Origin of the sequence: Nocardiopsis sediminis (assembly GCF_042650565.1) — a bacterium.
Classification (GTDB): domain Bacteria; phylum Actinomycetota; class Actinomycetes; order Streptosporangiales; family Streptosporangiaceae; genus Nocardiopsis_B; species Nocardiopsis_B sediminis.
The window spans coordinates 726,892-767,700 of record NZ_JBHSBH010000015.1; the positions used below are offsets into that span (position 1 = coordinate 726,892).

The 40,809-nt window shown below is 74.4% G+C and carries 42 protein-coding genes (1 of these 42 only partly in view); 15 read left to right on the plus strand and 27 right to left on the minus strand.

Annotated features, from left to right (window positions below):
• From ACFOVU_RS25705 to ACFOVU_RS25715, 3 genes are all read right to left on the minus strand, one after another.
• A protein-coding gene (locus ACFOVU_RS25705; RefSeq protein ID WP_378537706.1) for an RNA polymerase sigma factor crosses the window boundary here: on the minus strand, positions 1 to 389 show its 5' portion. The gene continues 124 nt to the left of window position 1, outside the view; the window shows 389 of its 513 coding nt (coding positions 1-389); it begins with the start codon at positions 387 to 389; its stop codon lies beyond the left edge, outside the window.
• Between the two features lie 127 nt (positions 390 to 516).
• A complete protein-coding gene (locus ACFOVU_RS25710) occupies positions 517 to 1,668 on the minus strand; it encodes an RNA-guided endonuclease InsQ/TnpB family protein (protein ID WP_378537708.1) in 1,152 nt (383 codons plus the stop codon).
• 273 nt (positions 1,669 to 1,941) lie between these two features.
• Positions 1,942 to 2,373, minus strand: coding sequence for a VOC family protein (locus ACFOVU_RS25715; RefSeq protein ID WP_378537709.1), 432 nt, complete (start codon positions 2,371 to 2,373; stop codon positions 1,942 to 1,944).
• A gap of 95 nt (positions 2,374 to 2,468) precedes the next feature.
• Here ACFOVU_RS25715 and ACFOVU_RS25720 point away from each other — a divergent pair, with 95 nt between their 5' ends.
• Positions 2,469 to 3,203: a GntR family transcriptional regulator gene (locus ACFOVU_RS25720; protein ID WP_378537710.1), complete on the plus strand. Its 735-nt coding sequence runs from the start codon at positions 2,469 to 2,471 to the stop codon at positions 3,201 to 3,203.
• 103 nt (positions 3,204 to 3,306) lie between these two features.
• Here the strand turns inward: ACFOVU_RS25720 and ACFOVU_RS25725 are convergent, their stop codons facing one another.
• Positions 3,307 to 3,798 carry a PPOX class F420-dependent oxidoreductase gene (locus ACFOVU_RS25725; RefSeq protein ID WP_378537711.1) on the minus strand — a complete coding sequence of 164 codons (492 nt, stop codon included), beginning with the start codon at positions 3,796 to 3,798 and terminating at the stop codon, positions 3,307 to 3,309.
• 50 nt (positions 3,799 to 3,848) lie between these two features.
• On the opposite strand from ACFOVU_RS25725, the gene ACFOVU_RS25730 reads away from it, so the two are divergent.
• From ACFOVU_RS25730 to ACFOVU_RS25760, 7 genes are all read left to right on the plus strand, one after another.
• Complete coding sequence (locus ACFOVU_RS25730; protein WP_378537712.1) at positions 3,849 to 4,256, plus strand: MerR family transcriptional regulator; 408 nt, start codon at positions 3,849 to 3,851, stop codon at positions 4,254 to 4,256.
• A gap of 177 nt (positions 4,257 to 4,433) precedes the next feature.
• Positions 4,434 to 5,912, plus strand: a complete 1,479-nt coding sequence (locus ACFOVU_RS25735) for an ABC transporter substrate-binding protein (RefSeq protein WP_378537713.1) — start codon at positions 4,434 to 4,436, stop codon at positions 5,910 to 5,912.
• Positions 5,909 to 7,687 carry an ABC transporter permease subunit gene (locus ACFOVU_RS25740; RefSeq protein WP_378537715.1) on the plus strand — a complete coding sequence of 593 codons (1,779 nt, stop codon included), beginning with the start codon at positions 5,909 to 5,911 and terminating at the stop codon, positions 7,685 to 7,687. The genes ACFOVU_RS25735 and ACFOVU_RS25740 overlap by 4 nt, the downstream gene beginning before the upstream one ends.
• A 307-nt stretch (positions 7,688 to 7,994) precedes the next feature.
• The gene (locus tag ACFOVU_RS25745; protein WP_378537717.1) at positions 7,995 to 9,044 is read left to right on the plus strand and encodes an ABC transporter ATP-binding protein; all 1,050 of its coding nucleotides are present in this window, start codon (positions 7,995 to 7,997) and stop codon (positions 9,042 to 9,044) included.
• Between the two features lie 131 nt (positions 9,045 to 9,175).
• Entirely contained in the window at positions 9,176 to 9,982 is an 807-nt protein-coding gene (locus ACFOVU_RS25750) for an ATP-binding cassette domain-containing protein (RefSeq protein ID WP_378537719.1), read from the plus strand.
• Entirely contained in the window at positions 9,979 to 11,283 is a 1,305-nt protein-coding gene (locus tag ACFOVU_RS25755; RefSeq protein WP_378537721.1) for an MFS transporter, read from the plus strand. Before ACFOVU_RS25750 ends, ACFOVU_RS25755 begins: the two co-directional genes overlap by 4 nt.
• Before the next feature lie 97 nt (positions 11,284 to 11,380).
• A complete protein-coding gene (locus ACFOVU_RS25760; RefSeq protein WP_378537723.1) occupies positions 11,381 to 12,745 on the plus strand; it encodes an MFS transporter in 1,365 nt (454 codons plus the stop codon).
• 53 nt (positions 12,746 to 12,798) lie between these two features.
• On the opposite strand, the gene ACFOVU_RS25765 is transcribed toward ACFOVU_RS25760, so the two are convergent.
• The 9 genes from ACFOVU_RS25765 to ACFOVU_RS25805 form a co-directional block, all read right to left on the minus strand.
• Complete coding sequence (locus ACFOVU_RS25765) at positions 12,799 to 13,446, minus strand: SDR family NAD(P)-dependent oxidoreductase (protein ID WP_378537725.1); 648 nt, start codon at positions 13,444 to 13,446, stop codon at positions 12,799 to 12,801.
• A 120-nt stretch (positions 13,447 to 13,566) separates the two neighbouring features.
• Positions 13,567 to 14,292: a TenA family protein gene (locus ACFOVU_RS25770; RefSeq protein ID WP_378537727.1), complete on the minus strand. Its 726-nt coding sequence runs from the start codon at positions 14,290 to 14,292 to the stop codon at positions 13,567 to 13,569.
• A complete protein-coding gene (locus tag ACFOVU_RS25775; RefSeq protein ID WP_378537729.1) occupies positions 14,277 to 15,023 on the minus strand; it encodes a glutamine amidotransferase in 747 nt (248 codons plus the stop codon). The genes ACFOVU_RS25770 and ACFOVU_RS25775 overlap by 16 nt, the downstream gene beginning before the upstream one ends.
• A gap of 67 nt (positions 15,024 to 15,090) precedes the next feature.
• Positions 15,091 to 16,143, minus strand: coding sequence for a phosphotriesterase family protein (locus ACFOVU_RS25780; RefSeq protein WP_378537731.1), 1,053 nt, complete (start codon positions 16,141 to 16,143; stop codon positions 15,091 to 15,093).
• Positions 16,140 to 17,189 (minus strand): ABC transporter permease, encoded by a 1,050-nt coding sequence (locus ACFOVU_RS25785; protein ID WP_378537733.1) that lies wholly within the window; start codon positions 17,187 to 17,189, stop codon positions 16,140 to 16,142. The genes ACFOVU_RS25780 and ACFOVU_RS25785 overlap by 4 nt, the downstream gene beginning before the upstream one ends.
• The gene (locus ACFOVU_RS25790) at positions 17,186 to 17,968 is read right to left on the minus strand and encodes an ATP-binding cassette domain-containing protein (protein ID WP_378537735.1); all 783 of its coding nucleotides are present in this window, start codon (positions 17,966 to 17,968) and stop codon (positions 17,186 to 17,188) included. The genes ACFOVU_RS25785 and ACFOVU_RS25790 overlap by 4 nt, the downstream gene beginning before the upstream one ends.
• Position 17,969: 1 nt before the next feature.
• On the minus strand, positions 17,970 to 18,983 hold the full coding sequence (locus ACFOVU_RS25795) for a substrate-binding domain-containing protein (RefSeq protein WP_378537737.1): 1,014 nt from the start codon (positions 18,981 to 18,983) through the stop codon (positions 17,970 to 17,972).
• A complete protein-coding gene (locus ACFOVU_RS25800; protein ID WP_378537739.1) occupies positions 18,980 to 19,909 on the minus strand; it encodes a carbohydrate kinase family protein in 930 nt (309 codons plus the stop codon). Before ACFOVU_RS25800 ends, ACFOVU_RS25795 begins: the two co-directional genes overlap by 4 nt.
• Complete coding sequence (locus tag ACFOVU_RS25805) at positions 19,906 to 20,769, minus strand: BtpA/SgcQ family protein (protein ID WP_378537740.1); 864 nt, start codon at positions 20,767 to 20,769, stop codon at positions 19,906 to 19,908. Before ACFOVU_RS25805 ends, ACFOVU_RS25800 begins: the two co-directional genes overlap by 4 nt.
• Positions 20,770 to 20,888: 119 nt before the next feature.
• Here ACFOVU_RS25805 and ACFOVU_RS25810 point away from each other — a divergent pair, with 119 nt between their 5' ends.
• Positions 20,889 to 22,016 carry a LacI family DNA-binding transcriptional regulator gene (locus tag ACFOVU_RS25810; RefSeq protein WP_378537742.1) on the plus strand — a complete coding sequence of 376 codons (1,128 nt, stop codon included), beginning with the start codon at positions 20,889 to 20,891 and terminating at the stop codon, positions 22,014 to 22,016.
• On the opposite strand, the gene ACFOVU_RS25815 is transcribed toward ACFOVU_RS25810, so the two are convergent.
• Positions 21,956 to 23,095, minus strand: coding sequence for a M20 family metallopeptidase (locus ACFOVU_RS25815; protein WP_378537744.1), 1,140 nt, complete (start codon positions 23,093 to 23,095; stop codon positions 21,956 to 21,958). The two genes, ACFOVU_RS25810 and ACFOVU_RS25815, sit on opposite strands and share 61 nt — an antisense overlap.
• A gap of 138 nt (positions 23,096 to 23,233) precedes the next feature.
• Here ACFOVU_RS25815 and ACFOVU_RS25820 point away from each other — a divergent pair, with 138 nt between their 5' ends.
• Positions 23,234 to 23,857 carry a TetR/AcrR family transcriptional regulator gene (locus tag ACFOVU_RS25820; RefSeq protein WP_378537745.1) on the plus strand — a complete coding sequence of 208 codons (624 nt, stop codon included), beginning with the start codon at positions 23,234 to 23,236 and terminating at the stop codon, positions 23,855 to 23,857.
• Positions 23,858 to 23,861: 4 nt separating this feature from the next.
• Here ACFOVU_RS25820 and paaE read toward each other — a convergent pair whose 3' ends face one another.
• The 5 genes from paaE to paaA are packed head-to-tail and all read right to left on the minus strand — an operon-like array spanning position 23,862 to position 27,679.
• On the minus strand, positions 23,862 to 24,956 hold the full coding sequence (paaE, locus tag ACFOVU_RS25825) for a 1,2-phenylacetyl-CoA epoxidase subunit PaaE (protein WP_378538222.1): 1,095 nt from the start codon (positions 24,954 to 24,956) through the stop codon (positions 23,862 to 23,864).
• Complete coding sequence (gene paaD / locus ACFOVU_RS25830) at positions 24,953 to 25,477, minus strand: 1,2-phenylacetyl-CoA epoxidase subunit PaaD (protein WP_378538223.1); 525 nt, start codon at positions 25,475 to 25,477, stop codon at positions 24,953 to 24,955. Before paaD ends, paaE begins: the two co-directional genes overlap by 4 nt.
• Before the next feature lie 5 nt (positions 25,478 to 25,482).
• Positions 25,483 to 26,406, minus strand: coding sequence for a 1,2-phenylacetyl-CoA epoxidase subunit PaaC (gene paaC, locus ACFOVU_RS25835; RefSeq protein ID WP_378537746.1), 924 nt, complete (start codon positions 26,404 to 26,406; stop codon positions 25,483 to 25,485).
• Positions 26,407 to 26,414: 8 nt separating this feature from the next.
• Positions 26,415 to 26,720 carry a 1,2-phenylacetyl-CoA epoxidase subunit PaaB gene (gene paaB / locus ACFOVU_RS25840; RefSeq protein WP_378537748.1) on the minus strand — a complete coding sequence of 102 codons (306 nt, stop codon included), beginning with the start codon at positions 26,718 to 26,720 and terminating at the stop codon, positions 26,415 to 26,417.
• Entirely contained in the window at positions 26,717 to 27,679 is a 963-nt protein-coding gene (paaA, locus tag ACFOVU_RS25845; RefSeq protein ID WP_378537750.1) for a 1,2-phenylacetyl-CoA epoxidase subunit PaaA, read from the minus strand. The genes paaB and paaA overlap by 4 nt, the downstream gene beginning before the upstream one ends.
• A 110-nt stretch (positions 27,680 to 27,789) precedes the next feature.
• Between paaA and paaZ the strand changes: the two genes are divergently transcribed.
• On the plus strand, positions 27,790 to 29,820 hold the full coding sequence (paaZ, locus tag ACFOVU_RS25850) for a phenylacetic acid degradation bifunctional protein PaaZ (RefSeq protein ID WP_378537752.1): 2,031 nt from the start codon (positions 27,790 to 27,792) through the stop codon (positions 29,818 to 29,820).
• On the opposite strand, the gene paaK is transcribed toward paaZ, so the two are convergent.
• A complete protein-coding gene (gene paaK / locus ACFOVU_RS25855; protein WP_378537754.1) occupies positions 29,817 to 31,163 on the minus strand; it encodes a phenylacetate--CoA ligase PaaK in 1,347 nt (448 codons plus the stop codon). The two genes, paaZ and paaK, sit on opposite strands and share 4 nt — an antisense overlap.
• Positions 31,164 to 31,756: 593 nt before the next feature.
• Here paaK and ACFOVU_RS25860 point away from each other — a divergent pair.
• Positions 31,757 to 32,062 (plus strand): hypothetical protein, encoded by a 306-nt coding sequence (locus ACFOVU_RS25860; protein ID WP_378537755.1) that lies wholly within the window; start codon positions 31,757 to 31,759, stop codon positions 32,060 to 32,062.
• Positions 32,063 to 32,148: 86 nt separating this feature from the next.
• Here the strand turns inward: ACFOVU_RS25860 and ACFOVU_RS25865 are convergent, their stop codons facing one another.
• From ACFOVU_RS25865 to ACFOVU_RS25895, 7 genes are all read right to left on the minus strand, one after another.
• The gene (locus ACFOVU_RS25865; RefSeq protein ID WP_378537757.1) at positions 32,149 to 32,283 is read right to left on the minus strand and encodes a hypothetical protein; all 135 of its coding nucleotides are present in this window, start codon (positions 32,281 to 32,283) and stop codon (positions 32,149 to 32,151) included.
• Positions 32,284 to 32,348: 65 nt separating this feature from the next.
• Complete coding sequence (locus ACFOVU_RS25870) at positions 32,349 to 32,960, minus strand: RraA family protein (RefSeq protein WP_378537759.1); 612 nt, start codon at positions 32,958 to 32,960, stop codon at positions 32,349 to 32,351.
• Positions 32,961 to 33,005: 45 nt separating this feature from the next.
• Entirely contained in the window at positions 33,006 to 33,764 is a 759-nt protein-coding gene (locus ACFOVU_RS25875; protein WP_378537761.1) for an IclR family transcriptional regulator, read from the minus strand.
• A gap of 105 nt (positions 33,765 to 33,869) precedes the next feature.
• Positions 33,870 to 34,154 carry a hypothetical protein gene (locus ACFOVU_RS25880; protein WP_378537763.1) on the minus strand — a complete coding sequence of 95 codons (285 nt, stop codon included), beginning with the start codon at positions 34,152 to 34,154 and terminating at the stop codon, positions 33,870 to 33,872.
• 28 nt (positions 34,155 to 34,182) lie between these two features.
• Positions 34,183 to 35,529, minus strand: a complete 1,347-nt coding sequence (locus ACFOVU_RS25885; RefSeq protein ID WP_378537765.1) for an SLC13 family permease — start codon at positions 35,527 to 35,529, stop codon at positions 34,183 to 34,185.
• A gap of 137 nt (positions 35,530 to 35,666) precedes the next feature.
• Entirely contained in the window at positions 35,667 to 36,647 is a 981-nt protein-coding gene (locus tag ACFOVU_RS25890) for a phosphoglycerate dehydrogenase (protein WP_378537767.1), read from the minus strand.
• Positions 36,648 to 36,816: 169 nt separating this feature from the next.
• Entirely contained in the window at positions 36,817 to 37,842 is a 1,026-nt protein-coding gene (locus ACFOVU_RS25895) for a TRM11 family SAM-dependent methyltransferase (protein WP_378537769.1), read from the minus strand.
• A gap of 645 nt (positions 37,843 to 38,487) precedes the next feature.
• On the opposite strand from ACFOVU_RS25895, the gene ACFOVU_RS25900 reads away from it, so the two are divergent.
• The 3 genes from ACFOVU_RS25900 to ACFOVU_RS25910 all read left to right on the plus strand — a co-directional run.
• A complete protein-coding gene (locus ACFOVU_RS25900) occupies positions 38,488 to 39,087 on the plus strand; it encodes a hypothetical protein (RefSeq protein ID WP_378537771.1) in 600 nt (199 codons plus the stop codon).
• Between the two features lie 369 nt (positions 39,088 to 39,456).
• Complete coding sequence (locus tag ACFOVU_RS25905) at positions 39,457 to 40,065, plus strand: sigma-70 family RNA polymerase sigma factor (protein ID WP_378537772.1); 609 nt, start codon at positions 39,457 to 39,459, stop codon at positions 40,063 to 40,065.
• Between the two features lie 243 nt (positions 40,066 to 40,308).
• Positions 40,309 to 40,809, plus strand: a 501-nt coding sequence (locus tag ACFOVU_RS25910; protein WP_378537774.1) for a DJ-1/PfpI family protein, incomplete at its 3' end; no start/stop codon positions are given.

Consider the following 40,809-nt stretch of genomic DNA (forward strand, 5'->3'; position numbering starts at 1 on the left):
ATCAGCGCGGCGACCTCCTTGTAGGGCAACCCTGCCAGGTGGTGGTAGGCCACCGCCTGGCGCTGCCGCGGGGTCAGCTTCTTCAGCGCCGCCCACAGGTCGGGGTCCCACGACTCCGGCCGGCCCAGCTCGCCCGGGCGCTCCGGGACCTCCTCCACCGCCACGGGGCGGCGGGCGTTGGCCCGGGTGACGTCGATGGCCTTGCGGTGCGCGATGGTCACCAGCCAGGCTTCGATATTGGCACCGGGGTCGAGGCGAGGATAGGCCGTCATCGCCGAGAGGAACGTCTCCGACCAGGCGTCCTCGGCGTCCTGCGGTCCCAGCACCGCGCGGCATACCCGCAGCACCATGGGCCCGTGGTCGCGCACGATCAGCTCGAATGGTTGCACCCTGACATCCTCTCGGCTCTGAAGGGCCGGGATTCCATCCGCCCGCATGGTGCGGGCCCTGGCGGGTTCCTGTTTCATCGAGCACCGCCCCGGCTGGGCAGGGTCTTACGCGCGCTCCGCAGGCGTTTTACTTCTCGGCCGGCCCGGCCGCGAAGATCCTGCGCCCCTCGGCGCGGATATTGACTTCGGCGTTCTCGTCCCGGCCGTGGACCGCTCCGCACGAGCAGGCCCATGACCGGATACGCAGCCCCTCGACCCCCTTGGGGCCTTCGACCGAGCCGCAGGCCGAACACATCTGCGTGGAGGGGAAAAACCGGCCGACCTTCGCGAAGCCGCGCCCATAGCGGGCGCACTTGGCCTCCAGGATGCGGGCGAACATGCCCAGCGACTGGTCGTGGACCGACTTGGCCCGCCGGCCCTTCCTCGACCCCATGCCCTTCACGTTCAGGTCCTCCACATAGACCGCTTGGCTTTCGCGGACGATGCGGGTGGTCTCCTGCTCGATGAAGTCGCGGCGCCGGTCCGCGATACGGACATGGATCTTTGCGACGGCCAGCTTGGCCTTCCTGCGGTTGGACGACCCCTTCTTGGCCCGGGACAGCCGGCGCTGGGCGCGGCGGAGCTTCTTCTCCTGGCGCCGGAAGAACTTCGGAGACGCGATTTTCCGGCCGCGCAGCACCGCATAGGTGGACAGTCCCAGGTCGATACCGGTCTCGGTCTCCTCCAGATCGAGGTCCGGGAGCGGATCGTCCTCGGTCTCGACCACGAACGACGCGAAATAGCGGCCCGCCGGGTCCTTGATGATCGTGACCGAGGACGGCTCCGAGGGCAGCGGCCGCGACCACCGCACCTGCACATCCCCCAGCTTGGCGATGAACATCCGGCCGTCGTCGCGGAGTTTGAAGCCGTTGCGGGTGAGCCGGATGGACTGCCGTCCCGACTTCTTCTTCATCTTCGGCGGAGCGATCTTCGGCCCCCGCCGCATGCCTCGCTTGGAGGCGAAGAAGTTCCGATACGCGGTGTGCAGGTCCTGGAGCGACTGCACCAAAGCGACCGACGGAGCTTCCTTCAGCCACTCCCGCTCGGGAGTCTTCTTCGCCCCAGTGATCACCGTCTTCTGGAGCGCGGCGTCGGATATGTAGGGTTCGCCGTTCTCCCAGGCTGCGCGCCGCTCCCGCAGCCCGTCGTTGTATACCACCCGGGCGCACCCGAAGAAGCGCGCCAGATCCCGCCGCTGCCCGCCGGTCAGGTAGATCCGCTCGTTGTAGCGCAACTTCACGGCCCACCTCCCCCGACTGGTCGTCGTCACGATCCATGGACCCTACCTCGTTCGGGTGGTCGATTCTCGGCTTTCCTGTTTTCGCCTGCGGGCCCGGCAGCAGCCTGATCCCGCCGTCAACAACGGGGATCACAGCCCTAACGAATCCGGTCACCCCCTGTAGACGCGCCGCGGTGCCGGAGTGTGAGGCCGGACGGCCCGGAAAGGGCCGTCCGGCCCGCGCCGGCCCCGGGAAGGGGACGGCATCGTCGCCTCTGCCCGGAGGTCCGTGGTTCAGACGGCGAAGACCTGGGAGTCGTCGGCGAAGGCCTTGAACTCCAGGGCGTTGCCGGCCGGGTCGAGGAGGAACATCGTCCACTGCTCGCCGGGATCGCCCTCGAAGCGCACGTAGGGTTCGATGACGAAGTCGGTGCCCGCTGCGCGCAGCCGGCCGGCGAGCTCGTGGAACGCCGGGACGGTCAGGACGAGGCCGAAGTGCGGCACGGGGACGTCGTGGCCGTCGACCGGGTTGTGGATCCGCTCGGAGCGGGCCGGTGCGAGGTGGGTCACGAACTGGTGGCCGTGCAGGTTCCAGTCGACCCAGGTGTCGGAGCTGCGGCCCTGCTCCAGGCCGAGCACCCCGCCGTAGAAGCGGCGGGCGGCGTCGAGGTCGTCGACCGGCATGGCCAGGTGGAACCGGGGGATCGGGGAGTCGAGCGTGGTCATGGCGTGGGCCTGCCTTCCTGAGGGACGCGCTCCGCGGACCCGCTGGAGCACGGATGTAGGAATGTTAACATTAGGACAAAGGGAGGCTCGGGAGCATGGGTGAACAGGGCAGGGTGGCCCCCGCCCGCCGGCGGGGCCTGGCCGACGAGGTGGCGGACCGCATCCGCGAGGCCGTCTTCAGCGGGGCCTACCCCCCGGGCGCCCAGTTGCGCGAGGTCGAGCTGTCCACCGCACTGGACGTCAGCCGCGGGCCGGTGCGCGAGGCGCTGCTCCGGCTGGAGCGCGAGGGCCTGGTCCGCAGCGCGTGGCACCGCGGCGCCACGGTGACGGCGCTCTCCGCCGACGACGTCGCCGAGCTCGACAGCCTGCGCGGCGCGCTGGAGCGGCTCGCCGTCCAGCGGGTGGCCGACCACGCCTCCGACGCCGACATCGCGGCCATCGGGCGGGCGGCCGAGGACATGGCGCGCGCCGGCGACGAGCACGCGATGGTGCGCTGCGACATCGCGTTCCACGACGCCGTCTACGCGGCCGCCCGGCACCGGCGGCTCCAGGAGGCGTGGGAGGCGATCCGCTCCCAGGTGCACCTGTTCCTGCTGACCCGGATCGGCTTCAGCTCCGCGGACTACCTCGCGCACATCCCGGGCGAGCACCGCGACCTCGCCGCGGCGCTGCGGGCACGCGACACCGAGGCGGCGCTGGAGCTCTTCGCCGCCCACCGCCGCCACGCCTTCGACGTGCTCACCGAGGCCCACCGCACCGGTTCCGGCGGCGGCCCCGGCGACGGTCCCGACGGCGGAGCCGACAACGGGCCCGTCCCCGGGACCACGTGAGGCGGGCCGGCCCGCCCTCCGCCGCTGGGCACGGCCGACCGGGTCCTCGGCGACCCGCTCCGCTGCCCCCGCCCTCCACGCCGCCGCCGGGCGCGGACGGCCGTCAGCGGATGTCGGCGCCGTACACGTGGTCGACCGCGATCGAGATGAGGATCCGGCGCTCGGTGACCATCGCCGACCGGTACTCGTCCCAGTCCGGGTGCTCCCCGGCCGCGGCGCGGTAGTACCCGACCAGCGCCTCGACCTCGGGGCCGCGGGGGTCGGTCCCCGGCCCGGTGAGGGTCGCCGTGCCCTCGGCGGTGGCCCACGTCCGGCCGTCCGGCCCGGTCACCTCCAGCGCGGCCCGCGGGTCGCTGCGCAGGTTGGCCGTCTTGGCCAGCCCTTCGCGCGTCGAGACGAGGATGACGCCGGCGTCCCTGTCGTAAAAGGGCATGACCGGGGAGAGCTGGGGGCGGCCGTCCGCCTTGATCGTGGCGAGCACACCGAGCCGGCTCTCGGCGAGCAGCGTGCGCGGGTCGAAGGGCGCGGCGGCGGGTGCATGGCCGGAATCGCGGTCGTGCGGCGTGCGTTCGTCTGAACGTGGGTCGGTGCTCATAGCAGCATCATCGACCTTCACATCGGCATGAAGGTCAAGGAGTGGTGCGCGTGTTGATCGGAGAGCTGAGCCGGCGGACCGGGGTCCCGGCGTACCGGCTGCGGTACTACGAGGCCCAGGGCCTGCTCGAACCCGGCCGCGGCGCCAACGGCTACCGCGACTACCCCGACGGCGCCGTTGTGACAGTGACGCAGATCCGGCGGCTGCTCGACGCCGGGCTGTCGACCCGGGAGATCGCGCTGATCCTGCCCTGCGCCAGCGGCGCGGTCCCCGTTCTGGAGCCCTGCCCGGAGCTGCTGGCCGCCCTGCGGGAGCGGCTGCGCGGGCTCGACGAGCACATCGACACGCTCGACCGCTCCCGCCGGGCCCTCCGCGACTACCTCGACACCACCGAGCGCCAGGCGCCTGAGGGAGCGCGCGAGCACGGCCCCGCCGCCGCGGAGTCGGCCCCGGCCTGACCGGGCGAGGGGACGGCGGCCCCTCGCCGACCGGACTCCGGTCCGCCCCCGCGGACAGCGGTGATCGCGACAAAGGTGCACATAGGGAATGAAAACGGTTATCATGCCTGCGCATGATCCCCCGGTCCGGAACGGGTCCACCGTCCCCTGGGCCGTCCCGACTCCGGAAAGTTCACCGTGAAGCACCGCATCGCCCTCCCCGCAGCAGCAGCCGCGGCCGTCCTCACAGCGGCCGCCTGCGCACCCGGGACCGGCGCCGAGGACGACGGGCGCATCTCCGTAGCGATGCTGCAACCCCCGCGCTCCGGCCTGTCCCCGCACTCCGACGACGCCTTCAAGCTCTCCCGGTGGAGCACCGCCGAGACCCTCATCACCCTCGACGACGTCGGCGACCCGATGCCGGGGCTCGCCGTCGAGTGGGAGTCGACCGACCCCACGACCTGGGTCTTCACGCTCCGCGACGGCGTCTCCTTCCACGACCGCACCGAGCTGACCGCCTCCGCCGCCGCCAACGCGCTGAACCGGGCGTCGGCCGCGACGCCCCCGCCGCGCATCCTCGACGGCGTCGACATGGAAGCCGAGGGGGACGACGATGCGGGCACCGTCACCGTGACCACCGCAGAGGAGGACCCACTCGTCCCGCAGCGGCTCTCCTCGCCCCAGCTGTCGATCCTCGCCGAGAGCGCCTACTCCGGTGACACCGTCGACCCCGTCGGCACCGGGACCGGCCCCTTCGAACTGGTCGAGGCGGACGGCGCCGCCTCCGCCCGCCTCGACCGCTTCGACGGCTACTGGGGCGAGCCCGCCGCCGCCACCGGCATCGACGTCACCTACGTCCCCGACGGCACCGCCCGCGCCGCCGCCCTGCGCACCGGCGAGGCCGACATCGTGGAGGCCATCCCGGTATCGCAGGCCGGGCTGCTGGACGAGGACCAGATCACCGAGGTCCCGATGCCGCGCACCAACACCCTCTACCTCAACACCGAGGACGGCCCGTTCGCCGACCCGGGCCTGCGCGCCGCCGCACGCGAGGCCGTCGACGCCGGCGCCCTGGTGGACGGCGTCTACGAGGGCCGGGCCGACCTCGCCGAGGGGCTGCTCGGACCGGCGCTGCCGTGGTCCGCGCAGCGCCCCGGGCGCGACGAGCCCACCGGGGCCGGCGACCCGGACGGGGCCCGGATCACGCTGGCCACCTTCACCGACCGGGCCGAGCTGCCCGAGGTCGCCACCGTACTGGAGCAGCAGCTCACCGACGCCGGCTTCGAGGTCGAGCAGGAGGTCCGCGAGTACGCCAACATCGAGGAGGACGCGCTGGCGGGCGAGTTCGACGCCTTCATCCTGTCGCGCGCGACCGTCCTGGACTCCGGCGACCCCGCCGCCTACATGACCAGCGACTTCTCCTGCGAGGGCTCGTTCAACATCTCCCAGTTGTGCGACGAGGGCGTGGACGAGCTCCTGGAGGCGGCCGAGCGCACCCCCTCGGGCGAGGAGCGGCGCGCCGCGATCCTCGAGGCCGAGGCGGCGGTGCTCGCCACCGACGCGGTGGTCCCGCTGCTGCACGAACGCGTCATCCAGGGCGACGCCCCCGAGGTCGAGGGCTCCGCCAAGGACCCGCGTGAGCGCCTCCTCGTCACGGCCGAGACCCGCATCCGGTGATCCGCCGCGGATTCCCGGCGGGGCTCGCCCGCGTGGCCGCGCTCGCCTTGGTCGTCGTCCTCGTGGGGCTGCTCCCGTGGCTCTCGGGGCGCGACCCCGCCCTGGCGCTGCTACGCGCCCGCTCGGCCGAACGCGAACCGACGCCCGAGGCGTTGCAGGCCGTCCGCGAGGAGTACGGCCTGGACGCCGGCCCCTGGGGGATGCTCGGCGGCTGGCTGTCGGGCCTGGTCCGCGGCGATCTGGGGTACTCGTGGGTGTCGGGGGCCCGGGTCCTGCCGTCGGTGGTCGAGGCGACGGGGGTGTCGCTGTACCTGATGGGCGCCGCCCTCGCCGTGGCCCTGCTGGTGGCGGCGGCCGTCTGCGCCCCGGTGCTGGTGCGCGGGGCCCGCGGGACGCTGCGCCCCGGGGGTTCTGGCAGCGGCGGTGCGGCCGCCATGCTCGCCGCCCTTCCGGAATTCCTGCTCGCGGTGCTGCTGATGGTGGTGCTGGCGGTGTGGGCGGGCTGGCTGCCGCCCTACGGGTGGGACCGCCCCGAGAACGCGATCCTGCCCGCGCTGGCCATGGGCATCCCGGCCGGCGGCCTGCTGGGCCGGCTCACCTCCGATGCCCTGCCCTCGGTGTTCGCGGAACGCTGGGTGGCCCTGTGGACGGCCTCCGGGTGCTCGCCGGCGCAGATCGCGGCGGCGGCGCTGCGCCGGGCGACCCCCGCCCTGCTCCCGCAGCTCGGGATGGTCGCCGTGGGGCTGGCCGGTGGCGCCGTGGCCGTGGAGACCGTCTTCGCGGTGCCCGGTATCGGCCGCACCGCCATCGGCGCCGCGGAGTCGCGCGACCTCCCCGTGCTCCAGGGGGCGGTGCTGGTGCTCGTCCTGCTCGGCGCGGTGGTGGGCATCGCCGCCCAGGCGGTCCGGGCCGCCATGCTCGGCCCCGGCCTGCGCGACGCCGCCCTCTCCCTGCCGCCGCCCCCCGCGGCCCCGGCGGGGGCCGTGCGGCGGCTCGTCCCCGCTGCCTGCGCCGGGCTGCTCGTCGCCGTCACCGCCGCCGGGCTGGCCCGCGACGCGGTGACCGTCGACGCCGCCCGGCGCCTGGACGCTCCCTCCTGGGCGCACCCGCTGGGCACCGACCCGGTGGGCCGTGACGTCCTCGCCCGGCTGGGCCACGGCGCGCTGGCCACGGTGGGAACGGCGGCGCTGGTGTGCCTCCTGGCGCTGGCGATCGCCCTGGTGATCGGCTTCTTCCCCGCGATCACCGCGGGCGCCGCCGAGGCCGCCAACGCGGTGCCCCCGGTGATCGCCGCCATCCTCGTGGCCGCCACGACGGGGCCGGGCCAGACCGGGGCGGTGATCGCGGTGACGCTGGTGTCCTGGCCGCCGCTTGCCGCGCACGGCGCCGCCTTGGTCCAGGAGACGCGCGCGGCGGCCTACCTCACCGCCCAGCGCGCGTTCGGCGCGACCCCGCGCTGGATCCTGCTGCGCCACGTCCTGCCCGCGGTCGCCGGTCCGGTCGCCCGGCACGCGGTGCTGCGCCTGCCGGGGATCGCGCTGTCGCTGGCCGCGCTGGGCTTCCTGGGGCTGGGCGGGCAGCCGCCGTCGGCCGAGTGGGGACTGACCATGTCGGAGTCCCTGCCCTACCTGGAGCGGGCCCCGCTCGCCGTCCTCGCACCGGCCGGCATGCTCCTGGTGCTGGCGGCCTTCGCGGTATCACTGTCCACCCTCCCCGGCGGCCCGCGCACCGCAGCTGCCCGCGCCCAGACCACCGTCCCGGCGGGGGCGGCCTGATGGCGGAACCGGCCCGCCCCGCGCGAAGCGCGGGTCCACGGGCGCTGAACACCGGAGTCCACCCAGACGCCGATGGCCCTGGCCGCATCGCGGTCCCACGCCGTCTCACGGGGCCGCCCCGCCCATTCCTTCCGGGACTGACGTCCGTGCGCGACCTTCGCCCCTCCGCCATCTCCGTGGGCACCGGCCCGGGCGCGCATCCCGGTCGGCGACCGGAACCCCCCACCGCCCCGGCCGACCTCCCCCGGGCGGCTGAAGGCACGGCCCGACACACCACACCCCACCTCCCACCCACGAAGGGGAACCGATGAACGCCGACCCCGTGGTCTCCGTGGCCGACACCGCGGTCTCCGTGCGCGATCTTTCGGTGGTGCTGCCCGGGCCCCATGGGGCGGTGCACGCTGTGCGGGATCTGTCGTTCGACGTGCGCCGGGGGGAGGCCCTGGCGATCGTCGGGGAGTCCGGTGCCGGGAAGTCCATGACCGCGCGGGCCGTGCTGGGGACCGTCCCTTATGGGGCGCGGGTCACCGGCAGTGTCCGGGTGTGCGGGCAGGAGGTCGTCGGTGCCGGGAGTGCGCGGATGCGGCTGCTGCGCGGGCGGCGGGTGGCGCTCATCCCCCAAGACGCGTTGACCGTGCTCAGCCCCGTGCACACCGTCGGCTTCCAGGTCGCCGCCGCCCTGCGCGCCAACCGCGGCCTCGGCAGGGCGGCGGCCACGCGTGCGGCGGTGGACGCGCTGGGGGAGGTCGGCCTGCCCGACCCCGCCCGGACGGCGCGCCGCCACCCCCACGAACTCTCCGGCGGCCAGCGCCAGCGCGCCGTCATCGCCATGGCCACGGCGTCGGAGCCCGATGTCGTGCTCGCCGATGAGCCGACCACCGCCCTGGACCCGGTGACCCGCGAGCACGTCCTGGACCTGCTGGAGGGGCTGCGCGCCCGCACCGGGGCGGCGCTGGTGCTGATCACCCACGACCTGGCGAACGCGGGCGCCCGGGCCGACCGGCTGCTGGTCATGTACGCCGGGCGCCACGTGGAGTCGGGCCCGGCCGCCGATGTCCTGGAGCACCCGCAGGCCCCCTACACCGCGGGGCTGCTCGCCTCCCTCCCCGAACGGGCCGCCTCCGGGGGAGCCCGGCGCCCGCTCCCCGTCATCTCCGGGGCGCCGCCGGCGCCCTGGGACGACCCGGCCGGATGCGCGTTCGCCCCGCGGTGCCCGCTGGTGTCGGCCGCCTGCCGGGCGGCCCCTCCCCCGGCCCTCGACGGCGGCGCGGACCGCCTCGTCTCCTGCCACCACTGGCGCGACGTCGCGGACGGCCCCGCCGAGCGCCTGTTCGCCGATCCGGCGGCTGCACCGTGACCGGGCCCCGCCCGCAAGCAGGCGCGCGCTCACGAGCGCGCCTCCGCGCGGCCGCCGGTCCGCGCACACGCCTCCGCGCGGACGCCGATCCGGAGGCGCACCCCACCACCCCGCCGATCCGGAAGGACCCGATGCCGCCCATCCCGCTGCTGGAGGTCTGCGACCTCGTCGTCCGCTACCCCGCCCGGCGTCGCACGGCCGCCCCGGTCACCGCGGTGGACGGCGTCTCCCTCGCCGTCGCTCCCGGGGAGACGCTCGCCCTCGTCGGGGAGTCCGGCAGCGGCAAGAGCAGCACGATGGCGGCGGCGCTGATGCTGCGCCGCCCCGATGCCGGAAGCGTCCGCTTCGAGGGCCGGGAACTCACCGGCCTGCCCGAGGCGGAGCTGCGCGCGGTGCGCCCGGCGATGCAGCCGGTTTTCCAGGACCCCTTCGGCGCGCTCAGCCCGCGGCTGCGGGTACGCGACAGCGTCGCCGAGCCGATCCGGGCGCAGGGGCGCTGGACCCGCGAGGAGGGCCCCGCCGAGGTGGAAGGGCTGCTGCGGAAGGTCGGCCTCGACCCCGGGCTGGGCGGGCGGCTGCCGGGGGACCTGTCGGGCGGCCAGTGCCAGCGCGTGGGCATCGCCCGCGCGCTCGCCTCCCGCCCGAAGCTGCTCATCCTCGACGAGCCGGTCTCCGCGCTCGACCCGTCGGTGCGCGCCGGGGTGGTCAACCTGCTGACCGGCCTCCAGCGCGGCTCCGGCCTGGGCTACCTCTTCATCAGCCACGACCTGGCCCTGGTGCGGCACGTGGCGCACCGGGTCGCGGTCATGCGCCACGGCCGCATCGTGGAGAGCGGGCCGGCGGAGCAGGTCCTCACCGAGCCGGAACACCCCTACACCCGGCTCCTGCTGTCGGCGTCCGGACCGATGGACACCGCCGCCGGGAAGGCGGCGGGATGAGAACGGACCACCGCACGGCCCGGGCGATCGGAACGGACGAGGAGGGCACCGCCGCCCCGCCCCGGCGGGGCGGCGCGCTCCGGCGAGCCGCGGCGGGCCTGCGGGCGGGGGCGGCGGAGTTCCAGGCGGCCGGGCCGCTGGTGCGGCTGCTGGTCTCCACCCAGTTCGCCTTCAACGTCGGGTTCTTCGCCGTCCTGCCCTACCTCGCGGTGCACCTCTCCGGCACGCTGGGGCTCGCGGGGTGGCTGGTCGGCCTGGTGCTGGGCCTGCGCACCTTCAGCCAGCAGGGGCTGTTCGCCGTGGGCGGCGCGCTGACCGACCGCTACGGCGCGCGGCCGGTGGTGCTGACCGGCTGTGCGCTGCGCGTCGCCGGCTTCGTCGGGCTCGCCTTCGCCGAGGGCACCGCCGCCGTCATCGGCTCGGTGCTGCTCGTCGGCTTCGCCGCGGCGCTGTTCTCCCCCGCGGTCGAGACGGAGGCGAGCCGGCAGGCGGTCCGCATCGAGCAGGCCACGGGGCGGCCGCGCACGCGGGTCCTCAGCCTGTTCTCCGCGGCCGGGCAGGCGGGCACCCTGGTCGGGCCGGCCCTGGGCTCGCTGCTGCTGCTCGGCGGGTTCCGCGCCGCCTGCCTGGCGGGCGCCGCGGTCTTCGTCCTGGTGTGGGCGGCCCACCTGCGGCTCATGCCGAAGAGCCGGCCCGGGCCGCGTGCCCAGGGACGAAGCGGGCCCGGAGGGCTCGTCCGGGCGGGGTTCGACCGCCGCTTCGCCGGGATCTGCGTGGGCTACAGCGCCTACCTGCTCGCCTACAACCAGCTCTACCTCGCCCTGCCCGCGGAGGTGGAGCGGGCCACCGGGTCGCAGGCCGCGCTCGGCTGGCTGCTCGCGCTCGCCTCGGTCTGCTACCTGGCCGTGCAGATGCCGCTGCTGGGCTGGGCCGCCGGGCGCTTCACCCGGCGCGGCGCGATCCGGTTCGGCCTGGCGCTGATCGCCGCGGGGCTCGCCGGCGCCGGGGCGCTCCTGCCGCTCGGCGCGGCCGGCGGACTCCTGCCCTCGATCGTGTTCGTCCTGCTGCTCACGGCCGGGCAGGCCGTGGTGGTGCCCATGACCCGGGCATGGCTGCCCGACCTCGTCGACGACCGGCGCCTCGGTCTGGCCAACGGCGCCGTTTCGTCGGTGTCGGGGCTGGCGGTCCTGATCGGCGGCGCGCCGATCGGCGCGCTCCTGTCGATCGGCGGCCCGGCCCCGTGGCTGTGCCTGGCCGCCGTCCCGCTCCTGGGCTGCCTGTTCGTGCCACGGGATCACTGATGCTTCATGTGCGCATATGTGCACATGACTGGTATGTTGGCGTGGCCTGGACCGGCGTGCCCGAAAGCGCCGGCGGTCGGACCACGGGAGGCCCGCGTTGCTCGGAGTACTGGCGAACCGGGCCTACCGGCATATGTTCACCGCCCAGGTCGTGGCCCTGGTGGGGACGGGCCTGGCGACCGTCGCGCTGGGGCTGCTGGCCTACGACATCGCCGGCGCCTCAGCGGGTGCGGTGCTCGGCACGGCCATGACCATCAAGATGGTCGCCTACGTGGGCATCTCCCCGTTCGTCGGCGCGGTCGCCGACCGGGTGCCGCGCCGGGCCTTCCTGGTCTCGGCCGACCTCGTGCGCGCGGGGGTCGCGCTGTGCCTGCCGTTCGTCGACTCCGTCTGGCAGATCTACGCGCTGATCTTCGTGCTCCAGTCGGCCTCGGCGTCGTTCACCCCGATCTTCCAGGCGACCATCCCCGACGTCCTGCCCGACGAGCGCGACTACACGCGCGCGCTGTCGCTGTCGCGGCTCGCCTACGACCTGGAGAGCCTGTTCAGCCCCGCGCTGGCCGCGGCGCTGCTGACACTGGTCACCTACCAGGGGCTGTTCAACGGCACCGTTCTGGGCTTCCTCGCCTCGGCCGCCCTGGTGGTCTCGGTCGTCCTGCCCAAGGCGACCCCCTCCGAACGCAAGGAGGGGGTGCTGCGCCGGACCACGCTGGGCGCGCGCATCTTCTGGGCCACCCCGCGCCTGCGCGCGCTGCTGGCCATGAACATGGTGGTCGCCGCGGCGAGCGGCACCGTGATCGTCAACACCATCGTCATCGTGCGCGACACCCTGGGCCGGGCCGAGGGCGACGTCGCCATCGCCCTGGGCTGCTACGGCGCCGGGTCCATGCTGGTGGCGCTGGGCCTGCCGCGCGTGCTCGACCGCCTCGGCGACCGGCCCGTCATGCTGCCCGCGGGGTTCCTGCTCACCGCGGTCCTCGCCGCCGCCGCGGCCGTCGTGTCCCTGGCCCCGGCCACCGCCTGGCCACTGCTCCTGCCGACGTGGCTGCTCCTCGGGGCCGGCGCCGCGCTGATCCTCACCCCCGGGTCGCGCCTGCTGCGCCGCTCCAGCTCCCCCGGCGACCGGCCCGCCCTCTTCGCCGCCCAGTTCTCCCTCTCCCACGCCTGCTTCCTGATCACCTACCCCCTGGCGGGGTGGCTGGGCGCGTGGGTGGGCCTGCCCGCCACGCTGGCCGTCTTCGCCGGGCTGACCCTGGCTGCGGCGCTGGTCGCGGTCCGCGCCTGGCCCGCGGGCGACCCCAGCACCCTGCCCCACGTCCACACCGGGCTGGCGGCCGGCCACCCGCACCTGCACGGCGCCGAATCCGCCGATGCGGGGTGGGGCCACAGCCACGACTTCGTCATCGACGAGCTGCACGAACGGTGGCCGGGCCGCGCAGGCGAACCGGTCGACGCCCGCTGACCCGGGTCCGCCCGACCCGCCCCGCTCCCTCCGCACATCGCGGCCGCGCCCGGCTACCCGTGGCGGACCTCCTGCTGCCACTCGCCCGGGGGCTGGGTGTGCAGGCGCCAGTAGTGCTCGGCGATGTCGCCGGGGTCGTAGCCGGTCCCCGGTGCCACCGGGCCGGCCACGGTCACCGACGCCACGTGCACCCCCGCCGGCCCGTACTCCTCGGCGAGCAGCCCCACCAGCGCCCGGACCCCCGCCTTGCCGAGCGACAGGCTGACGTAGCCGGGCTTGGGATCGGGCATCCCCCCGGTGACGATGAACGAGCCGCCCCCGTTGCGGGCCATCGCGGGCGCGGTGTGCGCGGCGGCGTTCAGCGCCCCGATCACGTTGACGGCCCAGGCCTCCTGGTGCCCGGCCACCGACAGCTCCCCCGGCGCGTCCGGCCGGATGATCGCGGCGTTGTAGACCACGACGTCCGGCGTGCCCAGCTCCGCGGCCGCGGCGTCCAGGGCGCCGCGCAGCGCCGCCTCGTCCGCGCTGTCGGCCTGGCGGGAGACCACCTCCACGCCGTGGGCGGCCACGGCCTCCGCCGTGGCCTCCAGGGTCTGCCTGCTGCGCGCCACCAGCGCGACCGGCAGCCCCTCCCGCGCGAACCTGACCGCGACCGCGCGGCCGATCCCCGGCCCCGCCCCGATCACCACTGCACCCGGCATCGCCGCCCCCTTCGTCCCCGTCCTCGTCCCCCAGTGGACCGTTGACAGGGACGAACGTAGGGCTTCACACCGGTACGAAGGTCAACCGGGGACGAGCGTGTCCGCGGCGCCCCCTCCGGGTCACTCGACGTGGACGGCGTCGTGGAAGCGGTTCTCCGCCTCCAGCATCCCGGTGAACCACGCCCGTACCGTGGCATCGGGGATCTCGGCGGGCAGCGCGTCCACCTCCGCGCGCAGGAACGCCACCTGGTCGGTGAACGGGGGACGGGCGTGCAGTTCGATCCAGTCCTGGACCATCGCCGGCCGGGCCACGTCGCGGGCGGCCGCGGCCGAGCACCACGTCAGGTAGAGCTGTTCGGCCGCGAACATCGCCACCACGATCGCCGGGTAACCGTGCTCGGCCGCGCCCGCCAGGACGTACCGGGACAGGGCGCCGGCCTCGTGCCGCGCCTCGGGGCTGAGATCGGCCCGGACCGGCCAGTCCGCGCGCGCCCGGGCGAAGTAGTCCCGCTGCTCGGTGACCAGGCCGTGCAGGGAGCGGGCATGGCCCACCGTCGCCTCCCAGCCCGGCGCGTGCCACACGGCCGCGCCCAGCACCCGCGCGGCCGTGTGCACGAACCCCTCCTCGATCAGCAGGTAGCGCGCGTAGGCGACGGGGTCCACCCGGCCCGCGCTGAGGTCGGCGAGCAGCCGCACCCCGGCGGCCCGGTCGAGGTCGCCCGCGGTCGCGGCGAGCAGCCGCCCACTGCGGCTCGCACCGGCCGCTCCGTCCCCTTCCCCGGCACTCGCGCCCTCGGTCCCGGACGCTCCGGCCCCGGGCGCCGCGCCGGTCAGCCGGTCAGCCATCGGACCAACCCGTCGAAGACGCGCCTGTAGCCGTCCCAGTCCTCGCAGAAGGCGGGCGGCGCCCAGTGGGGCGAGCAGTCGGAGGTGAACGCCGCGGTGCGCCCGCGGCCGTGCTCGCCGACCACCACGAGCGGGTCGCCGTTGATCGTCGCCAGGGTCGCGGCGCCGCCGCGCGCGATGACGCGGTTGTAACCGAGCAGGTACGGCCAGGTCCCCTCCACCCCGCCGAGCGCGGGGTGGGCGGCGTCGACCGCCACGGGCTCGGCGCCGGCGGGCAGCTCCACCCGGTCGTCGTCGGGCAGCAGCTCCACGGGGAGGGCCTCGGCGATCGGCGTCTGCCGGAACGCGGCCTTGGCCTGGAAGCCGGTGAAGGACAGGTAGCCGCCGATCATCAGCAGCGCCCCGCCGCCGGCCACCCAGCCGGCCAGGTTGGCCAGCCGGTCGTGGCCGCGCTCGGAGCGGTCGAAGACCGCGGGGTCGAGCTGGATGGAGTTGGCGCCGATGTCGGAGAGGACCACCAGGTCGTAGGCGGCGAGCGCGGTGGCGTCGCCGGGGAACTCCGTCGGGACGAGGTGGGCGGGTAGGTGGGTGACCGTGTGCCCGGCGGCGGTCAGCGCGTCGCGCAGCGGGCCCACCCCCTCGACGTAGGAGTGCACGGTGAACGAGTCCACCCCCTTGACGTGCGTCGATTCGGTCATCCAGCTCTCGCCGGCGATGAGGACGCGGCTCACGAGGGCTCCTTTCCATGAGTCGCCGGCGCGCGGTTCGCGCCGGTCGCGGGGGTGACGGGTGCGGCGGTCACGCGCCGCCGGGGGCGGCGGCCTCGAACAGCAGCCGCGGGTTCCCGGTCAGCACCTGGTCGATGGTGGCGGGGTCCACGCCGAGGTCGCTCAGCCGTTCGGCGAAGAGCACGGGCACGTAGGCGAAGCCGTTGCCGCCGTAGCGGGTCAGCATGCTCTTGAGGAAGACGTCGTGGCTGAGCAGCAGACGGCGCGCGTGCCCGGCGCCGATGAGCCCGAGGACGGCGCGGGCGGTGTCGGCGGGCGCCGGTGACTGGCCCTCGCCGGGGTAGCGGAACGCCATGCCGACCATGTCGAACTCCAGCCACACCCCCCGTTCGGCGACGGCGTGCTGGTAGCCGGGGTCGCCGCCCGAGGGGTCCATGTGGCACAGCACGACCGCGCCCGGGGCCACGCCCTGCTCGTCGAGCACGATGTCGAGCACCTCGAAGGCGCGCCGCTGCCAGCCGGGCAGGTGGACGAAGAGCGGGACGCCCACCTCGCGCTGGGCCGCGCAGGCCGCGCGCAGGGCGGTGCGCTCGGCCGGGGTGAACGCCGGGGAGACCCCGATCTCGCCGATGACGCCGGGGCGGACCGCCGCCGGGTCGGCCGGCCGGAACTCCGCGACCAGCTCGGCGGCCAGCGCATCGGCTCCGGCGGCCGCGGCGTGGGGCGGGTGGAACCGCTCCAGGTACCAGCCCGACCCCATGATGACGTTGAGGCCGGTGCGCCGCGCGATCTCGCGCAGCGCCGCGGGGTCGCGGCCGATGCCGGGCGGGGTCAGGTCGATCACGCTGCGGCCCCCGGCGGCGGCGAACACCGCCAGGTCGGCGGCCACGGCGCCGGTGTCGTCGAGCACGCAGTGGTCGCGGCAGGCGTAGGGGTCCTCGCGCAGCAGCCAGGCCAGCTCCGGCGTGACCTCCGCGTCGGCCAGGAACGCCCGCTCGGGCCGGCCGGGCGGCACGACCGCGGCGCGCAGGTCGTTGGCCAGGTGCTCGTGGGGCAGGGTCAGGCCGAGCCGGTCGCTGCCGGTGGTGCCCGTGACCGTGCGCACCTCGACGGCGCCGGTCACGCGCCCCTGCCCAGCATCACGGCGGCCAGCCGGCCGATGTCGCGGCCGCGCAGGTTGATCCAGATCGCGAGGATCAGCACGCAGCCGGTGATGATCGGGGTGAGGAAGGGGCTCATGCCCAGCAGGGTGAGCCCGTTGGCGATCGCCCCGGTGATCACGGCGCCGATCACCGTCCCGGCGATCGAGCCGCGCCCGCCGAAGAGGTCGGTGCCGCCGAGCACGACGGCGGCGATGACGGTCAGCTCGAACGCCTGCGCGGAGTTGGCCGACCCGGACCCCAGCCGGGCCGCGATCAGCAGCCCCGCCACCCCGGCGGCCGCCCCGGTGAGCATGAGGGCGAGCATCTTGATGCGGCGGGTGTCGACCCCGGCCCGGCGCACCGATTCCTCCTGCGAGCCGATGCCGGTGACGTACTGGCCGAACCGGGTCCGTTGCATGAGCACCGCGCCGAGCACGGCGACCACGAGGGCGATCCAGGCCGACGCCGAGAACCCCAGGAAGCTCGCGTCGCCGATCCGGGCCAGCAGCAGCCGGTTGTCGATCGGCACCGAGAAGCCCTCGGTGCGCAGCAGCGCGATGCCGCGGATGACCGACATGGTCGCCAGCGTCACCACGAACGGCGGGATGCGGTTGTAGGCCGACAGCCACCCGTTGACCACCCCCCAGAAGGCGCCCGAGGCGATGCCGATGACGATGGCCAGCGAGGAGTCCAGCCCTGAGAGCAGCAGTTCGGCGGAGACCGCCGCGACGAAGGCGATGGTGGAGCCCACCGACAGGTCGATCTGCCCGGAGGTGATGACGAACGTCATGGCCACGCCCACGATCACCACCGGGGCGATCTGGGTGGCGAGGTTGGACAGGTTCCCGAACGTCAGGAAGGTCGGTGCCGCGATCCCGAACAGGGCGAACAGCGCCACCGTGACGCCGAGCATGATCAGGGTGGCCTTGTGGGTGCCCCGCCACAGGGCGGCCGCGCGCCCGGCCGGGCCGCCGGGGCTCCGGCGCACCGGTCCGGACGCGGCGGCGGGCGCGGTTCCCGTGGTCATGAGTGGGCCTCCGTTCCCAGCGGGGCGGTTCCGTCCGCGGGCTCCGCGTCGGCACGGGTGATCATGGCGACGAGCTTCTCGATGTCCAGGTCGGAGATCGGCGCGTCGTCCACGCTGCGCCCCTCGTACATGACGGTGATGCGGTCGCAGACTCGGAAGAGGTCTTGCAGGCGGTGGGTGATGAGGATGACGCCGACCCCGCGGGCGGCGACCTCGCCGATCAGCCGCAGCACCGACTCCACCTCGGCGACGGCCAACGCGGCCGTGGGCTCGTCGAGGATGAGGACGTCGGGCCGGGTCGAGACGGCGCGGGCGATCGCAACGGTCTGGCGCTGCCCGCCGGAGAGGGTGCCGATCTCCTGGCGGGTCGAGGTGACCCGCACGTGCAGGTCCTCCAGGATCCGGGCGGAGCGGGCGTGCATCTCCCGCCGGTCCAGGAACGGCCCCTTGCGGGGCTCGCGGCCCAGGAAGAGGTTGCCGGCGACGTCGAGCGTGTCGCACAGGGCGAGGTCCTGGTAGACGATGCCGATCCCGGCGCGCCGGGCGTCGGCGGGGCTCGCGAACCGGACGCTCTCCCCGTTGATCACGATGTCGCCCTCGTCGTGGCGGACCGCGCCGGCGAGGACCTTCATCAGGGTGGACTTGCCGGCCCCGTTGTCGCCGACGAGGCCCAGGACCTCGCCGCGGGCCAGGGTCAGGTCGACCCCGTCGAGCGAGCGCACGGGCCCGAAGGACTTGCGGATCCCGCGGAGCTCGACGAGCGGCTGTTCGTCGCCCATGTCACTTCTCCAGGTAGTAGAGGTAGTCCTCGACGTTGTCGGGGGTGACGATCTGGAGCGGGACGGGCACCTCGGCTTCGGTCTGCTCGCCGCAGGCCAGCCGGATGGCCGAGGACATGGACGCGTAGCCGAACTCGAAGGTGTTCTGCTGGACGACCCCGCTGATCCACCCGTCGCGCAGGCCCTCGACGGCCGGTTCCGACAGGTCCCAGCCCACGACGTTCACGCGGTCGGTGGCGTCCTGCCCGCGCACGGCGGCGGCCAGGCCGATCAGGGCGGGCTCGCCGGTGGCGTAGACGTACTCGATCTCCGGGTCCCCGGTGAGCAGGTTCTCGGCGGCGGTCTGGGCGTCCTCCTGGATGTTGCGGCCGTCCACGACGTTGCCGACGGTCATGCCGCCCTCCTCCACCGTCTCGGTGAAGCCCTCCTGGCGCTCCAGCTGGATGGTGCTGTTGAGCGCGCTGACGATGTCGACCTCGCCCTCGCCGCCCGATTCCGCGAGCAGGTGCTCGCCGATCTGCGCGCCGCCCTCGCGGTTCTCCACGCCGACCTGGACGGACACGGCCGGGTCGTCCACGGTGGCGTCCACCGCCACCACGGGGACACCGGCGGCGTCGGCCTCGCGGATCGCGGGCTTGATGCCCTCGGTGTCGATGGCGTCGACGATGATCGCGTCGGCGCCCCCGGCGACCAGGTCGCTGATCGCGTTGGCCTGGGTGACGGAGTCGTCGTCGCCGTTGACCACCTGCAACGTGGCCCCGGCCTCGTCGGCGACGCGCTGGGCGCCGGTGATGATCTGGTTGAAGAAGAGGGCCTGGAGGTTGATGGTGACCAGGCCGATCTCCAGCGGTTCGCCGTCGGCCTCGCAGGCCGTGGGGACGTCCTCGGGGGCGGGCGGGCCCTGCGCGGCGGCCGACTCCTCGGCGGCCTGGTCCTCGCGGACCCCGGCGTCGCACGCGGTGCCGGCCAGCAGCAGGAGCGCGCCCATTGTCGCGATCCCCAGGTTCCTGATCATGGTGTGCTCCGAATCGGTGTGGTCGGTGGGGCGGTGTCGGGGTGGGCGGACAGCAGGGCCTCGACGGCGCGGCGGCCGGGGGCGCCGCGGGCTCCGGGGACGGTGCAGGACAGGGCCGCCGCTGCGGCGGCCCGCCGGGCGGCGGTGGCGGGGGCGAGCCCGGCGTCGAGCCCGGCGAGGTAGGCGCCGCAGAAGCAGTCGCCGGCGCCGGTGGCGTCGACCGCGTCGACGGGGAAGGCGGGGCCGCGGGCGGTCTCGCCGCCGGGGCCGGACAGCCGCCAGCCGTTGGCGCCGTCGGTGGTGATCAGGACGGTGCCGTGGCGGACGGCGAGCGCGTCGGCGGTGTCCTCGCCCGGGCCGAACAGGGCGTCGAGCTGGGCCCGGCCCGCGACGGCGTGGCGGGCGCACGTCAGCGCGGTGCGCGCCGCCTCGGGGTCGGCGCAGCCGTCGAGGTCGACGAAGGGCGATACCCGGCCCTCGGGGTCGGCGTCGGCGAGCGCCCGGGCGGCCCCGGGCCAGCGGTAGCCGTCCAGGTAGAGCCACCCGCCGCCGCGCGCGGCCAGCCGTCGGGCCCCGGTGGCGATGCGGGCGGCGTCGAGGTCGTCGTCGCGGCTGATGACGGCGCGTTCGCCGTCGGGGGTGACCAGGACGATCGCCGTCGCGACGGCGGCGTCGGTGTGGCACCAGGCGGTGTCGACGCCGCCGGCGGCCAGTGCGGCGAGGAATTCCCGGTCGGCCGGGCCCGTTCCCACGGCCCCGCCGAAGGCCGCGTGCGCGCCCATGCGGGCGGCGGCGACGGCGGCGTTGGCGCCCATGCCGCCGTGGCGGTGGTCGATCGCGGTCGCGTGGACCCGGTCGCCGCCCGTGGGGAGCGCGGGGACGCGGGCCACGACGTCGACGTTGGCGTAGCCGCAGAAGAGGATCACGGGAGGTCGGCCCCTGCTCGCTCGGCGGCCGCGGTCAGTTCGCGCACCTTGCGCGGGTCGACCCGGCCCCACCAGCGGTCGTTGTCCTTGAGCGAGGAGGCGACGATGACCCCGTCGCAGGCGGGCAGCAGCTCGCCGATGTTGCGCGCGCTGATCCCGGAGCCGATGACGACCGGCAGCCGGGTGTGGGCGGTGATGCCCTCGACCTCGTCGAGGGAGGCGGCGTCGCCGGTGCGCGAGCCGGTGGCGATGAGCACGTCGGCGTCGAAGAACTCGGCGTCCTCGGTCTGCTCGGCGAGGGTGCGGTCGGCGACGATGGCGTGGGAGCCGTGCTTGACGTGCACGTCGGCGAAGACCCGGACGCCCTCGGCGCCGATGCGGTGCCGGTAGCGGGTGGCGCGGGCGGCCTGGCCCTCGATGATGCCCTCGTTGGCGACGTAGGCGTTGGCCCACTGGTTGACGCGCACCCACCCCGAGCCGGCCGCCCAGGCCGAGGCGATCGAGCACTCGGCGGCGTTGGACAGCACGCTGACCCCCACCCCCCGGCCCGTGGATTCGCGGACCCGGGCGGTGACGACCGCCATGGCGGCGGCGGTCTCGTACCCGTGCTCGCCGGGCTTGAGGAAGGGGATGTCCCAGTGGTTCTCGACGATGACACCGTGGCAACCGTTTTCACGGTAGGCCGCCGCCTCCTCGATCGCGAAGCGGGAGATATCGTCGAGGGACTGTCCGCGGTAGTGCGGGCTCCCCGGCAGCGGCGGAAGGTGGACGGCCCCGATGACCACGCGCGATGTACCGAAGAGTTCGCGGATGGCGTTGGCCTTGGGTGGGAAGACACCGGGCTGCTGATGCTGGACCATGATCCTCACATCGATGTAATCGATTGCCGACGAAGGTGGTCAGAATGTACGGCCGCTTTCCGGCCCGGCGCAATACCTATGCTTGTAAATCCGCAGTTAAGCCGGATTTCTCCCCACTCATGGAAGGCACGCGCGTGCACCGCGTAACGATCGCCCAGGTAGCGGCCCGGGCCGGCGTCTCAACGGCGACCGTGTCCCGTGCACTCTCGGGCAACCGGCCGGTCTCGGCGGAGATCCGCCGCAGGGTCGACGCCGCGGCACGGGAACTCGGCTACGCGGGCAACACCATCGCCAGCGCGCTGCGGCGCAGCCGCACCGACACCGTGGGCATGGTGGTCCCCAGCATCCGCAACCCGTTCTTCACCTCCCTGGTCGAGAGCGTGGAGCACGCCCTCCACGACCAGGGCAGACAGCTCTTCCTCTGCGACTCCCGGCAGGACGTCGCGGTCGAGGCGGGCCATCTGCGCTCCCTGGCCGCCCGCCAGGTCGACGGCATCATCATCAGCCCGTGCCACGGCAGCGGCAGCACCCCCGCCGTCGAGGCCACCGCCGCGGCCATCCCCCTCGTCCAGCTGGACCGCCACGTCGCCGGGACCAACACCGACTGGGTGGGCGTCGACGACGGCGCCTCGATGCGGCTGGTCCTGGAGCACCTGCACGCTGCGGGCGCGCGCTCGGCCGCGTTCATCAGCTCGACGCTGACCAACTCCTCCACCGAGCTGCGCCTGGCCGGGTTCCGCCGCCACGCCGAGCGGCTGGGCATGGGCACGCGCGACGACTGGATCCTGCTGGGCGAGTACTCGGTGGAGTGGGGCCGCCGCGCCGCCGAGACCCTCATCGCAGGGTCCGGCCTGCCCGACGCGATCGTGTGCGCCGACGACCTCATCGCGCTCGGGGCGCTGCGCGCCTGCCGCGACCACGGGGTGGCGGTGCCCGCCGACGTCCAGGTCACCGGCTACGACGACATCGACTTCGCCGCCCTGTGCGAGCCCGCGCTGACCACCGTCAGCCAGCCGCGCGACCGCATCGCCGCCGAGGCGGTCCGGCTGCTGGACGCCGCCGCCGGGGCGGGGGCGACCGCCGCCCACATCGCCCTGGCGCCCTCCCTGGTCGTGCGGCAGAGCACCGCGCCCGCACCGGCGACGGCTACCGCGGGGGCCCGGCTGGACGTGCGGGTCCGGGCGGGTCAGCCCAGGTCGAGCAGGTCCGATGAGGGCGCGCACCAGGAGTCCAGCAGCCGGCCGTAGACGTCCACCGCCTGCTCCAGGCGGGTGAGCGAGCACCACTCGTCGACCACGTGGCACTGGGCGGGCTCGCCGGGCCCCAGCACCACCGTGCCCGCGGCGCCCAGGGTGTGCGCCAGCACCGAGGCGTCGGTGAAGAACCGCGCCGGCGCCGAGGGCTCGTCGTCGAGCCCGGCCGCGCGCAGCACCGTGCGCGCCGCCCCGATGAGGGGCGAGTCGAGCGGGGTGCTGACCAGGGGAAGGTCGACCAGGTCGGCGATCTCCACTTCGGGCCCGGCGATCTCGCGGACCCGCGCGCGCAGCTCTGCGGGCCCTGCTCCGGGGACCGTGCGCAGGTCCAGCAGGAGTTCGGCGGCGTCGGGGACCACGTTGGGCTGGGTCCCCCCGCTCATGCGCCCCACGTTGGCCGTCACCGTGCCGAACCCGTCGCTGCGCGGCCAGCCGGGCGCGTCGTGCAGCGCCACGGCCGCCCGCGCCAGCGCGACCACCGCGTTGCGGCCCAGCTCGGGGGCCGACCCGTGGGCGGAGACGCCGCGCGCCCGCAGCCGCAGCCACAGCGCGCCCTTGTGCGCGGGGACCACGCAGTTGGCGGTGGGCTCGCCCACGACCAGCCAGCCGCCGCCGCGCAGCAGCTCGGCGGGGATGCGGGCGGCGCCCTCGCATCCGGTCTCCTCGCCCGCGGTCAGCACCACCTGCACCCCGCGGCAGCGGTGCGGCCGGTCGCGGTGCGCGCGCAGCGCGACCAGGAACGCCGCGACGCCCGACTTCATGTCGCTGGCGCCGCGGCCCACCAGGTGGTCGCCGTCGGCCTCGGGCCGCCACGGGTCGCCGTGCCAGTCGCGGGCGTCGGCCGGAACGGTGTCCAGGTGCCCCGTGAAGGTCAGGGGCGGGATGTCGTCGCCCTCGGGGGTGGTGGCGACCACCTGCTCGCGGCCCTGTTGCCAGCCCACCATGCGGGTGGCCAGCCCGGCGTCCTCGAGCACGCCGGCGGTCAGCTCCGCGGCCGCGCCCTCACCGGCCGCGACCGTGTCCAGGGCGATGAGCGCCCGCAGCAGGCCGGCGGCATCGCGTCCGTACTCCACGTCACCCTCCGCTCTCCCCCGGCTCGGGCCGCGGGGAGATCATCATAGGAACGCCGCCCGCGGCGGCACCACCGGCCCCCTCCGCCGCCCGGGAGCGGGGCGCCGCAGGCCACCCGGCGGCTGTGAGAGTCTGGGGCCATGGCGGAGGCAGGCACCGGGCGGGCGGCGGTTCGCCGCGGCCGCCCCGGCTACGACCAGGCGACCGTTCTGCGGCGCGCCATCGAGCTGTTCAACCGCCAGGGCTACGACGGCACCAGCATGGGCGACCTCGCCAAGGACCTCGGCCTGAGCAAGTCGGCGATCTACCACCACGTGCCCGGCAAGGAGCACCTGCTCGCCGCGGCGCTGGACGAGGCGCTCGACGGCTTGAGCGCGGCCGTCGACTCCGCGGCCGCGGACACCGCCGGGGGCAGCGCCTACGAGCGCCTCCAGGCGGTGGTGCGCGAGTCGGTCGAGATCCTGGTGGCGCACCTGCCGGCCGTCACGCTGCTGCTGCGGGTGCGCGGCAACAGCGACGTCGAGCTCGCGGCCCTGGAGCGCCGGCGCGCCATCGACGAGAAGCTCGCGGGCCTGGTCCGGGAGGCCGTCGACGAAGGCGCGCTGCGCGCCGACATCGACCCCGATCTCATCAGCCGGCTGCTGTTCGGCATGGTGAACTCGCTGACGGAGTGGTACCGCCCCGGCGGGCCCGTCGACGCACCCGTGCTGGCGTCGGCCGTGGCGTCTCTGGCGTTCGAGGGCCTGGCGCCGCGGGACCGGTGACGCGTCACTGGTCGAAGTCGACGGTGACGGCGTCGCTCGCGGCCATGGCCTGGCAGGTCAGGACGAACCCGTGGGCGAGCTCGGCGTCGTCGAGCGCATAGTTGCGCCGCATGCCGGCCTCGCCGGCGATCAGCCGCGCCCGGCAGGTGCCGCAGACCCCGCCCTTGCAGGCGAACGGCAGGTCGCCGCGGACGGCCTGCGCGCCGTCGAGGATCGGGCGGTCGCGCGGCAGCGCCGCGGTGGTCGCGCGGCCGTCGAGGACGATCGTGACGTCGCTGGTGGCGCCGGCCGCCACGGAGTCGGCGCGGTGGAGCTCCGGCGGCGGCCCGTCGACGTGGAACAGCTCGGCGTGGACGCGGCCGGGCGCCACGCCCAGCTCGGCGAGGACGTCACGGGCGCCGGCGATCATGCCGAACGGGCCGCACAGCCAGACGTGGTCGAGGGCGCCCAGCGGCACGAGCGCGGTCAGCAGCCGGCGCAGCCGCCCGGGGTCGAGCCGCCCGGAGAACAGCTCGACGTCGCGCGGCTCCCGCGAGAGCACGTGCACGAGGTCGAACCGCGGGCCGTACCGGTTCTTCAGGTCGGCCAGGTCCTCGGCGAACATCACCGACCCGGTCGTGCGGTTGCCGTAGATCAGGGTGGCCCGGGCATCGGGGTGCGCCAGGACGCTGGACGCGATGGACAGCAGGGGCGTGATGCCCGATCCGGCGGCGATCAGCAGGTGGCGCCCCGCGGCCGAGGGGTCGGCGCGCAGGGCGCCGCCGGGGGTCCCGACGTCGATCCGGTCGCCGGGCCGCACCTCGTGCACGAGCCACGTGGAGAACAGGCCGCCCGGGATCTCACGGACGCCGATGCGCGGCCGCTCACCGGCGGCGGCGCAGATGGAGTAGGAGCGCCGGTGCTCGCACCCGTCGACGGTGCGGCGCAGGGTCAGCGACTGGCCAGGCCGGAAGCCGTACGCGCCGCGCAGCCCGGCGGGGACGTCGAACGCCACGGCCACGGCGTCGTCGGTCAGGCGGTCCACCGACGCGACGGTGAGGGTGTGGAACGCGGCCCGGGTGCGGCGGGCCGGCGGGGAGGTCGTCGGGGACACGGTCAGACCTCCTTGACGTGCTGGAACGGTTCGCAGCAGGACGCGCAGCGGTAGAGCGCGGTGCAGGCGGTGGGGCCGAACTCCGAGACCGGTTCGGCGCCGCGCGCGCCGCACCGGGGGCACGCGAGGTCGCGCCGCACCGGCAGCAGCGACAGCGGGACCGGGCCGTCGCGGCGCGGAGCGGGGCCGGGGGCGGAGAGCCCGGCCTCGGCGAGGGCCCGCCGGCCCTGCGGGGTGATCCAGTCGCTCGACCAGGCGGGGTGCAGGCTGACGTGCACCCGCACCGCGGGGAACCCGTGCTCGCGGAGCCGGCGGACGAGGTCGTCGCGCATGGCGGCCATGGCGGGGCACCCCGAGTAGGTGGGCGTGATGGTGGCGGTCACGGTGCCGTCGTCGGCGAGGTCGACGCCGCGCAGCACGCCCAGGTCGGCGAGGGTCAGCATCGGCATCTCCGGGTCGGTCACCGATGCGGCGGCGCGGCGGGCGGCCGCCAGCAGGTCCGCGCGCGATGGGGCGCCGGGGGCCATGGCGCTCACCACCGCCCCAGGGGGTGGGCCCGCGCCACACTCTGCATGTCGGCCAGCATCGCGCGCAACGCCTCGGTGTGCGCGCCGTCGCGGCCGCGCCCCTCGTTCGCTGCGGCGGGCGGGGGCGCGGGCGGGCGCTCCACCCCGCCGGCCGCGAAGACCTGGTCCAGCACCGCGCCGACCTCGGCTGCGACGTCCGCCGGGTCGACGCCGACGCCGCGATCGGCGGCGGCGCGCTCGACGGCGTGGCCGGCGAACACCTCGTCCACCAGGGGCCACACGCCGGCCAGGCCCGCGGTGACGCGGCGGCGGGACTCGCCGGTGCCGCGGGCGAGGGTCACGAACCAGCGGGCGGCGTAGTCGCGGTGGTAGGCCAGCTCCTTGACGCCTTTGGCCGCGACCGCCGACAGCACGGTGTCGCGGCTGTCGCGGAGCCGCTGGAACAGCGCCAGCCGCCAGGCCGCGAACACCAGCAGCCGCGCGGTGGTGGCGCCGAAGTCGCCGTTCTCGGCCTCGGCCAGCCGCACATTGCGGAACTCCCCATCGGCCCGGAAGAACGCGAGGGCGTCCTCGGGCGGGACGGGCGAGCCCTCCGGCAGCTCCGGGACCAGCGACGGGTCGGCGGCGGCCGCGCGCGCCAGGAGCAGCCGCGCCTGGCCGAGGAGGTCGAGGGCGATGTTGGCCAGCGCGATGTCGTCTTCGAGGTCGGGGGCGTTCGCCGTCCACTCCCCCAGGCGCTGGGACATCACGAGTGCGTCGTCGGCCAGCATGAGGCAGTAGGTCCCCAGGCACCGGGGGTCGACGCCCTCGGGGACGGCGGTGTCGACGCCCGCGAGGGGGTCCTCGAAGCCGGTGCCGAAGGCCCACCGCGACGCATCGCCGTCGAGCAGCCCGTCGTAGACGGAGCCGTGGCCCGCTTCTTCAGCCATCGGGGTCCTCACATGTGGGGCACGTCGCCGGGGATCTCGTAGAACGTGGGGTGGCGGTAGACCTTGTCGCCGCTGGGCGCGAAGAGGGGGTCCTTCTCATCGGGACTGGAGGCCGTGATGTCACCGGAGCGGACCACCCAGATGCTGACGCCCTCGTTGCGGCGGGTGTAGACGTCGCGCGCGCGGCGCACCGCCATGTCGTCGTCAGCGGCGTGCAGGGAGCCGACGTGCACGTGGTTGAGGCCGCGCTTGCCGCGGACGAACACCTCGTAGAGCGGCCATTCGCCGTCGACCGCCGGATCGGGGCCGCTCACCGGCCGGCCTCCGCGGGCGCCGGGCCGCGCCGTGCATAGGCCATGGCGGCGTCGCGCACCCACGCGCCCTCCTCCCACGCGCGGCGGCGGCGCGCCACGCGCTCGGCGTTGCACGGGCCGTCGCCGCCGATGACCCGCTTGAACTCCGCCCAGTCGGGCTCGCCGAAGTCGTGGGCGCCGCGCTCCTCGTTCCAGCGCAGATCGGGGTCGGGCAGAGTGACGCCGAGCGCTTCGGCCTGCGGGACCGTCATGTCGACGAAGCGCTGGCGCAGGTCGTCGTTGGTGTTGCGCTTGATGTGCCAGGCCATGGACTGCGCGGTGTTGGGGGAATCCGCGTCGGGCGGGCCGAACATCATCAGCGACGGCCACCAGAACCGGTCGACCGACTCCTGCACCATGGCGCGCTGCGCATCGGTGCCGCGCATCATCGTGGCGAGGAGTTCGTAACCCTGGCGCTGGTGGAAGGACTCCTCCTTGCAGATGCGCACCATCGCCCGCCCGTAGGGGCCGTAGGAGGTGCGGCACAGCGGGACCTGGTTGCAGATGGCCGCGCCGTCGACCAGCCAGCCGATCGTGCCGACGTCGGCGTAGGTCAGGGCGGGGTAGTTGAAGATCGAGGAGTACTTCTGCCGCCCGTCGATCAGCTTGCGGGTGAGGTCGGCGCGGGAGACCCCCAGCGTCTCGCACGCGGAGTACAGGTACAGCCCGTGGCCGGCCTCGTCCTGGACCTTCGCCAGCAGGATCGCCTTGCGCCGCAGGGAGGGGGCGCGGGCGATCCAGTGGCCCTCGGGCTGCATGCCGATGATCTCAGAGTGGGCGTGCTGGGCGACCTGGCGTACCAGCGTCCTGCGGTAGGCGTCGGGCATCCAGTCGCGCGGCTCGATGCGGTCGTTGCGGCCGATGGTGTCCTCGAAGGACGTGAGCAGCGGGTCTTCGGCGACCCCGGGTGGCTGCGCCATGTCCCCTCCTCGCGGAAAGCCCTGCGCGACCGATTTACTGACCGAACGGTCTGTAATAGTCTGGCACGCATCAGCCCGGTCGCGCAACGAAGGGGACGGGAGCACCGCCGATGAGCGCACTGCTGGAGAGCTATGCCGCAGGGTCGTGGTTCCGCGCCGCCGACGACGGCGTGCCGCTGCTCGACGCCGCCACCGGCGACGAAGTCGCCCGGATCTCCTCGACCGGCCTCGACCTCGCCGCCATGGCCGCCCACGCCCGCGACGTCGGCGGCCCCGCCGTGCGCGCACTGACCTTCCACGAACGGGCGAGCCTGCTCAAGCGGCTCGCCAAGCACCTATCGGCGGACAAGGACGACCTCTACGCGCTCTCGTCGCGCACCGGCGCCACCCTGCGCGACTCCCAGGTCGACATCGACGGCGGCTTCGGCACCCTGTTCAGCTACGCGAGCAAGGGGACCCGCGAGCTGCCCAACGACACCGTCGTCCTCGACGGCGGCCTGGAACGGCTCGGCCGCACCGGCGCGTTCGTCGGCCAGCACGTTTACACGTCCCGGCCGGGCATCGCCGTGCAGATCAACGCCTTCAACTTCCCGGTGTGGGGCATGCTCGAGAAGCTCGCCCCCGCCTTCCTCGCCGGGCTGCCGACCATCGTCAAGCCCGCCGCGCAGTCCGCCTACCTCGCCGAGGCCGTCGTCCGGCGCATCATCGCCTCCGGCATCCTGCCCGAGGGCTCCCTCCAGCTGCTGTCCGGCGGGCCCGAGGGGCTGCTCGACGTGCTCGGGCCGCAGGACTCGGTGGCGTTCACCGGCTCGGCCGCCACCGGCGCCGCGCTGCGCCGGCACCCCGCCGTCCTCAACGGAGGCGTCCGCCTCGGCGTCGAGGCCGACTCCCTGAACTGCTCGATCCTCGGGCCCGATGTCGGCCCCGACGATCCCGAGTTCGGCCTGTTCGTCAAGGGCGTCGTCACGGAGATGACCGTCAAGGCCGGCCAGAAGTGCACCGCGATCCGGCGCACCATTGCCCCGGAGCACATCGCCGGCCGGGTCGCCGAGGCCATCGCGGCGCGGCTGGCCACCGTCACCGTGGGCGACCCGCGCAACCCCGATGTGCGCATGGGCGCGCTGGCGGGCCTCGGCCAGCGCGACGAGGTGCGCAGGGCCGTGCAGGCGCTGCGGGCCTCGGCCGAGCTCGTCTTCGGCGACCCCGACTCCGTCGACACGGTCGGCGCCGACCCCGCCAAGGGCGCCTTCATGTCGCCGATCCTGCTGCGCGCCGGCGCCGACGCGCCCGAGCCGCACGACGTCGAACCGTTCGGGCCGGTGAGCACGGTGCTCACCTACCGCACCCTCGACGAGGCGGTCGCCCTCGCCGCGCGCGGACGCGGCAGCCTGGCCGGGTCGCTCGTCACCCGCGACCCCGGTGTCGCGCGCACGGTCGTGCTCGGCCTCGCGCCCTGGCACGGGCGCATCCTGGTCCTGGACCGCGAAGCCGCACCGGAGTCCACCGGGCACGGCTCGCCCCTGCCGACCCTGGTGCACGGCGGGCCGGGCCGCGCGGGCGGCGGCGAGGAGCTCGGGGGCATCCGCGGCGTCCTGCACCACATGCAGCGCACGGCGATCCAGGGCTCGCCCGACCTGCTCACCGCGGTCACCGGCCGGTGGACCACTGGCGCCGCCCGGCGGGCCGGCGACGAGCACCCGTTCCGCAAGAGCCTCGCCGAGCTGCGCATCGGCGACACCATCCGCTCCGCGGCCCGCGAGGTCACGCTCGCCGACATCGAGCACTTCGCCGAGTTCACCGGCGACACGTTCTACGCCCACACCGACCCCGAGGCGGCCGCCGCGAACCCGCTGTTCGGCGGGATCGTCGCGCACGGCTACCTGGTGGTGTCCCTCGCGGCGGGGCTGTTCGTCGACCCCGCCCCCGGGCCGGTGCTGGCGAACTTCGGGGTCGACGGCCTGCGCTTCCTGTCGCCGGTCAAGGCGGGCGACACCATCGACGTCACCCTCACCGTCAAGCAGATCACCCCGCGGATCAGCGCCGACTACGGCGAGGTCCGCTGGGACGCGGTCGTCGCCAACGGCGCGGGCGAACCGGTGGCGACCTATGACGTCCTGACCCTGGTCGCCAAGACCCGCTAGCGCCCGGGGCGGTCGTCGACGACGCGGCGCACCTTCCCGGCCGACCGCTCCACCGCGCCGGGGGCCACGACGTCGACGCCGACGCTCACCCCGATCGTGTCCTTCACCCGGCGCTTGAGGAGGGTGCCCGCCTGCGCCGCGCCCTCGGCCGTCGCCGCCGCCCGGCGCTCGACGCGGACGGTCAGGGAGTCCAGGCTGCCGGTGCGGCCCAGCACGCACTGGAAGTGCGGCGACAGCTCCGGCAGGGGCAGGATCAGCTCTTCGATCTGGGTCGGGAAGAGGTTCACGCCGCGCAGGATGATCATGTCGTCGGTGCGGCCGGTGATCCGCTCGATCCGCCGCATCGGGCGCGCGGTGCCCGGCAGCAGCCGGGTCAGGTCGCCCGTCCGGTAGCGGATCACCGGCATGGCCTCCTTGGTCAGCGAGGTGAGCACCAGCTCGCCCTCCTCGCCGTCGGGCAGGGCCTCGCCGGTGAGGGGGTCGATGATCTCGGGGTAGAAGTGGTCCTCCCACACGTGCAGGCCGTCCTTGGTCTCCACGCACTCGACCGCTACACCGGGGCCGATGACCTCCGAGAGGCCGTAGATGTCGACGGCGTGCAGGTCGAGCCGCCGCTCCACCTCCGCGCGCATGGCGCCGGTCCAGGGCTCCGCGCCGAAGATGCCGGCCCTCAGCGAGGTCGACCGCGGGTCGATGCCCTGGCGCTCCATCTCGTCGACCAGCGCCAGCGTGTAGGAGGGCGTGGCCATGATGATGTCGGGGCGCAGGTCGGCGATGAGCCGCACCTGCCGCTGCGTCATCCCGCCGGAAGCCGGCACAACGGTGCACCCCAGCTTCTCGGCCCCGTAATGGGCACCGAGCCCGCCGGTGAACAGGCCGTAGCCGTAGGCGTTGTGCACGAGGTCACCGGCCCGCCCTCCGGCGGCCCGGATGCTCCGCGCCATGACGTCGCCCCACATCTCCAGGTCCCCGCGGGTATAGCCCACCACCGTGGGCGTCCCCGTGGTCCCCGAGGACGCGTGCACCCGCACGAGCCGCGAACGGGGCACGGCGAACATCCCGAACGGATGGTTCGCCCGCAGGTCGGCCTTTGTCGTGAACGGCAGGCGAACCAGATCCCCGGGCTCCCTGACGTCCTCGGGCCGGACCCCGGCCCCGTCGAACGCGTCCCGGTAGTGGGCGACATTGCCATACGCGTACCCCACCGCCCACCGCAACCGCTCCGCCTGCAACGCACGCAGCTCCGCCACGGAACCCGTCTCAACGGCATCAAGCCCATCCGGCCGCGAACCCACACCACGCACGGCACCTCCCGGGGGGACGAGGAGCAGAACCCCCACCATCCCAAATCGACGCCCACCGGAACAGATCCCGCACCCGACGGGCACACCAGAGTGGCCGGTTTCGAATTCCCGGAGCCGGAATCGCATGAGAAGAAGGGAGAACGGCGCGACCGTCGACGCCCGGCCGTCGCCCCCTCGCCCGCCGGAAGCGGAGGTTCCATGGCGCACAACGCCGCATGCGGTACCGCGACATACCCCCAATGCAGGTGTTCCGGATGCGGCGGGAGCCAGCACGGTTGGCAGGGACACCTCGAACGCGCCCAATGGCCCGAGGACAAGCGCAAGGCGCGTCGGGAGGCGGCCGACCAGAGATGGTTCTCCGCTCTCGGACCGGAAAGCGGCCGTGGCCGGCGCCTGAAACGGCCCACACAAGCCATGCGCCGAGCAGCGGCCACCCGGGCCGTGGGGGATATCGTCGATTGGCTGGCGGTGAACGCCGAGGGACGGAAACGCGTCCAGCACATAGGCGACCTCATTTCCGGTGACGTCCTCGGGGAGCTGGATGGCTACGCACGGGAACACGAGCCGGAGAATGTTCGCTCCTGGCCGATCTCTGCGGAGCGGCCGATACCGCCCACGGACATTTGGATAAGGTGCCGGAGCAGGCAGCCGAGGCGATCGCCGGTGGCGATCCGCCAAGCTGGGGGGTGGTCGAGCGCTTTGTCGCGGAGAAGGCGCTGAACGTCATCTGGGATGGCGTGAAGGTGCTCGTGGTCCCATGGGACCTGGCGAACCTCATCCGCACCATGCGCATTTTCGCAGTCCTCGTCTGCCCCGACCCCGGCGCGCACCAACAGGTCGCCCGGCTCTGTCTCGTCCCACTGGCAACGGACGTACTCACGGACACGGCCGAGGCCAGGCTCCATCAGGGGCTTGGTCAGGTACTCGACCCGGGCTGACACCTCAAGGCGCCGGAGCACGTGAGAGCCCCTCCCGACCGAACAGAAAGGGCTCTCACGTGCCCGGTCAGGGCGGTCCATTTGTCTCAGCGCTCTGCTTCCAAAGCATCGAACATCGCCTCGGCATCCTCGAAATCCTGGGTCAGGCCTGCCGCGATCTGCTCACTCGCCTCCAGTTCCCCGGCCTGCCAGTCGGGTTCCCAGAACCACTGCGCCGTCATGCGCGTCCTCCCCTGACCTCCCCGTTCAGTGCCCTACTTGATTATGGGCGCCAAGGGCAGGGCCGTCAGCCCGTCGGGAACGGGTGGCCCAGGGCTTCGGCGATGGTCGCCCGGGCGGCGTTCTCCTGGGCGTGTTTGGCCTCCGCCTTCGTGGCGACCTCCTCGGCCGTCGACGGGGTGACCACGGCGACGCCGTCGTCGTCGCCTACCACGTAGTCGCCGGGTGAGACGACCACGCCGCCTATCGCCACGGGGACGTCGAGGGCGCCGGGGCCGTTCTTGTAGGGGCCGGCCGGGGTCACGGCGCGGGCGAAGACCGGGACTCCGAGGGCGCGGATGACCGCGACGTCGCGGACCGCGCCGTCGATGACGAAGCCCGCGCAGCGGGCGGCCTTGGCGCGGCCGGCCATCAGTTCGCCGATGAGCGCACGCGATTCGTCGGCGCCGCCCGCGACCACGATGACCTGGCCCGGCTGCACGGCCTCGATGGCGCGGTGGATGAAGAGGTTGTCCCCCGGGCGGGTGAGGACGGTCAGGGCGGGCCCGGCCAGGCGGGCGCCCTCCCAGGTCGACCGCACGGCCGAGTGGCAGACGTTGAGCCGTTCCATGGCGTCGCCGATGTTGGCGACGGGCAGGCGCGACAGGCGTTCCAGGGCGGATGAACCGGTGGTGGTCATCGTGGGCACTCTCCGTTTTCGGTACGGACGCCCCGGACCGCGGGGTCAGGCGAGGCGTCGGGTGATGGCGTCGGCGGCGCGTTGCACCTCCGCCACGAGGGGGGCGAAGCGTTCTTCGGGGACCTCTTCGCTGAGGCCGGTGACGGTGGCGGCGGCGACCGCGCGCCCGGTGGCGTCGTTGACCGCGGCGCTGACCGAGGTGACGCCGATGGCCCGTTCGTTGACCGACACCGTGTAGCCCTCCCGGCGAATCCGGGCGAGCTCGTCGCGCAGGCGCTCGTGGGTGATCACCTCCCCGGTGACGCGTGTGATGGTGCCGGTGGCCGTGAGCAGGTCGTCGAGGTCGGCCTCGTCCATGTCGGCGGCGAGGACCTTGCCCGCTCCGGCGTGAAGGGGCAGGCGCTCGCCGATGGGCAGCTGGTAGCGCAGCACGCGGGCGCCGGGAACGCGGCTGATCACGACGCGGTCATGGCCTGAGCGCACGAACAGCGACGAGGTCAGCCCGGTGGCGGTGGCCAGCTCCTGGAGGACCGGCGCGGCCGCCGAGCTGAGCGGGTTGTTGGTGAGGTAGGAGTGCGCGGGAAAGAGCGGGGCCAGTCCCACGCGGTACCCGAGTTCGGACTTCTCGGCATAGCCGCGTCCCTCCAAGACGGTGAGGATGCGCTGGGTGGTGGCGATGTGCAGGCCGGCGCGGCGGGCGATCTCCGAGAGCCGCATCGGCACCGGGCCGCGGGTGAGGACGTCGAGCACGTCGAACGCACGCTCAAGGGATCGCATCGTCGAGGCCGGCTGGTCGGACGCCATGGTCGCTCTCTCACTGTCATCGGACGGCAGGTGTTCTCAGACAATGAGAGTAATGAGCGAACGGTGCGACTTCGGTGGCGCGGCCGCATCGGGCGCCGCGCGGTGTCATTCGGCCGACGACCACCCCTTGGCGTAGGCGAGCAGCAGGGTGACGACGCCGAGCGCGGCCGCGACCCCGAACGTGTAGGGGTCGAGCGTGGCGGACACGCCGGTCACCACCGCCGGTGAGACGGCCACCAGCCCCGCCGCCTGCACGAGGACGGTGACCGTCCCCAGGGCGAACATGGTGAGCAGCAGGACCTTGAACAGGGCCTCGAGGACGGCGGCGACGCGGGCGCGCGGCGAGGCGGGGGCGCCGTCGGCGCCGCCGGAGTGTGGTGCGTCGGACATTGGGGCTCCTCGGAGGTGTCGGCGGCGCTCACGCCGGGACGGGCAGCAGGCCGATGGCGATGGCGGCGCCGATGAACAGGAAGGGCACCACGTAGAAGGTGATCAGGGGGATGAAGGTCTTGGCCGGGTTGACCTGGGCGATGGAGGTCGCGATGTAGATCGCCGACGCCCCCGGCGGGGACGCCCCTTCGGTGGAGGAGAACACGAGGATCGCGCAGGCGGCGAGGATCGGATCGACGCCGGCCGCCACCAGCACCGAGAATGCGACCCCGCCCACCGTTGCGATGGTGGCCGTCGAGCTGAGCGGCCCGGCGATCACGATCACGATGACGCCGACGATCAGCGCGGCGACCGGCGCCGGGGCGTCGAGCCCGTTGAGCGAGGACGTGAGCTGCTCGGAGAGCCCGAGCTCGGTGAGCGCGCCGCCGCCGGCGAACGCGAAGACGAGCGTCGCGCCGACGTCCTTGTAGCGGGGCGCGGTGTCGCCGATGAACCGCGACCACCCCGCCACGGTGCGCGGCAGCTTGCGCCATCCGAGCGCGAGGGCGAAGGCGGCCAGCAGGACCGGTATCCAGACGAGGATGCTGACGGCCTCGACCGTCGCCTCGCCCATCGCGCCGGTGAGGGCGGCCCCGCCGGGGCCGAAGGTGAGCGCCACCGGGATGGCGATGCCGAGGAACACCAGCAGCGAGCTCCACCCGCTGCGGAAGGACGTGCCGAACGGGAGGATGTCCTCGGGGGCGACCCGGTCGATCCGGTACCGGCGCACGAAGATGAAGACGTTGATCATCCGCCACAGCACGCACCACGCCGCAGCCACGAACATCGCGACCAGGAATTCGTCGACGTCGATGAACGGGGCGACCGACGCCGATCCCACCAGGATGAAGAAGGATGCGCTGGGCGGGATGACGGTCCCGTTGCCGGCGTTGCCCGCGACGACGGTCGCCGCCACGCGGGGCTCCCAGTTGGAGCGCCGCATCCAGGGGATGACGACCGACCCCATGGTGGCGGCGTTGGCGGAGCCGGAGTGGGCGACGCTGCCGAACAGGGCGGATCCGGCGGTGGCGACGTAACCGGCCCCGCCCTTCACCCGGCCCAGGAGCGAGTTGAGCATGTCGACCTGCCGGTCGATCAGCCCCGTCTGTTGCAGCAGGAAGCCGATGAAGGTGAACGCGAGCGCGGCGAACACGATGTCCTGGCTCACCGCCTCGGCCGCACCGGCGGCGGCCACGTCCAGGAACCGGGTGCCGCCGAAGGCGCAGATGACGACGAAGCCGACGATCATCGCCTCGCCGATGCTGCGTTTCAGCACCGCGTTCCAGACGACGATGCTGGTGATGTAGGCGATGAGCGCCCACACGGCGATTCCCATGACCGCCTCCTAACTCTGCCACCGCAGGTGGCCGTACGGGTGAAAGGGGATCATCGGCGGGGCAGGGCCGGGGGCTCCGGCGGGGCCGGATGCGCTGGTGAACAGCGGTGTGCCGAGCGGGGCGGCGGTGGCGGGTATCAGCGGGCGGCGAGCGCGCTGGGGTTGACGAGGCCCTCGGGGGCCTCCCCCTTGAGGACGCGGACCACGTTGCGGGCCGCCCCGATGCCGCTCCGGGCGCGCGCCTGGTCGGTGGTCCCGCCCAGGTGCGGGGTGATGTGGCAGTTGGGCAGTCCGCGCAGCGGGTTGTCCGCGCGCAGCGGCTCGACCTCGACCACGTCCAGGGCGGCGCCGGCGACCGTGCCGTCGCGCAGGGCGGCGGCCAGCGCGGTCTCGTCGACGACGGGGCCCCGGGAGGTGTTGACGACGTAGGCGGTCGGCTTCATCAGCGCGAGCCGCTCGGCGTTGAGCCAGTGGCGGTTGGCGTCGTTGAGGAACAGGTGCAGGCTCAGGAAGTCGCTGGCGGCCAGCACCTCCTCGGCGGTGGTGAACGTCAGGCCGGTGCGGGCGGCGAACTCCAGGTCGGGGTGGGGATCGTACGCGACCAGCCGCATACCGAAGGCCGCCGCGCGCTCGGCGACCGCCTTGCCTATGGCCCCGGCCCCGATCAGCCCGAGCGTTGCGCCGTGGAGTTCGCGGCCCTGGATGCGCCGCCAGTTCCCGGCGGCCACGTCGGCGAGGTTGGCGGGGATGTGCCGGGCGCAGAGCAGCAGGAGGGCGATGGTCATCTCGGCGACGCTGATGCGGTTGACCCCGGGCATGTTGCACACCGCGATCCCGCGCGCGGTGGCCGCCTCGACGTCGATGGAGTCGTAGCCGACCCCGCAGCGGGCGATGACCCGCAGCCGGGGCGCGGCGTCGAGGACGTCCGCCGTGTAGGGGTCGCCGGCGGCGACGACGCCGTCGACGTCGGCGAGCACCGACTCCAGCTCGCCCGGCCTGCGCGGGCCGTTCCACCGGCTGTAGACGACCTCGCACCCCTGCTCGCGCAGGTACCGGTCGACGTCGTCGCCCTCGTGCAGGAACTGCGCCGTGACCAGGACACGCGGGGTGCCGCCCATGGGACCTCCATGAAGGGATCGACATTCATGAGATCGATTCTCATAGAATGAGAGGAACTATCGCTTCATGGAGTGTGGCACGGCCCACAGCAGATGTAAAGAGGAGATTTCCGAGTTCCCGCTGGCCGCGGCCCCCAGGCGCTCCTCACCCGCCCATCGGGCCGCGGCGCTACCGGCGGGCGCGCTTCCGCGGGCGCCGGTGTTCGAGCCGGACCATCAGGGGGTGGCTGCCGAACAGGCTCAGCTGCTGCACGTGGGTGGGGACCAGGCCCGTTCCCAGGGCGTGGCCGAGCCCGTGCGCATCGGGGAGCAGGACGACCGCGCGGCCGTCGCCGGACAGGACGCGGGCGAGCTCACGCCACCAGCGCTCCGGCCGCCCGGCGAGTCCGCCGCGCGCGTCGACCTGGTCGCCCCACGGGGGATTGCACAGGACGCGGTCGATGCTGCGGTCGGGCAGCGGCAGCGCCGCGGCGTCGGCGCGCCCGATCGCGACCGGGGTTCCCGTGGCGTTGAGCCGGGCGGCGCGGCGCGCGGCCGGGTCGAGGTCGAAGCCGAGCAGGGTGGTTCCGGGCACCAGGTGGTGCGCTTCGATGAGCAGGGTGCCCGCCCCGCAGCACGGGTCGAGGACCTGCTGGCCGGGTTCCAGGCCGGCGGCGTGGGCCATCGCCGCCGCGACCGGGGGGTGCAGCGTCCCCGGGATGCCGTGGTCCTTGTAGGGGCGCCGGTGGGTCGGGCGCTCCCCCAGGCGCAGCAGCAGGGTCGCGTGGTCGCCGTCCAGCGTCAGCCGCCACCCGCTGTAGCCCGGCGGCGGAGGGTCGCCGCGGCGGCGCGAGTGGTAGGGGACCCCGGCGCGTTCGGCCAGCACGGGGCCGAGGGCGTCCTCGATGTCGTAGCGGTTGTAGGTGCGCCGTCCCAGGTAGGAGGCCGAGATCTCGATCCCGCCGAAGCCGGGCGGACCGCCGCGCGCGGCGCGCTCCCGGGACAGCGCGTCGAGATCGACGCCGCGGGCCAGGCCGGCGAGCGCGGCGAGGTCGCCCTTGTGCCCGCCGATGTCGGCCCGGCGCCGGGCGAGCAGGAAGACGTCGTCCGCCGTGTGCAATCGCGTCCCGGCGTCCGCTGGCGCACGGTAGGCCACCTCGCGGTGGACGATGGAGTCGATGGATGCGGATCCGCTCCGCAGGATCTCGGTGCTCAATGCGGGCTCCAGCCCGCGGATACACCGCGCCACCAGGCGCGCCGCCGTCACCGGACGGTAGGGGCGCCGGGACGCGGGGACGGCTCGGACACACGCCGGATACGCATGGTGTCGTCTTCTCCCACGTCGAAGCCCGGGACGGCGGAGGGCCATCCCGCATCGCCGGCGCCGGGTGGTCCGCGTCGTGCCGGCGGTGGGCTAGCGCAGGAAGAAGAACGTCATGGCGGGGAGGCTACCGGCACACGGTCGCCTTCCGCATCCGGATTTCGGCCCGGGGCGGGCACTGTCCCGGGGCCGGCGATGGAGGGGGACATCGGCCCGTGGTCCAGGCGCTGAGGGGTGCCGCAGCGGGGGCGTGACCGCCGGGCCGGATGGAGCGGAGTGCGCCGTCACCGGGAAGGAGGCCGGCCATCCCCTCCCCAGGCTCCGTTCGCGGGAGCAAAGGGATACCGCCGACGCCGCAGAGCGGGTCATCAGGTCGCGTCCGGGATACACCCCGGCCGGACCCGGCCGCCGGTGACCGCGACCGCGCGGAACCGTTTCCCGGAGCCTGTTGCCAGGGTCGCTGACCGGGACAAGGGCCGTCGAGGGGGCAGGGCGACCCGGGCGGGGGCGTTGTGGTGGGGATGCGACGATGGTTCCATCGTGCCCGTGACACCGGAGTTCCGATTGGTGCGCGCCGGGGTGTTCGCCTCGGTGTGTCTCGGGGTGTCCACGACCGCGCACCGGCTGGCGTCGCAGCATGACCTGCCGCCTGTGGCCCAGTTGACGGGCTTCGCGCTGGTGTTCGCCTTCGCGTGGGCGACCGCGGGCCGGGAACGCGGTTTCGGCACGATCCTCGGATCGATGCTGTGGGCGCAGCTGGCGCTGCACCTGCTCTTCAGCCTCCTCATGTCGGCGGGCGCCTCCCATGCCGTCGTGTCCCATGCCGCGGACGCCGGCCGGACGGCGATCGAGACGGTGTCCCCCTCGGGCGGTTCCGGACCGGGGATGCTCCTGGCCCACCTCGCGGCCGCGCTGGTGTGCGCCTGGTGGCTGCGGCGCGGCGAGGCGGCGGCGTTCGCCCTGGTCGGGCTGGTCGCCTCGCTCGTCCTGCCGGTCCTGCTGGTGCTGTACCGGGGATCGGGACACCCGGTACGTCCCCCGTTGCGGCGCCGGCCCGGCCGTGGCCCCCGCAACCGGGCCTCTTCCTTCCTGCGCCACATCCTCGTCCTGCGCGGGCCCCCTCTGCCGCACACCGCCTGAGGACACCCCGCCGCGCCCCGCGGCGCCGCCGCATGCGCGCGTGCGCGCGGGCCATCCCGGCGGACGGATTCGCCACTCCGGCGTGCACGGCGCCTGCCCGCGCCGCGGACGAAGCACGCCGCGACCCGCCATCCACCACGGCGGCGTCGCCACGGTCGACGGCCGCCGTACGCACCATGCGCCGCCGCTCCTTCCCGTGACGGGACGGAGCGGCCGATGGTGCGCCCGAAGCAGAGGAAAGAAGACCCATGGGACGTGTTCCCTCCCCCTCCACGCCGCCCGGCGGCGCCCACCGCGCGCCGGCCGGCGCGCGCCCCCGATCCGCGGCCGCCCCGGCGCGGCCCTTCGCACCGAGAGAGCGGGGGCACCGTGGATGACGCGGAGCTGACCCTGCTGGCCATCGCCGCACGAGAAGGCGCCGACGACGCCTTCGAGCGGCTGGTCGCCGAGACCCGCGCCGATGTCGCCCGGTTCATCGGGCGCATGACCCCGTCCCCGGTGGTCGAGGACGTCCTCCAGGAGACCTACATCCGCGCCATGAGCGGGCTGCCCCGCTTCGGCGCGCGGTCCTCCGCCCGCACCTGGCTGCTGTCGATCGCGCGCCACACCGTGGTCGACCGGTACCGGTCGCTGGCCGCACGCCCGAAGGCGTCCGGGCTCCCGGACCGGGAGTGGGATACGGTCCAGAGCCGCCTACCCGGTCACGGCGCCCGGTTCGACGAGCACGTCGCGCTGCTGGACCTGCTGGCCCGCCTGAGCGGGGAGCGGCGCACCGCGTTCGTCCTGACGCAGCTGGACGGGTACTCCTACCAGGAGGTCGCCGAGATGACGGCGGTGCCGGTGGGCACCGTGCGCTCCCGGGTCGCCCGCGCCCGCGCCGACCTCGTCCGCGCGCTGCGCGGCGCCGAGCGCCCCGCGCCCGGCAGGTCCGCGGCCGGCCGGGCGGTGCGGATGCGGCGGGAACCCGCGCGGTGCTGAACCGGCCGGGCACGGCTCGCGGGGCGGGAGGCGTCGGCCTCCCCCCGGGCGGGCGGGCCGGCCGGCCGCCATGGGGCCTGCCCGCCGCCGGAGCCGGCGACTGCACCGCCTGACGGCGGCCGCACCCCGGAGCGCAGGGCGCCCGGGTGCGGAGCGCCCGGGTCCGGTACTGCCGGGAAGTCCGCGGGAACTCCCCGGTGATCGGCGACGACTCCCTGTCGTGTGGACGGACACACGAACTCAGTGGCCGAGCCGGTCGTCGGCATCCTGCTCTTCCCCGGTGTGGACGAGGCCGACGCCCTCGACCCGTGGGGTGTGCTGTCCTACTGGGCCGCCCACGGCGCGGTCCGCTCCGCCCCGCGGGTCGTCGCGTTCACCCGCGACGGCGCGCCGGTGGAGTGCGCCGGCGGCCTGCGCGTCGCGGTCGACCACGCGGCGTCCGAGGCACCCGATCTCGCGGCGCTGGTGCATCCGGGCGGCATCGGCGCGTACCCGCTCAGCACCGACCGCGCCCACCTGGCGTGGCTGCGCCGGCAGCGGGAGCGCACGGCGATCCTCGCCGGTGTGCGCAGCGGGGCGCTGGTGCTGGCCGCAGCGGGGGCGCTCCGGGAGCGCCGGGCCACCACGCACTGGGGGTCGCTGGGTGCGCTCGCGCGGCTCGACGGCACGGTCGCCGTCGTCGCCGATGCGGATGACGACCTCGACCGATGCGACGTCGAGGAACTCCGCCCGCTTGGCCTCCGG

Bases quoted from the DNA above. Each gene is read 5' to 3' on its own strand.
- paaC (WP_378537746.1), bottom strand. From the start codon at position 26,406: ATGGCTGAAGAAGCGGGCCACGGCTCCGTCTACGACGGGCTGCTCGAC.
- ACFOVU_RS25875 (WP_378537761.1), bottom strand. From the start codon at position 33,764: ATGGCGTCCGACCAGCCGGCCTCGACGATGCGATCCCTTGAGCGTGCG.
- paaZ (WP_378537752.1), top strand. From the start codon at position 27,790: ATGAGCGCACTGCTGGAGAGCTATGCCGCAGGGTCGTGGTTCCGCGCC.
- ACFOVU_RS25750 (WP_378537719.1), top strand. From the start codon at position 9,176: ATGCCGCCCATCCCGCTGCTGGAGGTCTGCGACCTCGTCGTCCGCTAC.
- ACFOVU_RS25880 (WP_378537763.1), bottom strand. From the start codon at position 34,154: ATGTCCGACGCACCACACTCCGGCGGCGCCGACGGCGCCCCCGCCTCG.
- ACFOVU_RS25865 (WP_378537757.1), bottom strand. From the start codon at position 32,283: ATGACGGCGCAGTGGTTCTGGGAACCCGACTGGCAGGCCGGGGAACTG.
- ACFOVU_RS25745 (WP_378537717.1), top strand. From the start codon at position 7,995: ATGAACGCCGACCCCGTGGTCTCCGTGGCCGACACCGCGGTCTCCGTG.
- ACFOVU_RS25795 (WP_378537737.1), bottom strand. From the start codon at position 18,983: ATGATCAGGAACCTGGGGATCGCGACAATGGGCGCGCTCCTGCTGCTG.
- ACFOVU_RS25725 (WP_378537711.1), bottom strand. From the start codon at position 3,798: ATGAGCACCGACCCACGTTCAGACGAACGCACGCCGCACGACCGCGAT.
- ACFOVU_RS25755 (WP_378537721.1), top strand. From the start codon at position 9,979: ATGAGAACGGACCACCGCACGGCCCGGGCGATCGGAACGGACGAGGAG.
- ACFOVU_RS25885 (WP_378537765.1), bottom strand. From the start codon at position 35,529: ATGGGAATCGCCGTGTGGGCGCTCATCGCCTACATCACCAGCATCGTC.
- ACFOVU_RS25770 (WP_378537727.1), bottom strand. From the start codon at position 14,292: ATGGCTGACCGGCTGACCGGCGCGGCGCCCGGGGCCGGAGCGTCCGGG.
- ACFOVU_RS25765 (WP_378537725.1), bottom strand. From the start codon at position 13,446: ATGCCGGGTGCAGTGGTGATCGGGGCGGGGCCGGGGATCGGCCGCGCG.
- ACFOVU_RS25805 (WP_378537740.1), bottom strand. From the start codon at position 20,769: ATGGTCCAGCATCAGCAGCCCGGTGTCTTCCCACCCAAGGCCAACGCC.
- ACFOVU_RS25810 (WP_378537742.1), top strand. From the start codon at position 20,889: ATGGAAGGCACGCGCGTGCACCGCGTAACGATCGCCCAGGTAGCGGCC.
- paaD (WP_378538223.1), bottom strand. From the start codon at position 25,477: ATGGCCCCCGGCGCCCCATCGCGCGCGGACCTGCTGGCGGCCGCCCGC.
- ACFOVU_RS25715 (WP_378537709.1), bottom strand. From the start codon at position 2,373: ATGACCACGCTCGACTCCCCGATCCCCCGGTTCCACCTGGCCATGCCG.
- paaA (WP_378537750.1), bottom strand. From the start codon at position 27,679: ATGGCGCAGCCACCCGGGGTCGCCGAAGACCCGCTGCTCACGTCCTTC.
- ACFOVU_RS25820 (WP_378537745.1), top strand. From the start codon at position 23,234: ATGGCGGAGGCAGGCACCGGGCGGGCGGCGGTTCGCCGCGGCCGCCCC.
- paaK (WP_378537754.1), bottom strand. From the start codon at position 31,163: ATGGTGGGGGTTCTGCTCCTCGTCCCCCCGGGAGGTGCCGTGCGTGGT.
- ACFOVU_RS25890 (WP_378537767.1), bottom strand. From the start codon at position 36,647: ATGGGCGGCACCCCGCGTGTCCTGGTCACGGCGCAGTTCCTGCACGAG.
- ACFOVU_RS25870 (WP_378537759.1), bottom strand. From the start codon at position 32,960: ATGACCACCACCGGTTCATCCGCCCTGGAACGCCTGTCGCGCCTGCCC.
- ACFOVU_RS25720 (WP_378537710.1), top strand. From the start codon at position 2,469: ATGGGTGAACAGGGCAGGGTGGCCCCCGCCCGCCGGCGGGGCCTGGCC.
- ACFOVU_RS25790 (WP_378537735.1), bottom strand. From the start codon at position 17,968: ATGGGCGACGAACAGCCGCTCGTCGAGCTCCGCGGGATCCGCAAGTCC.
- ACFOVU_RS25785 (WP_378537733.1), bottom strand. From the start codon at position 17,189: ATGACCACGGGAACCGCGCCCGCCGCCGCGTCCGGACCGGTGCGCCGG.